Raw genomic sequence first — 57,671 nt, 5'->3', positions numbered from 1 at the left:
GCGTTGAGCGTGTGCTGATCGATACGAAACTGCGGCGACAGCAGACTGAGCGGCTCGACCAGCAGGCGGAACGTAAAACTTTCCTCATAGGCCGTGACGGAATCGATAATCGGCGTGGTTCGCCAGCCTTGACCCGTGCGGAACTCCAGCCAACCTTCCTGTTGAATACGCGTCAGAACGTTACGCAGTACGGAGCGGGACACCTGACATTCTCGCATCAGATCCACTTCTGAAAACTGCTCTGGCAACCGACGAGAGAGGCGCATATCGACAATCTTTCGGTAGAGCGGTTCTTCGCTGCTGGCGGCTAATTCGGTGACCAAATGCCCTAATTCATGGGCATGGCGGTCAAGATAAAACCCCCGGTTACGGTGGTAATGAAGCATGCCTTTTTCCGTCAGATACAGCAGCGCGACCTTGACCGGCGTGCGCGAGGCGTTCAATACCTGCGCCAGCGACGATTCGATCAGATGAGCGCCGGGCGGCAGCTGCTCGCGGCGAATATAGGCGACAATCTGTCTGACAATCCTTGTCTGTAGGGGAGTTAAAGCCATGGCTATCCTGCTATGTCGTTTAGGGTATTACGAGGAATCTTTATGTTCTTGTCAGTACGGCTCGCCTGCCAGCAGAGCATGCTCCGGCTTGGCCGGAGCAATCCTGTTTTACTGGTGATAGAACGGAAATGCGCCGAAGACAATACCACCGACCAGCAGCGACAGGCTGACAAAAATCGCCCATTTGATTGCAAAGCGTTGGTGATCGCCGATGTCCACTTTTGCCAGACTGACCAGCAGGTAGAGCGACGGCACCAGCGGGCTGAGCAGGTGGAACGGCTGACCGACAATCGACGCACGGGCGATCTCCTCTGGGGTAATACCATAGTTGACCGCCGTCTGGGCGATAACCGGTAAGATTCCGAAATAGAACGCATCGTTGGACATCAAAAAAGTAAACGGCAGGCTAATGAGCGCGGTGAACACCGCGAGATACGGGCCGAAACTTTCTGGTATCACCTGCAACAGGCTCTTCGCCATGGCATCCACCATACCCGTACCGGATAAAATCCCGGTGAAAATCCCCGCGGCGAAAATAAGCGATGTCACCGCGAGCACGTTAGCGGCGTGTGAGCCGATCCGCGCTTTTTGCTCCTCCAGCTTGGGATAGTTGAGCATGACGGCGATAGCGAAGCCGACCATAAACAGCACCTGAATAGGCAGAATCCCGATCACCAGAAACACCAGCAGCAGGGTGGTCAGAATAAAGTTAGGCCAGAACATTTTAGGGCGGCGGTTGGCGTCGCTTTCTTCGTCGCTGCCGTTGCCCAGATTGATCGATGCATTCTGGAAGTTGCTGACATCAATGATCCCCAGCCGTTTGCGCTCCTGTAGACCCAGAAACACGGCGACGCCGACCAGCGTCAGGCTGGCTAAAACAATTGCCGGGAGCATGGGGAGGAAAACGTCCAGTGCATCAACGCGCAATGCGGCGGCGGCACGCGCCGTCGGGCCACCCCACGGGGAAAGGTTCATCACGCCGCTGGCGATGTTAACCAGACAGGTCAATCCGAGCACGTTCATCCCCAACCGCTGATAGAGCGGCAGGAATGCGGCAATTGCGATCATATAGGTCGTCGTACTGTCACCGTCCAGCGCTACCATCAAGGTTAACACAGCGGTGCCGACCAACACTTTCAGCGGATCGCCTTTAACCAGACGGAGAATGAAGCGCACCAGCGGATCGAACAGCCCCGCATCGATCATGATGCCGAAGTAGAGAATAGAAAACGTCAGCATAACGCCGGTTGGTGCCAGCGTTTTGATGCCGTCCAGCATCATCGCACCCAGCCCCTGATAGAAACCTGCGGCCAGTGCGAACAGTGTAGGGACAAGAATCAGCGCGATTAGCGCAGACATCCGCTTGGTCATGATCAGGTACATAAAGCAGATGACCATAGAGAAACCGAGAATAGTGAGCACAGTGGATCTCCTGTTTTTTATTATATTCTGAATAACTTACTGCCTTTCTTTCGGCGAATTTGGGGTACAAAAAGCCGTGCAGTTTTTTATAACTGCCTATCGAAAGGGATGAAATTAGGTTATTTCCCGACGTCAGCGACGTTCAGAAGAATACGAATGAAAGGCGGGGATTAGCTTCCAGGGTCGATACGAATAATAAAGGACAGATAATGAGGGAGCGATAAGATAACGGTAATCGGTAACATAAACGACCTCTATACGAGCAATAATAATATTCCTTTTATCCCCGCCAGCGTCCATCTAACCGATTGTTTAGTAATTATTTTAATCGACTTGATCACTGCCGCTACAAGGGGCTCTTTTTGTTAAAAACAAATTAAAGCATTGTAAAATGAAACGCAAATTGCGCTAAATTGGAATAAAAAACAATTGGGCGGAGGGGAGGGCGGTGATAACCAACATAATTTTAAAAGATAAACAGAGATGTGAAAATTTAAGGTGTGCGTAGAAGTTTATTATCGATTAACGGAAATTTATCCGTTTTCATTAATGAAATTTTACAAGATGAGGTGGGGAATAAAGGCATTATCGGTGAAGAAGATTAAACGGTGTCTAAACCATCTGTATTTCCTAAGCCGCCACGGCTTTTACCTGACGGCTGAGGTTCGCGGCGGCTTAGGTAAGGGAGATTAACTGACGTTTTCTGCGGTGCTGCGCAGCCGATCTTTCAAGTGGCTGTATTCCTGTTGTACATAGTTCTCGGCTGCCTGCTGATCGTCAATGGCTTCCAGCTTAACGGCGCAGTGTTTGTACTCCGGTGTTTTGGATACCGGATCGAGATGATCCAGCGTCAGCTCATTGCAGGCACCGATCCACCACTGGTAGGTCATATAGACGGCACCTTTATTGATGCGCTCGCTGACGGCAACGCGCGAGATCACTTTGCCGCGTCGCGACGAGATCCAGGCTAGCTGCTGATCGTGGATGCCTAAACGTTCAGCGTCGTAGGGGCTAACCTGCACGTAGCCCGGTTCATCCGCCAGCGTTTGTAATGCGGTGCAGTTGCCCGTCATGGAACGGCAGGAGTAATGGCCAACTTCGCGCACGGTGCACAAGACCAGCGGGTAATCCTCATCCACCAGCTCCATCGGCGGTCGCCACTCGGCCGTGAGCAGTAAGCCTTTCCCGCTGGGACGATCGAAGTGATTACCGGCGTACAGCCATGGCGTGCCGGGACTGTCTTCCGTTGGACACGGCCACGGCACATAACCCAGTCCCGCCATTTTCTCGTAGGTTGCGCCGTAATACAGCGGGCAGAGTGCTCGCAGCTCGTCCCAGATCTCCTGCGTGTTGTTATAGTGCATCGGATAGCCGAGCGCTGTTGCCATCAGGCTGATGATTTCCCAGTCGGGTTTCACATCGCCCTGCGGCTCCACGGCTTTATAAAAGCGCTGGAATCCCCGGTCGGCTGCGGTATAGACCCCTTCGTGCTCGCCCCAGGAGGTTGCGGGTAAAATCACATCGGCAATCGCAGCGGTTTTGGTCATGAAGATGTCCTGCACGATCAGCAGCTCCAGCTCGTTGAATGCATCGCGCAGCATCGACAGATCCGGCTCGGTTTGCAGCGGATCTTCGCCCATCACGTAATTAGCTCGGATCTTCCCTTCTTTTATCTTGTGCGGGAGATCGGTCAGCGAGTAGCCGATTTTGTCGGAGAGTTCAGGTACGCCCCAGGCATCGGCAAATTTCGCCAGCACCGTTTTATCCGTGACGTTTTGATAACCGGGGAACATATTGGGCAGCGCGCCCATATCGCAGGCACCCTGCACATTGTTTTGCCCCCGCACCGGCCCGACGCCAACGTTCGGACGCCCCAGATTCCCGGTCAGCAGCGCCAGACCAGATAGCCCTTTGACCACATCAACGCCTTGACCCCACTGTGTCACGCCCATTCCCCATAGAATGGTGGCGGACGGCGCAGCGGCATAGATCCGCATCGCGTCGCGAATCAATTTCGGCGACAGTCCGGTGATGTTAGCGACATACTCCGGCGTGTATTTCGCGACGGTTTTGCTGAATTCCTCGAAGCCTTCGGTATGGCGGGCGACGTACGCTTTATCGTAGTGACCTTCGTTAATCAGCACGTTAGCGAACGCGTTGACCAATGCCATGTTGGAGCCATTTTTCAACGGCAGCCACAGATCGGCGATGCGGGCGGTTTCAATATGGCGCGGATCGCACACGATGATTTTTGCCCCGCGTGCTTTGGCTTTCAGGATCCGACGCGCCACGATGGGGTGTGAGTCTGCGGCGTTGTAGCCAAAAATCAGGATGCAGTCGGTTTTTTCAATTTCGCAGATAGAGTTGCTCATTGCGCCGTTGCCCAGCGTCACCTGTAGCCCGGCAACCGAAGGGCCATGGCAGAGTCGGGCGCAGCAGTCGACGTTATTATTCCCGGTGACCGCCCGGGCAAATTTCTGCATCACATAATTGGTTTCATTACCGGGACCGCGTGACGAACCGGTGTGCATAATCGACTCGGCACCGTACTTCTCTTTAATCGCTTTCAGTCGGGAACTGGCGAAGCCGATAGCTTCATCCCAGGATACGGCCTCAAAGGGCGCACCTTTCTGGCGTCGAATCAGCGGCTGCTTTAAACGCGGCGTCAGAATTTTCGTGTCGTTAAGAAAATCCCAGCCGTAATAGCCTTTCAGGCACAGCTCACCTTCATTGGTGACGCCGTTTGCGCCTTCTGCACCAACCACTTTGCCGTTCTCTACCAGCAGGTTAATTTTGCAGCCTGACCCGCAATACGGGCAGACGGTAAGCACTTTCTGCATGATTATTCTCCAAAGCCGAGTCTTGGATCGTAAGAACTGCATTCCTGCGGCAGGCTGTTGATGCAGTCATCTAACCTTCGATAATCACCGATAAAGAAAATTAATTTACTGATCGTGGTCATGCTCAGGGCGATGATAAATCGTCCTAACGTGTTGAGTGCCGCGACCTTTTTCCATAGGACATTCGTCTGGAAAATAACGTGACTGCGTATTCATCCTCTTTATCCGTTAATGCCTATACTGTTTTTGACGATATTAACTCTATGTGCCACCGACCGGGCTGGGGTAGTCATGCCTGTCGGCTGTTTAACACAACGGAAATTGGCATCTCAAGGAAGATAACGCATTCTATTCGTTAATTTTTTGAGCTTAATTTCCCATCTAATGGGGCATGAATCAGGGAATTCCAGAACGTCTGTGAGATCGCGTGGGATAAGGGCGCGAGACAACGGGCGGCACCGTCATGAGTAAAAAGTAAATACTTTTCCGACAGAGCGTGCGGGCGGGAAATATTTGTTAACGTCGCGGAGTGCATTATGGAATTTCTAAGAAATGTCAGCATAAAAATAATGGTGCTGGTCATAGTGGCTTCCCTGTTAGTGGCGTGGGGAGTGGCATCAGGATTCAGTCTTTACTCGCTTTATCAGGTCACGAATTTGCTGGATAAAAGTGAGACTCAGCGAAAAACGTATTCCCATCTGGTTTATGGAGCCGATCAATATTTTCGGGCCGTAACGCGTATGGAAAGAACGATGGATTATTTGCAGCGTAACGAGCCAGAAAACGCCAGGCAGACGTTGGAAATGGCACAGCGTGCAATCAAAAACACCAAGGACTCGCTGGAGAAATTCCAGACGGCGGAGCACGTCGGTGTCGATCAGGCAACGGTTGATGCAGTAAAAAACACCTGGAACACCCTGATCTCCTCTTCTATTGATCCGATGAATTCAGCACTGCAACGTAATGATTACGAAGGGTTCCGACAGATATTCCGATCCGTTTACCCCCCCATCAGTCTGACATTTGGGGACGATATCAAACGCTATTCGGACGGCATTACCGCTTCGTCATTGATTCCAAGCGTGAATGAACACAATACCCAAAACCGTAATTCGTTAATTGCCGTGATGGTGATTGGCCTCATCGTGTTGATTTTCACGGAATACTATTTGAGGAATTATCTGGTTATTCCGATTTCAGTGCTCAAATCTCATCTGGCACAGCTCACGGCAGGGCGTTTAGGGTGTGAACTGGCTGAATTCGGCAGGAACTGTGCGGGGCGGCTAATTCCCGATATCAAGCGATTGCAGAAAAGTTTGCGTGATACGGTGACCGTCATCCGGCAGAGCACGACGGAAATCAACAACGGGACGTCGAGCATTAAGGATGGCAACGATAACCTTTCCAGCCGCACAGAACAGCAGGCCGCAGCGCTGCAGCAGACGGCGGCCAGTATGGAAGAGATTAGCTCCACGGTCCGGCAAACCACTGACCACGTGCATCAGGTGCGTAAGCTGGCGAAGGAGGCGGCGGATACGGCGCAAAAAGGCGGGAATATCAGCAGCAACGTGATGACGACGATGGATGGCATTAGCGCCAGTTCCCGACAAATTTCCGATATCACCTCGGTGATTAACAGCATCGCGTTCCAGACCAATATTCTGGCGCTGAATGCGGCGGTTGAAGCCGCGCGGGCAGGTGAACAAGGACGAGGATTTGCCGTGGTAGCCGGTGAGGTTCGTACGCTGGCACAGCGCAGTGCGCAGGCGGCGAAAGAGATTGAGGCGCTGATCGCTGAGTCGGTTTCACGGGTTGAAACTGGTGCAGGGCAGGTTCGACAGTCCGGTGAAGCGATGACGGCAATCATTGCCTCCATTTCGCATGTGAACGATCTGATTGGTGAAATTGCAGCGGCAACGGATGAGCAAACGCGCGGGATTACGCAGATTAGTCAGGCGGTGCACGAAATGGACAGCGTCACGCAGCAGAATGCGTCGCTGGTGATGCAATCGGCAGAAGCGGCTGCCCGTCTGGATGAACAAACCAGCGAGCTGTCCGCCGTGGTGGATGTGTTCGATCTGGAGTCGGATTGCGACCCGACAATGTCCTTTTCCCGCCCAGCGGTCGCAGCCCCCGTTCATCGCGCGGTTGGGCAGAGCACCACGCCGCTACTGTCGGCACAGGGTCGCAACGGTGAGGGATGGGAAAAATTCTGATCCGTAGCGGGTTAAACACGGAACAGACGTTGAACGCAAGATGACCCATGATGCAGGCGACGAACCGGGCGGAAAAGCATCTGCCCGGTTCTGTTGCTCGCGGGTAATCGCCTAAAAATGATCGGTGAAACGCGTTAACCGTGACGCGTGTAATGCGTTGGATTACAGAAGGAAAATGGTGTTTTTCTCTGTAAATCTGACTGTGGTAATGTAAAGAAATATCATTTTAAGACGGGTGTCTCTAGTCTTGAAATAGGTGATTTAAAGAAATTGGCATATTTATTGCTATATTTTATTGGTGATTTTTTGCCGTTTTTAAGATCGAAAAACCGTATTTTTCTAGGGTTATAGAAATGAAACGGAATTTTTTGGCATCAAGTTAAGTCAGAAATCATTTGTTACATACTAAAGTGGTTGTTGCTCATGTTTTCGTGACGTAAATCAAGACAGATGGCGGCATCAAAGTGATAATAAGAATAAATATCATTTGTGCTTCATCACACGCTTATGTCTATCTGGCAAAAAACGCTTCTGCTGTTGTGTTGGCTGTTGAGTTGTTCAGTGGCAGTTGCCGCGACCGATTACGCCTCATTTATTCAAGATATCGAAACCCGGCTGGATAAAACGGCTCAGCTCTATGAGCAGCAAAAGCCGGATGATGCCCGCACCGAAGTTCAGATGGCCTACTTCGAGGTGTTTGAAAACCTTGAAGGCCCTATCCGTATCAACATTTCCGCGCAAAAAAGCTATCAGTTGGAAGCGACCTTCGGTGAAATTCGCCGCATGATTGGCGAAGGAAAGCCGCAGGCCGAGGTGCAAGCGAAAATCTCCTGGCTGAAGGGCGAACTGGATGCCGTTCTGCCCGTGCTGTCGGAAGGGCACAAGCTGGTCGCACAGGAGCAGCACGGTGCCTATGACAATGCTGAGATCGCACCGTACTGGCAGCAGAGTTTCAAAATCATCGATGACCAGCTCGCGCAGGCCGTGACTGAATATCAGGCTGGCGATTACAAAAAGGCCAGCCAGAGCGTGCAGCAGGCGCACTATCAGGGTTTTAAAAACTCTGAAATGGAGATGTCGGTCAGGCAGAATCGCTCAGCGCAGCAGGCCGCTTCCATTAATCAACAATTCTCCGCGCTGATTACCCTGGCCGGTCAACCCGATCAACTGACGGATGTCGCCTATCGGGTCACCACGCTGTTGCAGGATATCGAAGATGTCTTGCCGGGATTGCCGACAACGCGCGATAGCCAGCAGGCCACGGCAGCACCTGCCGCGAACGCCGATGCGGGTGCCGTGCCGGACGCAAACTGGGCGAAAGTCGCCGACGATATCAATCAGGCTATTGCCGCTGCGATCGCGCAGTACCGTCAGGGTCACGTCAAACCCGCCATCATGGCGGTGCAGGACACTTATTTCGATCTGTTTGAAGCCACCGGCATGGAGAACAAAATTGGTTCTCGCGATGCGGCGTTCAAATCGACGCTGGAAGGCTATTTCACCCGTCTGGTGAGCCTGATGAACGCCAAACAGCCAGCGGAACAGCTGCAAGGGCAGGCCGATGCGCTACAGCAGGAACTGGCGAAGGCGGTGACCATGCTAGGCGATGGCGGCGAAACCCACTGGAGCCTGTTGATCTACAGTCTGCTGATTATTGTGCGCGAAGGGCTGGAAGCCTTGCTGATTGTGGCGGCTATCGTGGCCTATTTGGTGAAAAATAATCAGCAGGACAAGCTGCCGCTGATTCGCCAGTCGGTTTACGTCGCGCTGCTGTGTAGCGTGATTACCGCTGTCATTTTCCAACTCGTGTTCACCAATTCCGGTGCCAGCCGTGAGCTGCTGGAAGGCATTACGATGCTGATTGCTGTCGTGATGCTGTTCTTCATGAGCTACTGGCTGTTGTCCAAAGTGGAAGCGCGGCACTGGAAGGCCTATCTCGAAGGCAAACTGTCCCATTCGCTAAGCAGCGGCTCCCTGATTGGCCTATGGCTCACCAGCTTTCTGGCCGTGTACCGCGAAGGCGCGGAGACGGTGCTGTTCTATTACGCGCTGGTCGGTGATGCCAGCAACATGGCGGGGCACCTCTCCATTCTGGCCGGGTTTGCTATCGGCTGTGTGATTCTGCTGATCGCCTATTTCGTGATGCGCTACACCATCGTCAAACTACCGCTGAAGCCGTTCTTCATGTTTACCGGCTGCTTTATGTACCTGATGGCGTTTGTGTTCGCGGGTAAAGGCGTGCTGGAACTGATCGAAGGCAAACTGTTTGAACCTACATTGCTGACCGGCGTGCCGGAAATCAGCGGGTTGGGGATTTATCCTTATGTGGAAACGCTGATTCCACAGGGTGTGCTGGTGGTCGCGGCGTTAATCGCTCTGTGGGTGATGCGGCGCAGGGCGTCTGCTGTCTGATAAAAAAAGCGTCCGACGTTAATTAATACTGAAAGCAATAAGAGCAGCAAATAACCATAACAACCCCAATCGCTTAGCGAATTAAGCGAAGAGGGACGACTGAGATGAGGATGGGTTTGATGAATATGCAAAAAAGTCTGATTGCGGGTGCCGTTATTGCCGGTATTTTCACTGCGCCTGCCGCGCTGGCGTTTAAAGAATATCCAGCGGGTGAGCCTGTTTCCATGAACGAAATGGAAATTGCCGCTGTTTATCTGCAACCTATCGATATGGAACCGCGTGGGATGGGCCTGCCTGCTGCGAAAGCGGACATCCATCTGGAAGCCGATATTCACGCCGCTGAAGGTAACAAGAATGGCTTTGGTGCCGGTGAGTGGATGCCGTTCCTGACCATCGCTTACACTCTGACTAACACCGATACCGGTGCGAAGCAGGAAGGCACCTTCATGCCGATGGTTGCCAGCGATGGCCCGCACTACGGCGCGAACATCAAAATGATGGGCGTGGGTAACTACAAAGTGACTTACCACATCGACCCGCCATCAAAAGCCGGTATGCACCGTCACACCGATGGTGAAACGGGCGTAGGCCGCTGGTGGAAACCGTTTGATGTCAGCTTTGACTTCAAATACGTCGGCTTAGAATAAGGTCTTCTGTCCGCGATGTTCTGTCGCGGTCATGTTCACGCCTCTGTGGGCCGTTATCGTGGCCCGCAGAGGCGGCGATTTTTCGGTTCGTGTACTGATGCCACTTGGCATCACGCCCAACCGACGCACCTGCAACTTGAAAGGTGACGGGTATGTATACTCTAAATAATTCAAGTTTCAGGCAGGCGGCAAGGGAAGGCGTCCCGATGAGCTTACTCAGGTAAGTGATTCGGGCGACTGAACGCAGCCAACGCACATGCAACTTGAAGTATGACGAGAATATGAGTTATTTCTTTATCACGACACTTCAATCCTTCCTGCCGATAGCGCTATTGCTGGGGCTGAACTGGAGCCACCGTTCCACGCCGACAGTCAAAGCGCTGGGTTGGACTACGCTGCTGGCACTGTTCGCCGGTACGTTTATTGGCGTGCATTTTCCTAACGGGCAGGCGTTTCTGCTGGGCTTTACGGCGCTTCAGGCGCTGGCCTTGATCCTGTTTCTTGTCTGTCAGTGTTTTTCCCACCCGCGTATTGGCTATCTGTGGCAGGCGCTGCTGGTGGCGGGCGCGGCGGTGCATTGGGGCAACGATCCCAATCTGACCGCGCTGACGACCACCCATGTGGTGAATACCGATCTGCTGCTGAATTTCAGCGCCGTGCTGCTGGCGTTTGGCTGGCTGGTGTTCTGTGCCGCGCTGTGCGGCACGATCGTGCGCCGCATTCACTTACTGCGCTGGCCGCTTCTTGCGCTGCTGGTCGCACTTCTGCTGTTGCCGATAAGCGGCAACCTGCTGCTGCTGTTGATGAAGTTACAGGCGCTGGGGCTGACCAAGCCGCGCTTGAGCTATGTGGCGCACGTCACCAACAGCGCGCATTTATTGAATTACCTCAGTGCATTGTTCATGGCGGCGTTGGCTGCCGGGCTGGTTTGGCCGCTGCGGCATGCGCGCCGCCAGATGCTGGCCACGCATGAGGCGATTGAAAAGCGTAAAGCGACGGCAGGCTATCGCACGCTGCGCCGTACGCTGTTAGCGACGATCACGGCGCTGTTGGTGGTGGTGTTGGCTCAACTCTATTGGGACAAGGTCGCGTCGCAGCCGCCTCGTCTGTCGGAAGCGCAGCCGGTGACGCTGGCAGCCGATGGCAAAGTGCATATTCCGATTGAACAAGTGCGTGATGGCAAGCTGCATCGCTTTGTGTGGATTGCCGATGACGGCAAGGCCGTGCGCTTTTTCATCATCAACCGCTATCCCGATCGCCTGCGTCTTGGCGTGGTGTTTGATGCCTGTTTGCTGTGCGGCGATCAGGGCTACGTGATGGAAGGCAATCAGGTGATTTGTGTCGCCTGCGGTGTGCATATCTTCATTCCTTCTATCGGGAAGGCGGGCGGCTGTAATCCCGTGCCGATCGAAGGGTGGAGCAACGACGATAATGAACTGGTGATTGGGCGAGCGTCACTGGCGGCAGGCACTAACTACTTCTCGACGGTGGTGTCGATGGAAGTCATCGACCCGGTTGATGGCTCCAAACTCACCAACGTGAGTGCGGAACACAAATATCGCTACGGCGGTAAAACGTACTTCTTCTCGTCGGAAGCCAACTATAACCGCTTCCGCGAAAGTCCCGCGAAATTTGCCACTGCCAAAGCGGCAACGGGCGAGCAGGCTGAGGGGGAATAATCATGCTGTGGCGACTGTTACGTCAGTCCTGGCGCAGAAATATTCGGCGTAAATTGCTGGCGGTGCTGACCGTGTTTTTGGCTGCGGGGTTGATCTCCGCGCTGCTGGCGGTGTCCATCGATATCGGCGACAAAATGGCGCGCGAGCTGAAGTCTTACGGCGCGAATATTCTGATTGAGCCAGCAGGACAAGCGGCGCTACCCGCGCTGTTTGGCGAGCGCAGTAACCCGCTGGAAGGGCAGGATTTCCTCGATGAGGCCGAACTGCCGAACATCAAAGATATCTTCTGGCGCAATAACATTGTCGGCTTTGCGCCGCTGCTGAGCGGTGATGTCGAGATCAGCGGACAGCCGGTTGCCGTGCTGGGCACCTTCTTTTCTCAGCCTGTCGCGGTGCCGGATGAAGAAGACTATCGCACGGGACAAATGACCGTGAGCCCTTACTGGCAGGTGGCCGGGCAGTGGCCGCAGGAGCCGGTGACGACGGACAATGTGGCGCAAACGCTGGTGGGAAAACAACTGGCGGCGCAAACGGGCTGGAAAGTCGGGGATAAACTCGCGCTGCACGGCGCAAAAGGCGATACAACGGTAGAGGTGAGCGGCATTCTGAGCAGCGGCGGTGATGAAGAAAGCCGACTGGTGATGCCGCTGGCAACGGTGCAATCGCTGCTGGGGTTAGCCGGTAAAATTCAGGCGATTCGCGTATCGGCGCTGACCGTGCCGGAAAACGAACTGTCGCGGCGGGCGCGGGAAAATCTGGAAGCGCTGAATGCCGAAGAGTATGACCTCTGGTACTGCACCGCGTATGTGTCTTCGATTGCGCACCAGTTGGAAGAAGCCATTTCTGGCTCGGTGGTCCGTCCTATCTGGCAGGTCGCAGCCTCGGAAGGCGTGGTGATCGACAAGATCCAACTGCTTCTGGCTGTGGTGACCTTTGCCGCGCTGGTGGCGGCAGCGATGGGGATTGCCTCGCTGATGACCAGCACCATCATGGAACGGGCCAAAGAGATAGGGTTGATGAAAGCGCTGGGGGCGCGCCAGTGGCAGATCATGCTGCTGTTTTATCTCGAAGCAGCGCTGAGCGGGCTGGCGGGCGGGATCGCGGGCTGCGTCGCAGGCTGGGGGCTGGCGAAAGCCATTGGCCTGATGCTGTTCGGCGTACCGCTGAGTTTCGCGTGGATTGTTATCCCTTGTGTGCTGGTGATCTCGATGCTGATCGCCATCATCGGAACGTGGTTCCCGGCACGCCGGATCGCCAAACTGTATCCGGTGGAGGTGCTGTATGGGCGCTAATGGCTGGATGAACAGCATGTTCTGGCGGCTGGTCTTCCGCGCGCTGCGGCTGCGTATGCAGCGCGTTAGCGTGGTGTTCGCTGCGCTGATGGTCGGGGCGGCGATTGTGACGGCGATGTCCGCGGTCTATTTCGATATCAACGCCAAGATGAGTCAGGAACTGCGCACCTTCGGCGCGAATTTTTACATCGGCCCGGCGCGGGGCAATACGATTCCACAAAGCACGTTTCAGCCGATTATCGACAACGTACCAGTTGGGTTAATCAATGCGTCCAGCCCTTATCTGTACGGTATGGCGCGTACGGAGCTGGAGAAAGTGGTGCTGATGGGCGTGTGGTTCGAATCGCTGCGGCAACTGGCACCGTACTGGCAGGTCACGGGTAACTGGATTGGCGTCAGCTTCGATGACCGTAACGCCATGATTGGAGTGAAGCTGGCGGAGCGACTGAACGTCAAAGTCGGCGACAGCATCACGCTGGTGGGCGACGGCGGGAAACAGCGATTGCAGATCAAAGGCATCGTGGAATCCGGCGATGCGACGGACAACATGTTGATCGTGAATCTGGATCTGGCACAAAAGTGGCTGGATAAAGAAGGCGCGATCAGTAATGCCCTGTTGAGCGTCAGCAACGATCTGGGGCAGGTCGATCGCTTCGCTGCCCAGCTCCAACAGCAGTATCCGCAGTTGGAGATCCGCCCGATCCTGAAAGTGTCGGCGTCGGAAGGTCAGGTGCTGAATAAAATTAAAGGGCTGATGGGGCTGGTATCGGCGGTGATTCTCGTGCTGTCTTCCCTGTGTGTGAATACGACGCTAATGGCGATTGTCGGCGAACGCGCCCGCGAATTTGCGCTACAGAAAGCGCTGGGTGCGAGCGGACGAGACATCATCCGGCAGATGCTGGCGGAAACCGGCATCATCGCGCTGGCGGCTGTGTTATGCGGTTTGCTATTGGGCTATTTGCTGGCACAGGTGTTGGGGATGGCCGTCTTTAACGCGACGATCTCGCTGCGTTTACCCGTGTTCCCGCTCACGCTGGTGCTATCGTTGCTGGTTGCTGCCGTCGCGGCAGTGGTGCCTACCCGGCGTGCAATCTACGTCGAACCAGCCAAAGTCTTGAAAGGAGAGTAGCTCGATGTCTGTAGAGGTGAACGCGCAGGAAAGGGCGCAGGCAGCGGAGGCGGTGATTGAAACTCGCCAGCTCTATAAACGCTTTGGTCAGGTTACCGCGCTGGAGAACATCAATATCCGCATCGCGCGCGGCGAGTTTGTCGCCATCATGGGCGCATCTGGCTCGGGTAAAACTACGTTGATGAATATTCTCACCTGTCTGGATACGGTAAGTGAAGGGCAGGTATTGCTGGACGGCGTCGATGCCGCTGGGCTGGATGAAGAAGGGCGCCGCCAGTTCCGGGCCGATAAGATTGGGCTGGTATTCCAGCAGTTCCACCTGATTCCGTTTTTGACCGCGCTGGAAAACGTGATGCTGGCGCAGCATTACCACAGCGTGGTGGATGAAGCGGCGGCGCAGCGCGTGCTGGAACAGGTGGGGCTGGCGCATCGCGTCGATCACTTACCGAGCCAGCTTTCCGGCGGTGAGCAGCAGCGCGTGTGTATCGCCCGTGCGCTGGTGAATGAGCCTCCTGTGATTTTCGCCGATGAACCGACGGGGAATCTGGATGAAGAGAACGAACGGCGGGTGCTGGATCTGCTGAAAGATCTGCATCGGCAGGGGCGTACCATTGTGATGGTGACGCACAATCCTGAGTTAGGTCGGTTTGCTGACCGTATTATCCGCCTGCAACACGGCAAGTATTTTGGTGAAGAGGTGAATCATCATGAAATGGCGTAACGGGATTACCGCGCTTTGCCTGCTGGGTTTAGCGGCGCTAAGCGGCTGTAAGGAAGAACAGGTTAGCGTTGGAGCGCAGGCTCCGGCGCTGGCGGCCTACGATCTGGCAGGGCAGCAGGTGGATCTGTCGCGCTGGCAGGGGAAAAGCGTGTACCTGAATTTCTGGTCGTCGGGCTGTGGCGGCTGCATGGTTGAAATGGGCGCGCTGGAGAAGCTGAGCAAGGAGTATGGCGATAAAGTCGTGGTGGTTGCGGTTAATACCGATCCTGACGGCGTGGATATCACGTCGATGCTGGCGCACCACAAGGTGACCTATCCGGTGGTGCGCGATCAGTTGGGTATTACCAAAGAGCGCTATCAGGTCAGCGGCACGCCAACCTCATTTATTATTGATGCCAACGGCAAGGTGACCGATCAGCATCAGGGCGCGAGAGATGAAGCACTGCTGACCGCGCTGTTTCAGAAGCTGGCAAGCCGGACATAAAGACCGGCTATTTTCACAGCCTCTTAGGCGTGCGTTTATTCGGTTCGTGAAACCGGCATCGGGACTTCTACCACCGTTGATTTTTTCACAACGACAGGTTCCGGTTTCACGCGCATCGCGTAGATCACCCCGACAATCAGGCAGGTGATGCCACAGAGCGTCAGCAGCGGCGGCCAGGACTGCCGGATGATGAAGGCATAAGTTAGCCCCGCCAGCGTTTCAAACACAATCAGCGGCCCTACCAGCACCGTCGGCAGGCGCTGGCTGGCTTCGTTCCAGAACAGCGTACCAATCCAGGAACAAAACAGCCCAATCGCCAGCATCAGCGGGATGAAAATCTCAGGTCGCGGGCCAAACGGCTGCGTAAAGGTGCTATCCGTTAGCGCCAGATGGCCGCACACCAGCAGATAACCCAATAGCGCCAGCGGTAGCGTGACCAGCCCCTGCGCCGTGGCCCAGGTGGTCGGCGTATTGCCTTTGTGGTCGCGCAGCCAGCGGGCGTTGCGCAGCGGATACCAGGTCCAGCAAACCACGGCGAGAAAGGCTATCGCAATCCCACTGGCATAACGCCATAAATCGAATTCGACGGTGGTGCCTTTCAGTTCCGCAATATTGACGCAAACCAACCCAGCCGCAATCAGCAGCAGCGAGGGCAGCAGCCGACGCCAGGCTACGCGGCCATCGTGCTTGCTGTACAACACATTGGCGGTAACGGAAATCACCACGGGCAGGGTGCCGATAATCATTGTTGAGATCGGTGCGCCCGTGCGCTGAATCGCGCTGGCGAGCAGAAAGTAGTACAGCAGATTGCCGATGATGGTGAGCTTCGTGGCCTCCAGCCAGTCGCTGCGGGTCAGCTGGCGCAGACGACGGCGATCGATCCACGCCAGCGGTAAGGCAATCAGCCCAAAAGCCAGATAGCGTCCGGTGGACTGCAAGGCCGCAGAGTAGTCCGGTACGATTAATGGCCCAACAAAAATCAGCCCCCACATCAGTCCGGCGGCAAGCGCAAATAAAACCCCTATCAGCATGATAAACCCATTTTTTCACAATAGTGCATCGCGCCAGTCTAGGGAGAGTCGGTGTTGAATGATTGTAGGATATTGCTGTTTATCCCCGTCATACTTCAAGCTGCTTGTGCGTTGGCTGCCCTTACTCACCCCAGTCACTTACTTGTGTAAGCTCCTGGGGATTCGCTCGGTTGCCGCGTTACAAGGCCATAAATGGGCCTTGCCCTAAAGGGTCAACGCAGAGCGTTGTTCAAAACGCTAACGTTTTGTCACGCAACTCGAATTATTTAGGGTATATCATCTGTCTGGGGTAACGTTGAAAGCATGCGTGCTGAAAGCGTTAGCGCTGAACCGGATACACCTGCTTTTGGTAGCGAATGGGCGTGACGCCATAGCGCTGGGCGAAGGTGCGGGTCAGATGTGCCTGATCGGTCAGGCCGACGGCGACGGCGATATGGGCGGCTGCCATACCGCGTGTCAGCATCTGTTTAGCCTCATACAGCCGGATTGCCATCAACATCTGGTGCGGCGTGACGTGGAACTGCGCTTTGAACTGGCGCAGGAAATGGTACGGGCTCAGAGAAACCAGCGCCGCCAGCTCTTTTAAGGTAATGGTGTGGGCGAAATTCTCGCGCAGATAGGCTTTCACCACATCAAAGCGGTGCAGCGGTTCAATCCTCTGGCGCTGGGCAATGTGCGCGTGAGGTCGGAAAAGCGCAATCAGCGACAGCAGCAGGCTTTCACTCGCCAAGGGATCGGTCGTCTGCCACAGCGCGGCTAGCGTCATCGCCAACTGGCGTGCGGTTGCCGGATCGTGGCGCACGACGTCGGTAAACCACCAGCCTTTCTCGCCGGAGACGTTCTCCAACACATCGGGTGGAATGTAGATCATGCGATAGCGCCAGCCGTCTTCCGTCGCGGATTCCCCCGTATGTAGCTCATCAGGGTTCATCAACACTAACGAATCGACAGGCGCAATATGCTTGGCGCCACGATAGCGGAATCGCTCCGCACCGTCGTCAATGGTGCCGATGCCAAACGCCTCATGCGTGTGCGGCTCAAAGGCATAACGGCAGATGTGCGCATGGTAAAGCTCAATGCCGGGCAGCGCCGGTAAGTGCCGGAACTGGGCATAGTCTCTCTCATCGGTAAATTGTTCCGGTACACCCTGCATGCTGCCACCTTGTTTCTGATCCTGACCGCCATCATAGCAGTGATAGCGCGTCAGCTTGAAGTCGTGCGTCCTATTTAGCCTGAGCAGAAATACGGGAAAAAGGGAATAAAAGCACCGGGATAAATAGACCGGAAAGGCATAAATCATAGCGAAATGGTTGATTAACGGTGCGTGCGTGACAAAAGTGAATTTATCTAACTATTTGATTTTACTGTTTATGTCTATTCCTTGTTAGATAAGATAGTGCGACAGACATACCGTTAGTATAAAAAAATATAATCAACTCCATTTGCTTATTTGTTCTGGCTCTCATTACTTGCATCAATATTGCTATCTGTAATAAAGGACAAGGGAGTGAAAGGTGAACTTTCAGCAACTGAAGATTATTCGTGAATCAGCACGGTGCAATTACAACCTGACCGAGGTGGCGAATACGCTGTTTACCTCTCAATCCGGCGTGAGTCGCCACATCCGCGAGCTGGAAGAAGAGTTGGGGATTGAAATCTTCATCCGTCGCGGCAAACGCCTGTTAGGCATGACCGAACCGGGAAAAGAGCTGCTGGTGGTGGCAGAGCGTATTCTGAATGACGCCAGTAATATCCGGCGGCTGGCGAATGTCTTCACCAATAACGACACCGGCCAACTGGTGATCGCGACCACGCATACGCAGGCGCGTTACAGCCTGCCGCCGGTGATTAAAGCCTTCCGCTCGCTGTATCCTCAGGTGCGTCTGGTACTGAATCAGGGTACGCCGGATGAGATCGTGGCGATGCTCCATTCCGGTGAGGCTGATATCGGCATTGCCAGTGAGCAGTTGATTAACGATCCCTCTCTGGCGGCGTTCTCCTACTATCGCTGGCACCATTCGGTGATTGTGCCGGAGCACCATCCGCTGACGCAGGAACCGGTGATTACGCTTGAAATGCTCAATGCGGAGCCGCTGATTACCTATCGTCAGGGAATTACCGGTCGTTCGCGCCTGGATCGCGCGTTTCAGGCGGTGGGCATGTCGCCGGATATTACGCTGAGCGCGCAGGATTCAGATGTGATTAAAACCTATGTCGAGCTGGGGCTTGGGGTGGGGATTGTGGCCGATATGTCATTCGATCCGGTGCGAGACAAAGGGCTGGTGCGGTTGAATGCCGAGCATCTGTTTGAAGCGAACACGGTCTGGCTGGGGTTAAAAAAGGGTCAGTTACAACGTAACTATGCCTGGAAATTTATTCAGCTGTGTAATACAGAACTGTCGCTGGATGACATTAAAGATAAGGTGTTCTCGGATAACGATGAAGCGGTGATTGATTACCAAATCTGATTGATAGCGCGATTTCCTAACCCGATGCCCAGCCAGCGTTTTTTCTGACTGGGCAGGGTTTTTCCTTTCGATTTTGTCGCGATTTTTTGTATCGCGATACCCGCCGTTTTCTGGGCTCGATTTAGCATAAATATGGTTTAGCGTGCCGATAATCTGCTTGATCTGATCGTGCTGCAATAGTAGCATCCCCGCCATAACAATAACTTATGTCTGAATTTTTGTTAAGCGATACAAATACTTGTGCGTTTTTATTGAATAATTATGTTAACGATTTTGGTATCGCAATAGAACATTTACCCTAAATAATTCGAGTTGCAGGACAAAAATGTGTGCGTTTTGCACCGTGCGTATGCAGCTTGACGTATGACGGGTTAATCCATCAGACATCCTTCTCACTAGTCAGTCACCTCCACGTTGATTTTTTCGGTTCGCATTGCGCCGGAGTCGCGCTAGCGCCATGTTTGTGATGGCGGGGAGTTTAAAACGGAAAATGACGATGAAAACACAAAAAATCAGCCTTGCCTGGCAAATCCTTATCGCGTTGGTTCTGGGTATTGCACTCGGTGCCGTACTGCATGAACAGCAAGAAAGCCGCCAGTGGCTCATCAGCAATATTCTTAGCCCAGCGGGCGACATCTTTATCCGCCTGATTAAAATGATCGTTGTCCCGATTGTCATCGCCACGTTGATTGTCGGGATTGCGGGCGTAGGGGATGCCAAAAAGCTCGGGCGCATCGGCTTCAAAACCATTCTCTATTTTGAAATCATCACGACGGTAGCGATTATCCTTGGCATCACGCTGGCGAATGTCTTCCAGCCGGGTCATGGCATCGATATGTCGACGCTGACCGCCGTTGATATCTCGCAGTACCAAAAGACCACCGAGCAGGTGCAGAGCGGTTCGCACAGTCTGGTAGGGACGGTGCTGTCGCTGATTCCACCGAATATCTTCGCCGCGATGGCACACGGCGACATGCTGCCGATTATCTTCTTCTCGGTACTGTTTGGTTTAGGGCTATCTTCGTTGCCGAAAGATCACCGCGAGCCGCTGCTGAACGTCTTCCGCGGTGTGTCGGAAACCATGTTTAAAGTGACGCACATGATCATGCGTTATGCCCCTGTTGGGGTGTTTGCGCTGATTTCCGTCACGGTTGCCAACTTCGGTTTTGCGTCGCTGTGGCCGTTAGCCAAGCTGGTTATGCTGGTTTATGCCGCGATTTTCTTCTTCGCGCTGGTGGTGCTCGGTATCGTCGCACGGCTGTGTAAGCTGCGTATCACCATCTTGATCCGCATCCTCAAAGATGAGCTGATCCTCGCGTACTCCACCGCCAGTTCCGAAACCGTGCTGCCGCGCATCATCGAAAAAATGGAAGCCTATGGTGCGCCGAAGTCGATTACCAGCTTTGTGGTGCCGACCGGTTACTCCTTTAACCTCGATGGCTCTACGCTGTACCAGAGTATTGCGGCGATCTTCATCGCGCAGCTATACGGCATCGAACTGTCGATTGGGCAGGAAATCGTGCTGGTGCTGACGCTGATGCTGACGTCTAAAGGCATTGCCGGCGTACCGGGCGTGTCGTTTGTCGTACTGCTGGCTACGCTGGGCAGCGTTGGTATTCCGTTGGAAGGTCTGGCGTTTATTGCGGGCGTTGACCGCATCCTCGACATGGCACGTACGGCGCTGAACGTAGTAGGAAATGCACTGGCGGTACTGGTCATTGCCAAGTGGGAAAACCAGTTCGATGAGAAGAAAGCGCGGGCCTATGAGCGTGAGCTTAAAGGGATAAGCACGCAGCCTGCCCAGCAGGGATAATCCCGAACTATTTCAAATAGCCTATGCAACGGGCGCGTCGAGTGATCGAGGCGCCCGTTTCTTTTCTTGCTCTAATACTGGCTATGCCGCGTGGCTATCTATCACTCCAGTTTCTAGCGTTTGCGTGCGCCACAGTGCTCGTTCAATACGCTCGGCATCCGTTGCAAAAGGAAGGCGGGCGGCAATTCTCGGTGCGATTTTCACGTGCTGCGCGATGCTTTCAACCAGCTGTGGACGTTCATTCAGGCCGAGGGCACTCAACGTCATGGGGCTTCCGTAGCGGCGCAGCTGGGCGAATAGCTCTTCGCGATCGGCGTCGCTATCGTGTTCCAGAAACGCCTGTACGGCCAGCCCAAAGCCCACTTTTTCGCCGTGCAGCCAGTCATGCAGCTCCGGCAGGTGCGTCATGCTGTTGTGAATAGCATGGGCGACGCCGATGCGTGGCACTTCATCTTTCATGCTGTTCGCCAGACCCGCCAGTGCGATAACGGCGTCGATCGCGCCGCGTAGGGCTGGCGTGACGAGACCTTGCTCATTATCCGCAATGGCCTGCTCGCCATAGGTATTCAATGTTTCCACAGCCAGCTTCGCCGCCTGCGCTTTAAGCGCTAACGCCAGTCCGTCATCGCCGTGACGCAGATACGGTTGGAATTCATACCACTTCGCCAGTGCATCCACGATACCGGCTTTGAGATAACGTGAAGGGCTGCGGGCGATGATCTCGCTGTCTACCAGCACCCACACCGGTAAACGTGTTAGCGCAAATGCGCCGTTGTGCACACTGCTATCGCTATAAATCACGCTGAAGGATGACCAGGCGGCGCAGGTGGCGGCAATCGTCGGTACAGTGATGACAGGAATCTGTCCCAGAATGTCACCGACGACTTTAGCGACATCCAGCACGCGTCCGCCGCCAATCCCTAAAATCAGTTCTGCGCTGAATGCGCGTGCCTGTGCGGTCAGCGCTTCTATCGCAGGTTTGGTGCAATCGCCCGGCAAAAATTCGACCTGATACCGTAAACCGAATTCATTAAGGCTGCGTTCAACGGCCTCTGATGTGCTTTTCCATGCCTGCGGGCTGGTAATAATCAATATTGTGCTGGCGTAGGGCGCTGCATATTCGCCGACAGAACGGATGACGCCATCACGATTCAGATAGGTTTGTGGCGCTTGTATTGCAATCATGGTCGCGACCTCTCATCTCTGTGGGAAAAGATAAATCAGTTGTAGCAGCGATGCAGAACGCCGCAAAAGAACAATTCTGGCTATGAATGAGCAGATTTCGCATAACCAGAATGGCAGCGAAATACGGTCTGGCAGGCTTATTTGGAAAAAAGCGGAGAGGGGCTGGTTGGCTCGGGGTTGTCAGTCACTTCGCCGCCCATTGCTGGGCGGCGTTTAGGGATAGCGAACTGAATTACAGGAAGCCGTACATCGCGGCAAACACCCATCCAAAGACGCAGGATGTGCTCACGCCGATCAGGCCCGGCAGAATAAAGCTGTGGTTGATAACGAAACGGCCGATTTTGGTGGTACCTGAACGGTCAAACTGGATAGCCGCCAGATCGCTTGGGTAGGTCGGCAGAATGTAGTAACCATAACAGGCTGGCGCAGAGGCCACGATATACGCCGGATCCACCCCGATTGCCAGCGCAACGGGGACAATCGCCGCCAGCGCCGCCGCCTGCGAGTTAACGAACTTGGACACAATCAGCAGGATAATCGCGTAAGCCCAAGGGTAGACTTTCACCAGTGAACCGAGCGTGCCTTTTATCTCTTCCAGATGCGCGCCGAACATGGTTTCAGCCATCCAGGCGATACCGTATACCGCGACGATGGCGATCATCCCTGAACGGAACACCTCATTCTTCGAGATCGAAGACGGATTGGTTTTGGTCGCAATAATGATGATGGCACCAGACAGCAGCATAAACATCTGAATGACCAGCACCATCGACAGCGGCTTACCGGCAAAGACCGGACGCAGCTCTTCAACGGCACCCAGAATCGCTACCGCCGCGATCGTTGCCAGAAAGATCCACATGGCGATCCAGTTACTGCGCGGCAGTTTTCTGTCGAGCAGCGTGGCGGTATCGCCATACACATATTGTTTGTTTTCTGGATCGGCGATGAATGCCTGAAAGTCTTCATCCTTGTCCAGATCCTTACCGCGGAACCAGCTGAAAATCCCAATCGCCAGAATACCCAGCAGGGTAGAAGGGATGGTAATAGACAGTAGATCGAGGAATCCCAGGTGTTTGCCCTGGAACGTGAAGTTAGCCAACATGGCAACCAGCGACACCACCGCAACAGAGACCGGACTGGCGATAATCCCCATCTGAGCACCGATCGAACTGGCGGCCATCGGTCTTTCAGGACGGATATTATTCTTGATGGCGACATCATAAATAATCGGCAGAATGGTATACACCACGTGGCCGGTACCGCACAGGATAGTCAGAATACAGGTGACGAACGGCGCGATAATCGAAACGTATTTCGGGTTACGCCGCAGCATACGCTCCGCGATTTGCAGCATCACATCCAGCCCGCCCGATGCCTGAAGCGTTGCCGATGCGGCCACCACGGCAATGATGACCAGCATGACGTCAACGGGTGGTTTACCCGGTTGTAGTTTAAAAATAAAGACCAGAATAACAAGTCCAATCCCGCCTAATAAACCCAGCGCGATCCCGCCTTTTCTTGCCCCGTAAAAAAGGCAGATCAGGACAATGACTAATTGAATGATGAAGTCCATAGTAGCCCCATTGCATTGCTTTATAAGATGAACTGATTAGTTAGAATTAAAATAAGTGAGTTTTTACTGTGGGTACTATATGGACGGGTGGTTATTTATTTTCTTGATCTAAATCTATTAATTTTTACCTTTGCGCTATTTCCGGAAAATAAAAGATCCCGGTCGCAATAATAGCGTATTTCTGATTTCTTTAGTTATTTAACTGTAATTTTAATTTATTAATAGTGAGGTGAGGCGTCAGTTGGTGAGGCTGTTAATGATTTGGTGGGGCTTTTGAAAAGTGATTAAATTTTCGTTCTTATTTTGTTGTGTTCAGTGTTCTTCTATTTTTTATTTTCGTTAATGATTGCCGTAAAAAATCCAACCTTAATGTTACTTTGGATACCTCTAATGAGGTATTTTTGCATATTGTATTGTTTTTAAATGATTACTTTAAAAATGATAAAATGAATCCCTTTTTGATAATGAAGTCAACGTCAGGCCACTTGAGAATAACCGAAAAATAAAAACGGCTGTCGCGAAACCGCTATACCCTAAATAATTCGAGTTGCAGGAAGGCGGCAAGAGAGAGAATCCCGATGAGCTTACTCAGGTAAGTGATTCGGGTGAATGAACGTAGCCAACGCACATGCGGCTTGAAGTATGACGGGTATATTCACATCTGGAATATAGCTGACGGATTTTCTGCTATTTTCACATCGGATGCGAAGGAAGACATTTTTATAGTGTGATTGGTTATTAATATAAAATTTTTATAAATATTTTAGAATATCTGGATGCGGCTTATTTTCCTTTCTAAATAGGGTATGGCCGCACATCAGCGTTTGTGTTCTGAATTCACGTTGTTAGAGGTGTACGAAATAGGTCGCTAACTGCCGCAGCGTCTGTTCGTCCAGCGTACCGGCGTAGTAGCGCAACTGTAGCCAGGCTGTCAGCCAGGTATAACGCGCTTCGGTTAGATCGCGCCGTGCGCCATAAAGCTGCTGTTCGGCATTCAGCACGTCAAGATTCACGCGTTCCCCACCCTGAACGCTCTTCTGTGTGGCGGTGACCAGCGCCAGCGCCGACTTTTCCGTCAACTCATAGGCGCGGATTTTCGCCTGGCTGCTGGTGACCAGATTAAACTGGCGACGCAGCTCCGTCTGGATGGTCGCCGTCTGTTCGTCCTTTTCCCGCGCGGTTTGCTGATAGCGCTCCTTTGCCTGACGCGTCGCGGCAGAGACGCCGCCGCCGGCAAAGATCGGTACGCTGACGCGGATACCAATCGAGCGAGTATCGTATTTCTGGTTGTAGCTGTTTTCGGTATCCGATTGCGTATTACGCGTGCTGGCAACCAGCGTGACCTGCGGCAGGTGACCCGCCCGATTCCGTTCAATGCCGTATTTCGCCACGGCCAGTGACTGGTTTAGCGCTAATAGCTGTGCGTTGTGGCGTAGCGCCAGCGATTGCCAGTGCTGATAGCCCGCAGGCTGAAGCGACTGCGGCGTGAAGCGTGGCGTGAGCGCCGCAAGCTGATCCACACCAACGGGCATCCCCAACAGCGTTTCCAGTTCACGTAGGCTGATATCCAGATTGTCCTGCGCTTCGATGAGCTGCGCTTCCGTCAGGTTGACGCGCGCTTCGGTTTCCAGCATATCGGTGCGGGTGCCTTCTCCCTGCTGGAAGAGGCGTTGATTCAACTGATATTGCTCGCGATAAGCGCGCTGCTGTGCCTGAACCAGCGCAATCTGCTCGCGGCTAAACAGCACGTTGGTGTAAGCCTGAAACAGACGTACCAGTAGCTGCTGGCTGGCATCGCGCAGCTGCTCATCTGCCAGCACGGCGCTGGCTTCACCCTGCTGATAACGCGACCACGCCGCGTAGTCGATCAGCGGCTGTTGCAGAGAAAAGCTGGAAGCACGACTAGTGTAATCCCGCTCCGACTGTTGCCCACCTGCCGTCACCGTAGAGTCGTTACGGGACTGGCTGTAGTCATAGGTGACTTTGGGCAGCAGCCCGGCGCGGCCGATGTTCTTCTCTTCGCTGTCGGCATTGCGCGCGTGTACGGCGGCCTGAAAAGCCGGATCGTGCGTCAGCGCCTGCTGCCAGGCTTCCATTAATCCCAGTGCCTGACTCGGTGCGCTGTAGATCAGTGAGAGAACAAGCGGGATGGCATAACTGGAGCGGATCGCCGCGCGATAAACGGATGACAGGCGCAGCATGATTACTCCTCGGTCAGCGCCAGATGTAGGCGATCGGAAAGCGGTTTAAAAAGATAGTTGAGTAGGGAGCGCTCACCGGTACGAATAAAGGCTTGCACCGGCATGCCAGGGCGAACGTCCAGCCCGGCGAGCTGCTGCTTACCCTGTTCATCAACGTGAATACGCAGCGCGTAATAGGGTTTTCCGGTCTGCTGCTCGACGAGCTGGTCGGCACCGATCAGCGCGACAACGCCGGAAATACGCGGTGTGGTGCTTTGGTTGAACGCAGAAAACAGCAGCTCCACCGGTAGTCCGTTGCTGACTCTGTCGACCAGTTCGATAGGCAGCTGCGCGTCAATCAATAACGGCTGCCCCTCAGGTACAATCTCCATCAGCATCTGCCCGCTATTCACCACGCCGCCTTCAGTGTGCAGCGCCAGCCCAACCACCGTGCCGCTGGCGGGGGCGCGAATGTGCGTGTGCTGAAGTTCATACTCCGCCGTTTTCAGCCGCTGGGTAAGATCCTGAATGGAGCGCTGGGTATCGGCGAGTTGGGCGCGTACCTCTTTCTGGTATTCGTTCTGACGCTGCTGAATTTTTTGCTCCAGCTCGACGACCTGTTGCTGGAGCTGTACCTGATTATTCCGTTCCTGCGCGATCGCGCCCGCCAGTTGGGCTGCCTGTCGCTCGACGTCCAGCAGGCGGTTACGGGCGATATAGCCTTCCTGTGCCAGCGGACGCAGCCCGCTCAACTGCTCGCTGATAATCTGAAATTGCGTTTGGCTGCTGGCCAGCAGCGCCTGTGAACCTTGTGACTGCGCTTTGGCCCCGATGATCGCGGCCTGTATCGCGGCGCGTTCCTGTTGCAGGGCTGCACGACGGCTGATGAAGAGCTGTTGCTGGGCAATCTGAATTTGTTGCGTGACGGTGCTGTGTTGCTCCGTGGGGGCAGGGAAGGCGATCGTGTTCAGATCGTCACGTTCCGCCAGCAGACGTGCTTCGCCCGCGAACGCTTCCTGAAGCTGGGTAACGAGATTGTCGCGCTGCGCCTGAGCGGGCGTTTGGTCCAGCGTGGCAAGGACTTGCCCAGCCTGCACATGGTCGCCATCCCGTACGGTGAGCGAGGCGATGCGTCCGCTACTGACAGGCTGCACGGCTTTTCGGTTATCTGCGACGATGACCCGACCGGATACGCCGACGCCTTTATCCAATGGTGCCATGCCAGCCCACAGCAGCAGGCCACCAAAGCCTGCCAGAACCAGCCAGAGACCGTACTTCAAATAGCGTCCGGCGTCGGTGTGTAACGGCATCGCCGCGACGTTATCCGCCATCGGATGGACGGGAGTTGTTGGCTGTGATGTGACTTCGCGTAACGCGGACATGGTTATCCTCTTCTTTCCATGATGCTGTTCTGATGGCAGGCGTGCGTTATCAATGCGCTGAGCCTCATTTATCCGTTGCGGCTCGTCGCGGCGTCGGCGCGCTGTATACCATGCTCAACCCGGAGGAACCGGGCTCTTTTGGGGTAAAAGCATTGGCGGCGTCAGCTGTTTTAACCTGTGCAGGTTTGGCGTTGGCGGGTTTCGTCATCGGTTTGGCAAGAGAAGGATTGGCAGGCTTGGCGCGCTGTAACTCTTTCAACACCTGCTCGGTTGTGCCGAAATACTGGATCTGTCCGGCGCGCAGGACTAACAGCTTATTAGCGCAGGACAACAGAGCAGGCTTATGTGTGATCAGCACCTGCGTGCTTTTGGCTTCCTGCTGAGCGGCAATCGCGGCCAATAAGGCTTTCTCGCCATCGTCATCCAGACTGGCATTGGGTTCATCCATCACAATCAGGCGCGGCTGGTTGTAAATGGCTCTGGCAAGAGCAACGCGTTGCTTCTGACCGCCGGACAGCCCGGCTCCGCCTTCGCCCAGTTGCGTATCGTAGCCCTGCGGCAGCCGCAGAATCATCTCGTGAACGCCTGCCGTGACGGCAGCGGCAACGATCTTTTCTGCATCCGGCTGGGTGAAACGGGCAATGTTTTCGGCAATCGTCCCGCTGAAAAGCTGGACGTCCTGCGGCAGATAGCCGACAAAGCGGCCCAAATCGCCTTTGTCCCACTGGTGCATGTCCGCGCCGTCCAGCCTGATTTTGCCACCGAGGGCAGGCATGGCGGCAACCAGCAGGCGGGCGAGGGTGGATTTGCCTGAACCCGACGGGCCTAAGACGCCAAGCACATCGCCGGGAGCCAGTTCAAACGTGATATTCGCGAGTATGGGCGTGCGCGTGTTGGGCGCGTTAGCGCTGAGCTGTTCCACCTGAAGTTTACCTTCCGGGGCGGGCAGCGCCATGCCAGCAGGGCGCGCCGGATGGTTGTCGAGCAAGATATTGACACGCTGCCAGGCGAGGCGCGCCTGCATCCACTGTTTCCAGACGCCAATGATCTGATCGATCGGGCTGAGTACGCGGCTCACCAGAATGGAACCAGCAATCATCATACCGGGCGTGATATCGCCGTTGACGGCCAGCAGCGCGCCCAGCCCTAGCATCAGAGACTGGAGCGCCAGCCGTGTGCTCTTCGTCAGCGAGGTAATGTTGGCGCTTTTTTCGCTGGCAACGTTTTGATAATAGAGAAACGCGTTATGCTGCGTCAGCCAGCGTTCACGCATGGCGGGCAGCATTCCCATCGCTTCGATGGCATCGGCATTGCGCAGATTGGCGTTGGCCTGCTGCGTCGCCTGAACGGTGTTTTGTGCGGCTAAGGCCAGAGGTTCGCGCGTGAGTTTTTGATTCAGCCAGGCCAGCACAATCAGTATGATCGCCCCCGCCAGCGCCATTACGCCCAGCCAGGGATGAAGTAAGAAGATCACCAGCAGATAAACCGGAAACCACGGCGCATCAAAGAAGGCGAACAGCGCATTTCCGGTGGCGAACTGGCGCAGGGCAGTCAGATCGTTTAAGGCCTGGCCGGCGCTCGCCGTGCCGTTCCTGAGGTTGCTTTCAAACGCCGCATTGTAGATACGTTGATTCAGTCGCATATCCATCTGCGTACCGAGGCGGATCACCACGGCGCTGCGTATCCATTCCAGTAATCCCATCAGTAAAAACAGGCCCAGCATAATGATCGTCAGCATCGCCAGCGTCATGGTGCTGCTGGATGGCAGTACGCGGTCATAAACCTGGAGCATATAAATCGCCGGTGCCAGCATCAGCAGGTTGATGACGGCGCTGAACAGGCCAATTCCCCAAAATCCCTGACGGTAGGCGGCCAGCGCGTCAATAATCTCCCGACCTGATGAAGCCGGATGGGATGCGGACATGGGATGTTCCTTCTTCAATAAAGTCGCCATCGTTCTCACTGTGGTGTATCCACAAGGTGGAAGAGGGGAAAGCGGTTAGCCGTACCGCTATTGACGCGGTTTGCCAACGGTTATTACACTCACTAGACCGTCGCGGTTCAGATGTTCTCTCCGTACCGCGACGGTGTTCACTCAAACGGCTAAAAGCGTCATCTTTTAGCCGTTTTCTTATGCCGCCAGCAGATCGGCCGTTTCGGCGACGCCAACGACGTCAACCACGGTATCGGCAGAAAGCGCAGCATCAGAGGTCGCTGTAGCGAAGCTCAGGCTATCCAGGCTGGCGTTAATATCGATACCCGCATTGCTCAGCGCAGTCAGCAGCGGCTGAACCTGTCCGCTCATCAGGCCGTAAATCACGTCGTGTACCACGCCGCGATCGCTAACGGTCAGGTTGGCAACGTCCGTGGAGAGATCCAGTCCGCTGAAGGTGACTTCTGGTTCCGCAAGCGAATACGTGGTGCCTGCTGTGGTGCCGCCTTGCAGGACGTTCCCGAAGGACAGGGTGTCCAGATCGCCGTACAGCGTGTGGGCAGGTGGGGTGAAGAGGCTGTAGGTCAGATCGCCGCCGGCAATGAGCGCGGAGAAATCGTTCTGCGTACTCGTGATCGCATATTGAGTACCGTCTATAAAGGTGTCGCCGCCGTAAAAGCCTCCGGTATTATTGCCACCGACTTGTGTATTACCCGCGGTATGGTTAACGTCACCAAACGCTGCCGACCATTCAGTCAGGTAGCTGGCAATGCTGTAATTGGCATAGTAGGCATCGTAGGTAATTGCAAAACTCATAATAGATTCCTCATTAACTAACGATCTACAGGCACGGTCATCCGTGTCTGTTGTGAAAGAGGATGAGCCATCCCATCCCCTTTGTTTTCCTGCCTCCCGCATGGGGAAACAGAGAAATTAGAATCGATACTCCACACCAGCCTGCACCGTTCTTCCCCGGCTTGGCGTGTAACCCAGTGATTCGCCATAGCTCACGATGTAAGTACGGTTAGCGATATTCTCGACGGAGCCACGCACCGTCAGGCTGTCGGTCAGACGATAGCTGGCGTACAGATCGTAAACTTCATACTTGGGCCAGTCGGCTAAATAGGCTGAGTTGGCCGGTGCGGCAGCGTCCTGATAGCCGGGAGCAAAACGCATCGTGACGCCCATATCCAGCTTGCGGTCGAAGACGCGCGTCCCCAGCGTGACGGAACCGCGGTCGCCCGGCAGATAGGCGGCGTTGCTGAATAACAGCGTTTTCTGGCAAGAGGCATCGCTGGCCGTGGTATCAACAGGCGTGGAGTAGTAGTTGCCTCGGGAACCGCCAACGGTGGTGATGCCGCCCATCCAGGCCACCGGTGCACAGAAATCGTTATTGCCGATCATGTGGGTGTAGGTGGCATCGACATACAGAAAGCCGGCGTCGTAATTAAGCTGGTATTCCATGCCGCGGAAGCGGCTCTTCGCCAGATTGTTTTGGAACACGGAGTTGCTGAGTGAATAGCCGTTATAGCCCGGCTTATTGCGCGCGCCGTTCAGGCTGATGTAGTTGTTTATCCGGGTGTCGAAATAGGACACCTTGCTGACCAGCCTGTCGCCATCGACGAGCAGGTCCGGCTGCTGAATATTGAACCCGACTTCCCAGGCGCGGGAACGCTCCGGCTTAAGGTTGGGATTCGGATACAGATAGTAGTTGCCCGCGCTGTAGGTGCCGTTGGCAAAGGTTTCGCTGACTGACGGCGGCCGCCAGGATAGGCCATAGCTGGTGTACAGCTGTAGCCATTCAACGCCGGGACGGACGCCCGCAAACAGGGTGGGGGACAGCTTGCCGTGCTCGTCATCGACATTCCAATCCTGCGTGGTGGTCGCGAACGGCGGGCAGAGCGCGATCGACCGTGCAGTACAGGGATTCGTAATGGTATAGGGGATTTCCCGATAGCTGATGCTGGTGGTGCCGCGTAACCGATAGCGATCGTACCGCAGGCCGCCTTGCAGCGTTACCCATTCATCGTAGGCGTAATTCAGATTCGCGAACAGGCTGGCCATTGCACGATTCCCTTCCGGGGTCGCGTTACTGGCGGTGCTATTGGCGCTGTCCGTGGTGATCTTGTCGTAATAGAAGTCCATTCCATAATCAGCTTTCAGATCGTGCGCGCCCTGCTGCCACAGCGTTGAGGTATTCTGCGCCTGCGCCCCGTAGGTACGCAGCCGCGTGCTCTCGTGATACGCGCTGGTATTGGAAACCGCATAATTCTCGGTGTCGTTATTGGTATCGGCGTAATAAATCTTGGCCTTAAAATCCAGCCAGCGCTGGTTGTCCGGTTTCAGGCTGTAATCCAGCGCGGTACTGCGCGCCATAATCTCGCTGTGCCCGCTGGCCTTCCAACCCAGTTCGGTATTGGAAAGGTTGGACAACGTCCCGACATTTTCAGAAGAGGTTTGCGTTTGCATATAGCTGAGCTGGAAGCGCTGATTAGCTGGCAGATTCCAGCCGATTTTCGCCAGCCGCGAGCGCATGGTATAAGCTGCGCTGGTCACTTTTTGATGCTTTAAGTTATTGGCCCACTCTTCGTAATTATTTGAATTGCCCGGGATACGGATATTACCGAGATTGCCATCATTGCCCGGCCAGTAGTCGCCCAGATGACGTTCGCTGGCACCGACCAAAATGTCGCCGCTTTCGTTACCCAGTGCGAGCACGCCACTGCCGATAAAATGCGTTCCGTTGTCGCCGGTGCTGGCATGCAGTTTTCCGCCCAGCTCTTTACCCGGAGCGAGAAAATCGTGGGCGTTAACGGTGTTAAATGTAGCGACGCCGCCCAGCGTACCCGCGCTGCCCATCACGTTTGTCGCGCCTTTTTCAATCGTTGCGCCGGAGAGCAGCTCCGAATCGATATACATCTGTCCATTGCGCTGGCCGTAGCCGGTTTTTTGAAAATTCTGCCGCACGCCGTCGATGTTCATATTCACGCGACCGAAATCCTGTATTCCGCGGATGTTGACCGACAGCGACGGGTCCTGCTGGCTGACGCTGGAGTAAACGCCTGCGGACTGTTCCAGCAGATCGGCGGCGTGGCGGGAAGGGCGGTTATCCATCTGATCGCGTGAAATAACGCTAATCGCGCGCGGCTGTTCGTAGATCCAGTCGCCTGGGTTGGCGACGGTAAAGGCGCGAACTGTCATCACGTCGTCTATTTTTGCCGTATCGACGTTGACTGAACGAGGGCGCAAGGTAATGACGCCATTGCTGCCGATCTGGAAATCGACGGGATGAGTGCCGATCAGCCTGCGCAGCCCCTGTTCTGGCGTGAAGCGCCCTTGAAGCGCAACGGCCTGCATATTTTCCAGTTTAACGTCGGCAAAAAAGACCTGTAGCCCCGCCTGTTCGGCGAAACGCAGCAACGCGCTGCTCAACGGCTGCGCGCTGATGGAAAAGGCGGAACTCTGGCGAGCCGCTTCCTGAACGCTGGCGGTCTGCGTTTCTGCTTGCGCATAGTGGAGCGAGCCAGACAACGACAGTGCGATGCCGACGGCAAGAGAAAGTGGATTACGTTGTAACAAGCGGCTGTCTTGCTGTTGTGTTCTTTTAAACATTTTTCGCCTGGTCTGCCATCGGTTAAATCATCAATAAGCATTAATAAACAAAGGGATAATTAGCCCTCTTTTTCTTAATGAAAATGATAATAAAAATCATTACCTAAATATGAAGACGGATGAGATGACAGAACCCGTAAAAAAATATTTAAATTTTTTTCTCCGGCGCGTTGCGGCCTTGTGAACGTAAAGGGAATTTATGCGTGATGACCACTCCTGAGCAGCATGGCAGGAGTGGGGAAGACAGGTGGGAGAAAGGATCAGTACAGAACCGTGACGCCGGGGAGAGAAACGGTTTTGGCACCCAGCTCGGTGGCGATGGTTTGCAATGCGCCATCCAGTTCGTTCAGTGAAAAGATGCCGCTGACCTGACGCTGGCGCAGGGCTGACGTGGGGATAACGATCGTACCCGAGCGATACTGATTGATACGTGCGATGACGACCGCGAGCGGCTGTTGATCGAAGATCAGCAGGCCGCGCCGCCAGTCGCCGCGCTCACGGCTATTCCAGCCGGGGAGGCGAGTCATCCCTTGTTCGGTATAACGTGCTGCCTGTTGTTCATCAAGCCGCAGCGTTTGCCCGTTTGCCGTGACCTGAACGCTGTGCTCCACCACGCCGACGGTCGTGGTCTGTGATGAATTCTGCACGATGAACTGCGTGCCCAGCGCCTGTGTGGTGCCTGAGGCGGCATCAACCAGGAAAGGGCGTTTCTCTTGGGCGGTTGTCGGCGCGACGGTGAACCAGGCGGAACCTTGCAGCAGCGTGACGCGCCGTTCTTGCTGCGTATAGGCGAGCGAAATGGCACTGCCCGCATCCATATCGACCTCACTGCCGTCCGGCAGCGTAACGTGTTTAACCTGATGTGCCGCATGATAATCCGAACGTAACATGAGGATGCCGTCGGAAATCCAGGTTGCGCCGAGACTGAAACCCAGCAGCAGCAAGGCGGCGATTTTCCACTGCGTTGCACGGTTAACGCGCCTGATGAGAAAGGTGGCTGGCGGTTGTGGCTGTAGCACCTGCCGTTGCTCGGCGTTGAGCGACCCAAGTCCATGCCAGAGCATCCCTGCCTGTTCCAACGCGTGGCGATGGCGCGGATCCTGTTCCAGCCAGTGTTGGAATGTCAGTTCCTGTTCATCGTCCAGCGGCGCTTCGGCCAAACGTATGGCCCAGCGTGCTGCCTGCTGTTGGATTTCAGGGGGATAATCGTTCATGTTGTAGGCCTGGAGTGTGTAGGGTCTCTAAATAGGTAGACGTCTGACGGCAATAAACCCGTAAATAATTTGTGATTATTTCACGATGAGCGACGCATTTCACGAGGCGCGGATCGTCATCATCGCGTGCAGCGTCATGGCAAGATGTTTCTCAACGGTGCTGAGGGAAATCTCCAACTGTTGAGCAATTTGCGCCTGCGTCATATGCTCAAACCGGTGCAGATGAAATATCAGCTGCGTGCGTTCAGGCAGCGTCGCCAGTACGTTTGCCAGACGCTCCAGCTCCTGCTGGGCGATGGCCGTTTGATCGAGCTGGGGGGCAGCATCCGGCAGGTATTCCAGCGTCGCCTCCGCGTCGTCAACGGACGCCGCCATCTGCCAGCGCTGCTGGTGGCGGACATGATCAAGCAGCAAATTATTTGCTGTCTTATAGAGATACGCCTTCTTGTCGTCTACATCATCTTGCTGTTCCAGCCGTTGTGCCAACCGTAAAAAACTCTCTTGCACCAGATCGGCTGCTGCCTGAGGGTCGCGCAGTTTATGATTGAGATAGCGTTCCAACCGTTCTGCATAGTGGTTGAACAGCATTCTGAGTTCAGACTCTGACATGCCAACGTCCCGTCAGGTGACCTTCCCGCCGACTCTGCGGCAACAGAACCCCTTTCCCTTGTCACAGCGCTATCCATAGCAATGCACGGCACTGTCCATAACAATGCATGGCACTGTCCGTTGACGCCGACGGGGTAAGGTCCTGAATAATAAATATGTGTAATTGATAATTATTATCACATATGCCGAACCGAAAAGCAGAGTTAAATCTTCTTCAGATTGGCGGATTTTCGTCATCGACTACACTTATCTTTGCTGGCTTATTATTTAATCAGGAGAGACGAAATGACCACGAAGGACTCAGAGCAGGATCCTAAAGAGGTGACGGTTAGCGAAGGGCTGGCAAAGGTGCATGAAGCATCAGAGCAGTTGACGGAAGAAGAGATTGAAGCGCTGGCGGAAGAAGCCAGACAGGCCGCCACGCAGACGCAGAAAGAGTCGGGCAACGCGCCCTAGTGTAATGCCGCAGGTTGCAGAACGGAGCGACAGGTAAGCGCAACGTGGCAGGTTTTTTGCACAGACATTTTGCAGATAGTGATGAAAAACAAGATGGTTTTCTCTCTGTAAGGAAAATGTATGCACGATAAATTACTCATAGAAGGCAAGCTGGTCGCGGGGAAAGGCGAGGCGTTAGCGGTATTTAATCCTGCAACAGGAGAGCAAATTGCCGCCATTGCACAGGCCGACCTGCACCAGGTTGATGCAGCCGTGCTGGCTGCGGAGTCGGCTTTTGCACACTGGGGACAAACCACGCCGAAAACGCGCGCGACGCTGCTGCTACAGATTGCCGATGCCATCGAGGAACACGCAGAGACGTTTGCCGAGCTTGAATCGCTGAACTGCGGTAAGCCCTACCATGCGGCGCTGAATGATGAAGTGCCTGCGGTCGCTGATGTGTTTCGCTTTTTTGCCGGCGCGGCGCGCTGTCTGAGCGGTTCGGCGGCGGGAGAGTATCTCGAAGGGCACACCTCGATGATCCGGCGCGATCCGGTTGGCGTGGTAGCGTCCATCGCCCCGTGGAATTATCCGCTGATGATGGCATCGTGGAAGCTGGCACCGGCACTGGCGGCGGGAAACTGCGTGGTACTGAAGCCGGCGGAGCAAACCCCGCTGACCACATTCTATCTGGCACATCTGCTGGCGGAGATACTGCCCGCTGGCGTGGTGAATATCGTGTTCGGGCGCGGGGCGGATATCGGCGATGCGCTGACGGGGCATGAGAAAGTGAATATGGTGTCGCTGACCGGCTCAATTGCAACCGGTGCGCATATTCTGTCGCATACCGCCGCGAGCGTAAAACGCACACACATGGAGCTGGGCGGTAAAGCGCCGGTGATTGTTTTCGACGATGCGGATATCGATCAGGTGGTTGATGGAATCCGCAGTTTCGGTTTTTACAATGCGGGGCAGGACTGTACTGCCGCCTGTCGGCTATATGTACAGCGTGCGATCTACGATGAGGTCGTAGAAGCATTAGGAAAAGCGGTGGCGACGTTGAAAATCGGCGATCCACATGATGAAACCACCGAGCTGGGGCCACTGATTACCGAGCCGCAGCTGGAACGCGTGATTGGCTTTGTCGAACGCGCCAAAGCGCTGCCGCACATTACGGTGGTGACCGGCGGCGAGCGGGTGAAAGGGCAGGGATTTTACTTCCAGCCCACGGTGCTGGCGGGGGCAAAGCAGGAAGACGAAATCGTCCAGAAAGAGGTGTTTGGACCCGTAATCTCCATCACGCCGTTTGACGATGAAGCGCAGGTGCTTGGCTGGGCGAATGCCTCGCATTACGGGCTGGCCTCGTCGGTCTGGACGCGAGATATCGGGCGGGCACACCGTCTGGCCGCGTGCCTTCAATACGGCTGTACCTGGGTGAACACCCACTTCATGCTGGTGAGTGAAATGCCGCACGGCGGGCAGAAGCTGTCCGGCTACGGCAAGGATATGTCGATGTACGGTCTGGAGGATTACACCATCGTGCGTCATATCATGATCCGGCATTGAGGATCTTCTGCCTCCTCAGGGATTCTGTTTGTCCTGCACGAGAAACCGGTACTGGAGAAACCGGTAATGATATAGCGCGTTTGTCCAGCCCCGGCGTGCCCCAAAAAAGGGCGCGCTGGGCAAAAGCAGGGCATCACGTGTTGCTTTTATTTTCTTCATACTGGCATGTGCCATTCTTATTGGTTATTAATTCCGTCTATTCGTATTTAGTTCAAATCATATACTGAATTTTTGTGTTAGATCGCGTTTTTGTATTTTATTCTAATTTGGGGCGGGCGACTGGCGTGTTATGTGCATTAATTAAAGTGGCATCGCGTGATGTCCGTTTTCAAGGAGCGCATTTTGTCCAGATCAAACGCCCACCTTAACCCGCTAGAGTGTACTCAGCAGGCACTGCATTGGATTCATAGTGACACGCTATCCCACGATGACATGGCGGCACTGAATCGAGAAGTTTTGAGTTGTTTTCGTGAATACGTCAACCCGGGTTTTCTGGAGTACCGAAAATCTGTCACCACCGGCGGGGATTACGGCGCAGTCGAATGGCGCGCCAGCGGACCGAATACGCTGATTGATACCCAAGGGAATGAATATCTGGACTGCCTCGGCGGTTACGGCATTTTTAACGTCGGGCATCGTAACCCTAACGTGATTGCTGCCGTTGAGCGCCAGCTCGCCAGACAACCGCTGCACAGTCAAGAACTGCTCGACCCGCTGCGGGGATTGCTGGCAAAAACGCTGGCGGCGCTGACGCCGGGCGATCTGAAATACAGCTTCTTCTGCAATAGCGGAACGGAATCGGTTGAAGCCGCTTTAAAGCTGGCGAAGGCCTACCAGTCACCGCGTGGTAAATATACCTTTATCGCCGCGACAGGTGCATTCCACGGGAAATCGCTGGGCGCGCTTTCTGCCACCGCCAAACCCGCGTTTCGTCGTCCCTTCATGCCGCTGTTACCCGGCTTCCATCATGTTGCTTTTGGCGACATCAACGCCATGCGCAAGCAGGTTGAGCAATGCCAGAAGACCGGTGATGACGTGGCTGCCATCATCCTTGAACCCATTCAGGGAGAAGGTGGTGTGATTGTGCCACCGGAACATTACTTGCCTGCGGTCAGAGCGTTATGCGATGAGGTTGGGGCATTGCTGATTCTGGATGAGGTACAAACCGGCATGGGTCGCACGGGCAAGATGTTCGCCTGTGAGCATTATGGCGTACAGCCTGACATTCTGTGTCTGGCGAAGGCGCTGGGTGGCGGTGTGATGCCGATTGGCGCAACGGTGGCGACGGAAGAGGTCTTCTCCGTGCTGTTTGAAAATCCGTTCCTGCATACCACCACGTTTGGCGGCAATCCGCTCGCCTGTGCGGCGGCACTGGCGACCGTCAATGAGTTGCTGACAAAGAATCTGCCAGAACAGGCAGCGATACAGGGGGAATTTTTGCTACAGGGCTTACGACAGCTGGCGGCCGAGTATCCTCAATTGATTATTGAAGCAAGAGGAATGGGGCTGTTGCAGGCTATCGAATTCAGGAAAAACGAGATCGGGTATGCCTTCGCGAAGGAACTGTTTCAACGTAATGTTCTGGTGGCGGGCACGTTGAATAATGCTAAATCGGTCAGGATTGAGCCACCGCTTACCATCACGCGCGAGCAATGTGCCCGAGTGCTGAAAGAAGCGAAGGAAGTGCTCAAGAAGCTTAATGGCACAATGCCTGACGAAAATAAAATGAAGGAATATGCGGTAGAGTGAAAAACGAGACGGAAACACGCAGCACCCTATTAGGTTCACTCCGAAAGCCAGCCAGCCCTTACTGACTGGCTTTTTTTATGCTGGCGATCTGCGCTTCGCAAACGCCTTTGCAACGACTTCATGCGGGATAACGTGCGCTATGGCGTACCGCTCTCCGCCAGTTTCTCGACCAGATCAAGACGCGTTTTCCATGGATCGGCGATATCGCGAGTCTGTTCTGCACCTGCCGCAGGGATAAACAGAATGTTGTCTTTCTGGCTGCTATAGGCGTTCCATGTCGGTAAACCGCTGGCGTTAGGGTTACCGGTACGGGCAAAGTTCACCCAGTACTGATTCATCTGCTGGGCAACGGCACGATCCTGCAGTGTGGTTTTCTCGCCATAGCGTGCCGTTACCGTGTTAAAGACGTATGGAATCTCACTGGCGTGAACGGCAGCAGGCCACTGCGCGCGCATGCTGTCGGCAACGTAGCCAAAACGGAATTGCCAGACGGGTAGCGCGGCTTTTTCCCAAATACGTGCGACAAAACGCGCCGGTTCCACCATGAAACGGTCGCTGGAAACGGCCTTGGCGATCTCCTGCGGTGACATACCGTGGTAAGCCTGAAGAGCCTGCTGCCGATCGCTGGCAGGGAAAACGGCAACCGCGTCGTCTGACGTCGCGACTTTCGGCGGGAAACTGATATCGGCATCCGTAGCGCCAATCATCAGCGGCACGCGCTGGAAGTTACCCTGACGGTAGCTATCCTGCGGCTCTGCGGCGATCGCTTTGCCATCGAGCATCGGGCCGGAATAATCCGGTGCATTCATGGAGGCCATATTCAGGCCGTTCACCACGTTATCTGCGGGAATTTGCCGCAGCGCCGTCAGGGCTTGCGCATCGTGACCGCTGATGCCATTTGCGCTGGCAAAGGCGAGACCGGCCTGCTCTGCTTTTTGCCAGCTTTGGTTAGGCACGATATTTTGTCTGCCGGAGCCGGATTGAATAATCGCTTTCTGGAATAATCCCTGAGATAGCTCGCTGGTCAGCAGAGAGCCGACGGCAAAACCGCCTGCGGATTCACCAAACAGGGTGACATTTTGCGGATCACCATGGAAAGCGGCGATGTTTTTCTGCACCCACTTCAACGCCGCAATTTGATCCATCAGGCCGTAGTTGCCACGCAGCGACTGGTCGGCCAGCGCCGGATGGGCAAAAAAGCCAAAGCGGCCGACGCGATAGTTGAAGCTGACGAAGACGACGCCCTGACGGGCAAATTCCTGCCCGGAATAAATCTCGGGCGAGGCGCCGCCGTTGACGAAACCGCCACCATAAATCTATACCATCACCGGCAGCGGGCCTGTGGCGTTAGCTGGACGCCACACGTTGAGTGTCAGGCAATCCTCACTGAATCCAACACCGAGCGGCGCGGCATCGCCGGGAAAAGGATTCTGCATGCAATCCTTGCCGTATAACGTTGCTGAGCGAATATCGCTCCAGCTTTGCACTGGTTGCGGCGGTTGCCAGCGCAGTTCGCCGATGGGAGGGGCGGCAAAGGGGATGCCTTTAAAAGCATCGACGCCTTGCGTCTCGCTCCCGCTGATGCGGCCGCTGTCTAACGTTACCTGCGGATCGTTTGCCAGCGCCGGCTGGCTGGCGGCAGCCAGCAGTAATATCAGGCTGGCAGTGATTTTTTTATCCATGCGTTTTTCCTTAGGGATGAAAACAAAAAAACCTGCCAGACGTGATAGGCCTATCACGTCTGGCAGGTTCGCCTTTTAACTCGTTATACTTCAAGTTACATGTACGTTAGCAGCGTTCAGTCACCCGAATCACTTACTTGAGTAAGCTCATCGGGACTCCTTCTCTTGCCGCCTGCCTGAAACTTGAATTATTTAGAGTTTCTCAATCAGTCACGCCCTGTAATGTCATTTATAGGCGCTTTGCACTGGGCTGACAACCTTAGGTGTGCAGAAATATGATAATCATCAACATGATGCAGCAGCGGCGTTGTCAGTCTTGCCGGTGTCAGCGGGTACGAAGTATCTGCAGTTATCGGTGTTTGCGGGCGATCAGTACATTCAGCGGTGCCATGGGAAATGCCTGATGACGACGAGTTTCGACAGAGGTAAAGCCCGTTTTTAACAGCCACTGCGTCAGTTGACCTTCCCGCGTGACGTGGCGTCCACTCATTTGCATCGGCAGGTAGAACGGCAAAACCGGTGCGGCATCCTCCGGCGCTTCGGCAATTTCCGCCTGTGCCAGAACCAGCGTGCCCTCCGATGCCAGCGTATCGTGGAGCGCTGCCAGCATGGCGGGGATATCTTCGACAAAATGCAGGAACGAAGAGCTCCAAATCAGATCGTATTTCTCGCTGGGCAATGCGCCGCTTTGCGCTGACAGACGTGCGGATAATCCGGCTGCGTCAATATTGCGATGCGCCACGGCGGCGGTCTGCGGCAGGTCATACACCGTGCCGGAGATCTGAGCGTGACGCAGCGCCAGCGTAATCGCCACCCAGCCGGGACCGCCGCCCAGATCGAGAACGTGTCTGATTTGCGGGAAATCCGGCAGGCTGGCGATCAACTGCTCGGCACGGTCGGCCGTTATTGCCCGCTGTTCCTGAGCGATTTGCTGTTCCGCGGCATTGGCCCACGCCGCATCGCGCGGTAATTCGCCCAACTGCGTTTGCAGCGGCTGAGACATACCGTCGCCGAGCCCCTGACCAAACTGACGCAGGCTGGTCAGGCGAAAACGCCAGGCGTCGCCCAGAAAACGTGAACTGCTGCGACAGAGCACGGCGGCGCAGGCCGGAGCGGTGCAATAGCCGTCGTGATGACGCGTCAATAACTGCATGCTCCACAGGATCTCAAGCAGAAACCCGGTTTTCTCCGGCTGCCAGCCCAGCGCTTCCGCCAGCTGTTGCGGTGTGGTGACTTCTTCCAGTCTGTCGAAAATCTGCTGTTCCAGCGCCAGATATAAGGCATCCGCCTTCACGCTGTTGGCGGCAAGCTGCCATAACGTCTCTAATGGATTCATACGTGGTTTTTCCCATTGATGGTCAGTCGATAGGGAATATGCTATCTATAAATGAGAATCGTTATTATGTTCATTGTTATGCGAGGCGGCATTTTTCATATGCAAAACGGCGGGGGAAAAATGGCGCAAAGACAGCAACGGGGGCGAGAGGGACTACCGTCAGGCGACCGGTGCCGGATGAGTGAGGTGAATCGTTCTGATTCACGCCGAATACTGCCAGGCAACATCGGTGAGTGTTGGTCGGATTTCAGCCGTATTGATGCGGATCTGTCGCTGGCGCGTTCGCAATATCGCCCGTATCGTGCCTTGGTGGAAGAAACGCAGAACCCGCATTCGCAGCCGATGCTGGTCATGACATTTGCGCTGGCAGGGGAGTCTGCTTATTACGATTGCGGCGGCTCATCGATCGGGTTTCGCCAGCAGCATGTTACGATGACGACGTTTGGTGCCAGCGCGGGCGAGCGCCATTATCAGGCTCAGCAGCAGGTCGATCAGCTACGGCTGCTGGTGGGGAAAACGGCGGTAGCGCGCTATTTTGGCGCGGACTGTGCAGAGCAGTTGTTCAACGATGATGGGGTACAGCTGCGCGCATTTACGCCCGTCTCTGCGGCCAGTCAGGTTCACGTCAATGCGCTGTGCGGTGATGGCGATCCGCTAAATCGCCATATTCATGCCTTAAGCCTGCTGGCGCAGTATCGGCACGTCCTACAACCGGAAGAAAGACACGGCGGTATTCATCCCCAGGAACGACAGCAATTGGAGCAAGTATGCCGTTGGATGCGCGAGCATCTGGCCGAACCGCTGACGCTGGCCTGTATTGCGGCTCAGGCGGGAATGAGTGAATCTAGACTCAAACTGGGGTTTCATCGCTGCTTTGCGACCACGCCGGGTCAGATGCTATTGCGGATGCGGATGGAGCGGGCGCATCAGCTACTGGAACAGGGATTTCAGGTAGCGCAGACGGCCTGGCAAGTTGGCTATCGACACCCCGCTAATTTCAGTCTGTCATTTACGCGCTATTTTAACCGTAACCCGAAAATGATTACTTCGCGTAAGTAAAAATACCCCACTGACAGTAATGTGATGATTTTGTCATAACTATTTACCATTATTTTCCTTTTATTATATTCCCGCGCGTTATTTGGACATGCGGTGCCTGAATCCGAGCTTTTGTCCAAATTCTTCTATACTTCATCCAGCAGTATCAACGTGTAATGAATATTGCGACCAATAAGCGGTTTATTTTTCAGCGTGCAGTCGGGTGGTTCCCTGTGCATGAAAAAGAGTGTTTCATTTTTAATAAACGGTCGCTTTTTAAGCAAAGGAAAAAAGGATGAGATTAAAAAAGAAAAAAATCGAACCGATGAAAATTCAGGACATTACCATTATTGATAATGCCAGACTTAAAAAAGCCATTACCGCCGCCGCATTGGGTAATGCGATGGAATGGTTTGATTTTGGTGTATATGGCTTTGTGGCGTATGCGCTCGGACAGGTCTTTTTCCCCGGAGCCGATCCCGGCGTACAAATGATTGCCGCGCTGGCAACGTTCTCGGTTCCCTTTTTGGTTCGGCCACTCGGCGGAATATTCTTTGGTGCGATGGGGGATAAATTTGGCCGCCAGAAAGTTCTGTCGATCACCATTATTATCATGTCGGTGAGTACATTCTGTATTGGCTTGATTCCGTCCTATGAATCGATTGGTATTTGGGCACCGATACTGCTGCTGTTGGCGAAACTGGCGCAGGGATTCTCCGTCGGGGGGGAATATACCGGTGCGGCGATTTTCGTTGCTGAATATTCCCCGGACAGACGACGCGGCTTTTTAGGGAGCTGGCTGGATTTCGGTTCTATTGCCGGGTTCGTGATGGGCGCGGGCGTCGTGGTGCTCATTTCTTCCATTGTGGGAGAAGAAAGTTTTCTGGATTGGGGATGGCGTATTCCGTTCTTTATTGCTGCGCCGCTCGGATTAATTGGGATTTATTTGCGCCATGCGTTGGAAGAAACGCCGACGTTCCAACAGCACGTTGACAACATTGATAAAGAATCAAAAGACAGCATCCAATCCCCGCCGAAGATTTCTCTGCGTGACATTGTGACCAAGCAATGGAAAGGTCTGCTGATCTGTATCGGGATGGTGATTACCACCAATGTCACCTATTACATGCTGCTGACCTACATGCCGAGCTACCTTTCACACAGCCTGAATTACTCGGAAGATCACGGGGTGATGATTATTATTGCCGTCATGATCGGGATGCTGTTTGTGCAGCCGGTGATGGGACTGATGAGCGACCGCTATGGGCGTAAACCGTTTATTATTTGCGGCAGTATTGGGCTGCTGCTGCTGTCGGTGCCCAGCTTCATCTTGATCAACAGCGATGTGATTGGACTGATTTTCTGCGGATTACTGATGCTGGCCGTGCTGCTGAATTCGTTCACAGGGGTGATGGCTTCAACGCTGCCCGCACTGTTTCCTACGCATATTCGCTATAGCGCGTTGGCGACGTCATTTAACGTTTCCGTACTGGTTGCGGGCTTTACGCCAACGGCGGCGGCGTGGCTGGTGGAATCAACCAGCAACTTATATATGCCGGCGTATTACCTGATGGTGATTGGGCTGATCGGCCTGATTACCGGGATGTCGATGCGTGAAACCGCTAATCAGCCGCTGAAAGGCGCAACGCCCGCGGCATCGGATCGGACAGAAGCCAAAGAGCTGTTGCAGGAACAATACGACAATATCGAGCAGAAAATAGAAGAGATTGATGAGCAAATCGCCGAGCTGGAGAAGAAAAGAAAACGGCTGACCGAACAACATCCTGAGATTAATTAGTCTCATCTTCCTATGTTAGAAAAGCGCCACGAATGTGGCGCTTTTGCTATGTCGCGTACAACGACTCTGTCACGTAGGACTAGCGACCAATGAGCCGCAGCTGGGTGCAAAACGGGCAACCGCAGCCGTTAATGGAGGTCGCATCGCACTGGCCGGGATGAATGGTTTCCAGCCCCATTGGCGTAAAGCTTGAAAAGGTGCGCTTAGGCTCATCGATATTGTTCAATCCACTCTCCGTAGACTGAGCTATTTTTGCCTGAAACGCCGAGGCTTGTGTCGCGACGAGGGAAAGAAACAGAACTGACAGACCTTTTTTCATTGGGCTTATCCGCTAGGGTATTTGGTTTGTTATAACATAACGTATTTAGTCACGCCAGAGCAGCTGACCGCCTGAATAGCGGTCGGCTGCCTAACCGCGTCGTCCGATTAACGGAACGGTGGCTCGTTAAAGGTGCGTAGTTTACGTGAGTGCAGCTTATCGCTTTCCGCCCGCAGCAGATCGATAGCGCAGATGCCAATCTGCAAATGCTCCGAAATCGCCCCTTCATAGAAACGGTTCGCCTGTCCCGGCAGCTTGATTTCACCGTGCAACGGCTTATCCGAGACGCACAACAACGTGCCGTAAGGGACACGGAAGCGATATCCCTGCGCGGCAATCGTTGCACTTTCCATATCCACGGCGACGGCGCGACTGAGGTTAAACCGCAGGGCAGAAGCCGCATAGCGTAGCTCCCAGTTGCGGTCATCGGTGGTGACCACCGTGCCGGTACGCAGACGCTGTTTAACTTCTTCCCCCGGCATACCGCTGACCATCTTGGTGGCGTCATACAGCGCGCGCTGCACCTCGGCGATGCTGGGAATCGGGATATCCGGCGGTAGCACGGCGTCCAGTACGTGATCGTCACGCAGGTAAGCATGCGCCAGCACATAATCACCGATGGACTGGCTTTCGCGCAGGCCGCCGCAGTGGCCGATCATCAGCCAGGCATGTGGACGCATAACCGCGAGGTGATCGCAGATGGTTTTCGCGTTGGATGGCCCGACGCCAATGTTGACCATCGTAATCCCTTTACCCTGACGAGGAATCAGATGATAAGCGGGCATCTGGTGGTTCTTCCAGGCCAGATCGGACACCGTCTGCTCGGGGTTTGGCGTCTCGGCGGTGATGTAAATACCGCCAGCACAAGATAGCGCCTCATACGGGCTATCGGGATCGGCAATCTGCGCACAGGCCCAGCGTACAAACTCATCGACATAGCGTGTGTAGTTGGTGAAGAGGATGAACGGCTGAATATGTTCTACCGGCGTGCCAGTGTAGTGACGAAGCCGCGCCAGCGAGAAATCGGTACGCAGCGCGTCGAAGTGTGACAGCGGCGACGTGGTGGTGGCGTGAAACAGCCCATCTGCCGTCTCGTCCCCAATCTGCGACAGCTCTGTTGTGGGGAAATGCTTGGCGATACCAGCGCTCATCGAACGGTCAAGAATCAGATCGGAACCGTCGAGCACGTAGGGGAACGGAATTTCCTGCTGTGACGGGCTAACCTCGATGGTGACGTCATAATCCCCCTCCAGCAGCGCCAGCTGTTCCGCCAGATAAGCACGTAAAAATGCCGGACGGGTAACGGTAGTGGAGTAACTGCCGGGATGGGTAAAACGCCCATAGGCGCGATGGCGGGGGTGACCGGTCGAATTGCCACTCCAGCTAACGCGGAGAGCTGGGTAGGCAAATAGCCCCGCCGTGCGCGCGTTAGCATCAGGCAGCGTGCCATCATTGATGAAGTCCCCGATGGCGTCGCGCAGCGCTGAGACGGCGTCATCATACAGCGCTTCCAGTTTATCCAGAGTCTGAGTGACGGTAAGACTGACGTGGGATCCGCTGTTATGCATATTCTCTCCTTTAATCACGCTCTACACATATTCATATGTACTTCGGCAGAGGTTAGCTCACAGCGTAACTGAAGATGCCCAGCCCCGCCATCGTGAAATCTGGCGGAGCTGTGAACGTGGAGAGAAGCGGCGCTTAAGCTGTGTCCCATAATAGATTAGTGCTTGTGGCGACCGGAAAGGTTCGCCGCGCTCACCGCCAGTATCGACAGCACGCCGAGTGCTGCCGCCGGTGCCAGCACGCCCCAGAAGGCGCGTTCGATATACGGCATCCCCTCAGCCAGAACGCGTCCCCATTCCGGCGTCGGCGGTGATGCGCCCAAGCCTAAAAAGCCGAGCGATGCGAGCGCCAGCGCAATGCCAGGCAGTTTCAGCATGGCGTGACGGAAAAGCGGGCCAATCAGCGCGGGCAGAATATAGAACAGGCTGCGCCGTATCGGGCCGACGCCGAGAATCGGCAGCATTCGAATATAAGGGCGCGCATTGATTTCGGCGACCAGTGCCGCCGTGTGGGCCGCGAGCGGTGCCCAACTCACGGCAATCACGGCAATCGCCGCACCCGTTGCCGTCGTGCCGTTTACCGCAGCAACCAGCAGCCCGGCAATCACTGGCGGCAGGGCGTTAGTCACTTCAATCGGGCCGGTGAACAGGCGCGGAAAGAGCCCAACCAACAGGCCAATTGCCAGACAGGCCAGCGATACCGCCAGCGCCAGCAGACAGGTATTTAACGTACCGTGTGCGACGCGTGCCAGCAAATCACGCCCCATCGCATCCGCGCCAAAAGGCAGCAGAAACGACGGCGGTTGCAGACGTAGAAAGGCTGAAGTATAGGGATCGCGCGGCAGGCCAGCCAGCAACAGTAGCGTCAGCAGCAGCACGCAGATAATCGGTAGCCAGATGGCATGACGAGACGCGGGGCTACCATGCTCTTCCGGCACGGGCATTGCGCCGCTCCGCAGCGCGCGTCCGAGAATCAGCAGCCGAACGCCGCTGGCGGCGATGCCAGCCAGCGAGGCGATGAGTAAGAGAATCAGCACGCCGACCTGCAAGGCGGGCAGATCCTGTGCCGCTGCGGCCCCTAGCGTGGCGCGTCCCAGACCGGGAATCGCGAATACTTTTTCGACGGCGATGGCACCGCCTGTTAACGAGACCAGCACCAGCCCGACCAGCGGCATCACGCTGGGCAACGTGCGTTTCAGCACCGCCAGCGCGATATGACGACGGCTCACGCCAGCTACACTCCAGGTGGTGAGCCAGTTTTCGCTGAAGGTGGCGGATAGCGCGTCGGCAATAATCCGGCCAAGGTAGCCGCCTGCTGGAATACCGAGCGCCAGCGACGGCAGCACCGCGTAGTGCAGGCCCAGCCAGCCATAAGGGGGAAACCACTGTAGCCAGACGGCACCGACAATCAGCAGAAATGATGCCAGCAGGAATTCGGGCAGCGCGGTAAACAAGGCGGCAAACAGACCGCCTGAACGATGAACCTGGCCGCGTAACCCCTGCCGAAAGGTAGGGGCGCACAGCACGGCAGCCAGCGTGAAGGCCACCAGCGCCGAGGAGGCCATTAGCGTGATCGAGACGCCCGCCGCTTGCAGCATCCCCGGAAGGACCGGTCGGCCAGACACCCAGGAATTGCCCGCATCGCCGTGCAACAGACCCGTCAGCCAGTTCAACAGCAATTGCAGCGGGCCTTGATCCAGCCCGAGTGAGTGACGAATCGCGTTTAGCGTTTCCGCCGTCGCTTCCTGCTCGCCGGAACGGGCGCGCAGCAGCGCCAGCGCCGGATCCTGACCGGATAACCACGGCAACATGCCAATCAGCACCACAATCCCCGCCAGCGTCAGCAGCCGCGAAAACAGTGGAATCAGCACGCCGTATCGCGGGCGTTGCGTCTGGTTGATGGTCGCACAGGTGCGGCAATACAGCGATTCGCTCATAAACTCGTCATCTTTCTGGTTGCAGATGCGCTATCCGTTACTTGGCGCCGGTAACAATATGCGTAGCGGCGTTAATCAGCGTACGTTCACGCGGGTCGCGCAGTGCGTCTTTTACCTGTGCGCTTTCACCTTGGATTACGCGTTCATGCAGCATTGGGATCGCGGCATCGCTGGCAATGATCAGGTTTTCTGCCTGCATGATGGCCTGACGGCGTGCTTCGCCAGCAGGAATTGCAGCCGCTTTCTGTAACGCCTGATCGATCTCCGGGCGGCACAGTTGCGCGATATTGAACGACCCTTCACAGGCGAAGTCGCTGTATAGATAAGCGACTGGATCGCCGGAATCTAGCACCGTCGCGCGCGATAAGATAAAGGCGTCAAACTTGCCCGCCAGCGCGTCGGATTCGATCTGCGCATATTCACGCACCACCTGTTTTACCGTAAACCCAGCGGCAGTGAGCTGCTGTGCCAGATAGACCGCCACTTCAGGTAGCTCAGCGCGATCGCTGAAGGTTGCCAGCGTAATGGTGGCACCCGCAGGCGTACCGGCTTTGACTGGGTTCACTACAGGTTGACGCAGTCCTGCCGCCCACGGCAGTGCAGGGCCTAACAGACCCTGCGCGATATCGGCGCGTTTCTCATACACGTTGTCTACCAGCTGCTGGCGATTGATTGCATCGCGCACGGCGGCACGCATCGCAGGATCTTGCATCACGCCATGACGCGTATTCAGATACAGCGTATTGGTGCGCGGCATTGGCACTTCATGCACCAGCGATTGCTCCAGCAGCGGTGCCTGTGAAACGGGAATGGCTTCGACAATGTCCGCCGTGCCGGTACGTAATGCAGCAGCACGTGCTGCGCCGTCGGAGACAAAGCTCACGTCGATACCGCTGGCCTGTGCTTTCTCACCCCAGTAACCGTCGAATCGATCCAATACCGCGCTGCTGGTGCCGGTGACGGTACGCAGAACGAACGGGCCGCTTCCGGTGTTGATCGGATTGACGACGCCATTTTTACCGTATGCCGCGCTGGAGAGAATCGCCAACTGCGGACTGGATAAACGCTGCGGCAACAGCGGATCCGGTTTAGCCGTGGAGACAACGACGGCGTTATCGCCATCGGCTTTTACCGTTAACTGCACGCCGTCCAGAATGCGCGGTTTGGGGGCGGCGGCGGCGGCCACGGTGAGCGCATTCACTACCGTGGCGGCGTTTAAGGCGGTGTTATCGTGAAAATGGACGTTCGGGCGTAGTTCAAAACGCCAGGATTTATCATCGATCTGCTGCCATGTTGTCGCCAGCGCAGGTTGGGCTTCGCCGAGTTTGTCGAGTACCACCAGCGTTTCTGCGGTGCTCCAACGCGACAGCTTAAAGGCATCATCGCTCAGCGGTGTCAGGCCGGAGCGCGGCGGCTGAAGCATCGCCAGTTTGATTCGACCGTCATGATGCGAGGAATGGTTTTCCTCCGGCTCGTTGAAGCAACCAGAAAGCAGCAGCGTGGCTGACAGCAAGCCAGAAACGGGCCACAGGCGATTACGCATATTCATCAATCTGTCCTTATTCATTCACGGTTGGAGCGGATTTAAACGGGCGGCAGATGACCATCATCGCCAGCGAACTGCACAACGGCACGGCGGCGAGCAGCACCCACGGAATGGCGGCCTGCGGTGACGGCGTCAGCGCGCGGTCAAGCTGGCTGCCGAGGATAAAGTTGCCAACCAGAACGGCGATGCCACCCATCGACGCCAGCGCGCCGTAGTGCGCCCCCAAATTCTGGTTGTTGGCAAAGCGCGGGATAAGGTCCATCCCGACGGGAACGATCAGCATCTGCCCCAGCGTCAGCAGCGTAATTAACGAGATAGCGGGAAGCAGGCGCTGCCAGCCTTCAGGTGGCGTGCTGGAGGCAAAGAGCGCGACGCTAAAGAACGATGCAGCTAGCAGCGCAAAGCCCAGTGGCAGCATGCGTGCCGCGCCAACCCGACGGGCAAAACGCGCCAGCGGGAGCTGTAACCCGATCACCAGCAGGGAAGCCAACACAAACAGCGGCCCGAGATCTTTCTCGCTGCTGCCGGAGCGATGCAGCTCAACCGGCAGCGCCAGATAGAGCTGGTTGTAGCTGAACAGATAAGCGCTGTAGGCAATGATGAACGCGACAAAGCGGCGCTGGCGGAACGTTTCCCACCACGGGGCAATCTGCAATTCTCCCCGATTACGCTGCGTTGGCGGCAGGCTGAAAAACAGGACGATGAGTGCGATAACAAACACGCCCGCACCGGCTAGCGCCACGCGCTGGAATCCGTATCCCGCCAGCACCGAACCGAGCAACGGCCCCAGTACCGCGCCTAACTCGCCGCAAATAGCAAACAGGGCGAACCACTCGGAGCGGCTGCGTTTTCCCTCTTTTTCACTTTGCGTACCGGCCTGTGCCATCAGCGCTTCAATGGCGGGAGAGAACAGGGCTCCACCGACACCGGTCAGACAGGCACCAAGGATGATCGGCCACAGCGAGTCGCCTAACGCCAGCAGGAGATAGCCGCTGATACGCACGACGCAGCCGCATAGGATGATCACGCGCGCACCGAAGCGATCGGCCAGCGCACCGCCGACTAAAAACATGCCCTGCTGAGAAAAGGTGCGTAAGCCAATCACCAGCCCGATGGCCCAGCCGGAAAGCAGCATATCGTCACGCAGGAAAATGGCCAGAAACGGCACGACGGCATAAAAGCCAATGTTGAAAACCAGCTGGCTACCCAGAAGTAACGGGGGATAAGGCCGCGGGGCGCGGTTGGCGGTAAGGTCTGACATGTCATGATCCGTTATAAAAAGCCCGTTACGGGGAATGTGTTATTGATGCGATATTTTATGGTAAAAAGCGCGTTTTCAGCGAGCTAATAGCCCGACGTCGATAGGGCGGGAACGGCCTGCAACAGACGGGCGGTGTGCGCCTGCTGCGGCGAAGCCAGCACCTCGGCTGTGGGGCGATCTTCAATAATGCGTCCGCCGTCCATGACCAGCATTCTGTCGCACAGCCCGGCGAGCATGGAAATGTCGTGCGAGGCCATCAGCAAGCCCATCTTATTTTGTTCGGTAACCTGTTGAAGCAGGGCTTTAATTTGTTCACGTAGCGGTAAGTCCAGACCGCTGACGGGCTCGTCTGCCAATAAAAATTCGGGTCGGACGATCAGCGCTCGCGCCAGCGCAACGCGCTGTGCCTGTCCTCCGGAAAGCTGTCCGGCGACCTTATCCAGAAGCGTGACGCTCAGTCCTACCTGATCCATGACGTCGCTCAGGCGGGCAGAATGATTTCTATTAACGTGGCGGACCTCATCGGGGCGGAGTCGTTTCAGCGGCTCGATGAGGAGATCGGCGACGCGCTGACGCGGCGCGAGCGAGCCTGCCGGATCCTGCGGAATGTACTGAACGCGGCGGCGATACCAGAGCAGCGAACGCACCGAACCGGGCGTAATCAGGTTGCGGTCGCAGTACACCGCGCCACGCTCCGGCGCTTCAAGCGCGAGCAGGGTTTTTAGCAGCGTGGATTTACCACAGCCGGACGCACCAACCAGCCCGACGCGTTCGTGCTGTTGCAGGTTCAGCGACAGGTCGTGAAAAATCGCACTGGCGGGATCGGCCTTTTGCCACGGCAAGCGTGAAGTCTGGCGATAGCGGCTAACGTGCTCAAGACTTAAAAACGGTGAGGGAACCGCATGCAGGTGGTGGCTCATCCGGCGAGTGCTCCGGCAGCGGGTAACATCCTGTCGGATAACAAGGTGTCAGATAAAAGCGTGTCAGCGCGACGAGCAGCAGCGACCAGACTACGGGTATAGGACTGCTGTGGTGCATTCAGTAATTGCTGCATACTACCAGATTCAATGACTCGCCCGTTTTCCATCACCAGACCACGCTGGCAGAGTTGGGCGGCAACGGCGATATCATGCGTAATAAACAGCAGAGCGGGAGCATCCGGCTGCGTGCTACGTTCCTGTAAAACCTGCAATACCTGCTGCTGGGTCATGACATCGAGCGCGGTTGTGGGTTCATCTGCTACCAGCAGGCGCGTTTTGCCGAGCAACGCAAGGGTAATGCAAATGCGCTGACGCTGACCGCCGGACAGTTCGGTAGGATAGCGTTGCAACAGGTTGGGAATATCATCCAGTTTCATAGCAGCCAGAAGCGCAGAAAGTTCAGCGGAAGAGGGGGTTTTCAACGCCAGTGACAGCTGTTTTCCCAACGGCATGAGGGGATTGAGCGCCGTTGCCGAGTCCTGGAACACCGCAGAGACGCGGCTGACCGATGGGCGTGCCAGCGCTTTCAACTGACCAACCTCTTCGTCATTCACCCGAATACTGCCACGAATCTGGCAGCCCGACGGCGGTGTGCCGATGACGGCTTTGGCGGTGAGGGATTTACCAGAACCGGACGCCCCGAGTAAACAGACACGTTCACCCGCGAACAGCGTAAAGCTGATATCGCTGACTTTGGTTTCACCGCCCATGGACAGGCTCAGGTTTTCTACCTGAAGAATGGCGTCTGTGTGTCTGTTCCGGTTAATCATAGATAACGTATAGGGGCAGTGTAAATCGATATGTAATAACATAACAAATTACAACGAAGTGATGCAAAGGAAATGTGATCCAGCGCGAATAAATTGGCGCAGAGACGCCGTCTTAGTCGACCGCGTCGATGACGAAAAAATGAGGGGGAGAATAATCGCAGGGAAGTGCGGACTATCTCGTGGCGTGTATTTTTAGAGCCTACTCATTCGATGAGTCAACAAGCTGTGCCAGTTCCGTCGCGCTCAACTGAGTAATCTGGCTGACCTGAGCAGGCTCCATGCGGCTCACTCGGCGGCCACGTCCACCGCTGCATAATTTTTTAAGCCGGATATAAACCGCCGCAAGTTGAGGCATTTGTGTAAGAGGCAGTGTACAGATAGACGCGATCTCACTGGGAGCGAGATCGCGTTAAGGTATGGGGTTTAGCTCTGTTGCGTGGTTAGCCACTGGCGCAGGCGTTCGGGCTGCTGTGCGCTGCTCAGGCGAGCCTGTTCTTCACCATTGACGAGCCATAGCAGGGTCGGTAACGTCCTGACCGCCAATTGCTCCGCGAGGGCAATGTGATGATCGGCGTCCAGATAATGGCTCGGCAAGTCGCGGTATTCCTCGTTATCCAGAATCGTTTCCAACTGGCGATAAAGGCTCTTGCAGTGGACACAGCGCTCTGCGCCCACTAGCAGCAGCTGTGGACCACGTTGGGCTGCCAGCTCAGGCCAGTCGTCGGCGGTCAGTGGAGCAAAGCGCTCACGGTTGACGGCAAAGAGTTTCGGGCTGCGCTTGAGGTCTTCGCTGTCAGTCGCGACGCACAGGGCATCGCCGCCCTTTTTGTAGGGGCGCGTGCCGTCAATACGAACCACGCTGGCGAAGCCGGGGGCGGCGGCACCGGGTTGACGTAGCTGGGTGTTGTCGGGGGCGAGCACCGGGTTTTCCTGTGGGCGCGGCAACTGGGGTACCCACTCGTAGGGCACGCGGTAAGCGCGATACAGCATGTTAGTGTTTACCGTCTTGCCCCAATAGGGGGAAATAAACTCCCAGACAATCTCGTGTTCAACGGTGACTTCGAACAGCCGACCGTTGGCCCCTTCGTTGATCAGTGTATTACCGTTCGGCAGACGTTGGATATTGCTGATGTACGGGCTGTAAAAACGGAAGGCGTCGGTTGGATGCGGGATGCCCGCTTCGTACGGCGAATAACGCCAGACAATATCCAGCGTTATCGGATTGATTTCCAGCACGCGGGAATAGTCACGCCAGGCGTTTTTCACGCCATCGGCCGATGCTGGATTGGGCGCGCCGTAGCCTGCCCAGCCGCCGTTATCAAACACCAGAATATTGCCCGCGCCCGGCAAGCCGGCAGGGATCATATGCGCGTGATGCTGACCGATAATCCAGCCGATGTGTTTGAGTTCAGGCGTGTTGTAGTTGGGGCCAAGCTGCCAGACGATATTGCCGCTTTGCTTGTCGATGATGGCGATGATGTTGGATTCGCGCGCGTCCCAGATGATGTTATCCGGGTGGAAACGGGTATCGCCCTGATCGAACCACGGGTTGGGGCCGAGTGCCGACATGGAGTTGATGTGCATCCAGTCGCCCATCCCGCCGCCGCTTTTGCGCAGGTTAGGGTTGTTGTACAGCGCAGTTTTCGCGTCGTCGTCAAAGCCCAGCTCATCGAAATGGTCGCTGCAACGCCATTCCCACAAAATGTTGCCTTCCCAGTCCACTTCGATGATGGTGTCGTCGAGCAGCAGTTTGTCGCTAATGCGTTCATTGTGCAGGTTGGTATGCGCCAGCAGTAGCGTGTTGCCGCCGATCGACTGCGGTTCCTGCCCCGGTGCGTAATAGCCGACCGGATTGCCGCTGCGCTGGTAGTCATGATGGACGCGCGCCATCCATTCAGGCGGAAGATCGGGATCGGTAATGTGTTCATAGCCGTTGAATTTCCACACGACGTTGCCGTCCCAGTCCACCTGAATCAGGTCGACCATGTCCTGCATGCCGTAGCGCGAGTCGCGTTCGCCGCTGTGCCCAAGGATGTAACCGCCGGGCAGGATTTTATTGGGGAAGCCGTGCAGGCCTTCCCACAGGCGCAGTTCGGTGCCGTTCATATCCACCAGTACCGCGCCACGTTCCAGTGCCTGAAAGACGGTGTAGCCGCCCCAGGCTTTTTCCGGGTTGTAAATCGTTGTGCCGGTTGGGTAGACGGAAGGGTGTCCCATAATGGTGCTCCAGTATTTACGTGTTCAGAGAAGAGAGAGCCGCCGTATCGGCAGGCTGCGTCAGCAAGGCGAGCAGATCGCTGCACTGCTGGTGAAAAGCCTGACTGTCGCGCTGGCGCGGATGCGGCAGAGAAATCGTCGCAATCTGGCGGATACGTCCCGGTCGCGGAGCCAGTACAACGACGCGATCGGCGAGATAGACCGCTTCCTCGACGTCGTGCGTCACCAGCAGCGTAGTGGTGCCCTCCGCCTGATGGATGCGGCGCAGCTCCTGTTGCATCTGCTGGCGGGTCAACGCATCCAGCGCGCCAAAAGGCTCGTCCAGCATCAGGATGCGTGGATTGGCGACGAGCCCGCGCGCGATAGCCACACGCTGTGCCATGCCGCCGGAAAGCTGGGCGGGCAGGGCATCGGCAAAATCCTGCAAATGCACGAGCTGGATAAAGTGGTCGATCAGGCGCTTCCGTTCTTTGTCGTCGATGGCTTCATTCGCCAGCCCGAGCGCGATGTTTTGTCGCACTGTCAGCCACGGAAACAGGCGCGGTTCCTGAAACACCATGCCGCGCTCACGTCCGATGCCGCGCACGGTTTTCCCTTCGACCAGCACGCGTCCCTGATAGTCGTTGTCCAGACCGACCAACATGCGCAGCAGCGTGGATTTGCCGCAGCCGCTGCTGCCAACAATCGCCACCAGTTCACCGCTGTGGATCGACAGGGAAAAATCCTCAATCACCGTTAACGCCTCGCCCTGTACGCGAAACTGTTTACGAAGTCGATCGAACTGCACCACCGGCGGTGATACGTCAAGGGTTGTGGACGTCATGCGATTTCTCCTGCGGAACGCCAGCGCGTCATCCGCTGTTCCAGACCTAATCCGACGCGGTCGAGCACCGCGCCCGTTAATCCAATCAACAGCATGCCGCTGATAATCAGGGGCATATCCAGCAGCTGTTGGGCGTTGATCATCAGGCTGCCGATTCCGGTGCCGGATGACATGAAGTATTCCGCACCGATGGTGCCAAGCCAGGCGTAAATCAGCGACAGACGTAAACCGGCGAAGATTGCGGGTGCGGCACCCGGCAGGATCAGCACCCGCAGTCGGGTTGCGAGACGGAGCTGCAATACCTGTGCGACTTCCTGTAAAGCCTGAGAACGCTGGCGGATACCGCGATGGCTGGCCACCAGCATGGGGAAGAACGACGCCAGCGCGACAAACGTGATTTTCCCGACGTCGTCGTTGCCAACCCAGGCGGTCAGTAACGGCAGCCAGGCAAACAGCGCGATCTGGCGCAGCGTCGCGACCGTAGGGGTAAAGAGGGCATCGCTGGTGGCATTCAGCCCCAGCAGCACACCGCACACGAGCCCCGCGATAATGCCGCATACTGCACCGGCGAGCGCACGGGTCAGGCTGGCCTGCATCGCCTCGGTGAGCGAACCATCACGGATGCCTTGCAGCAGCATGTGCCACACATCAGCGGGCGGTGGCAGCAGCAGCGGATCGATCCAGCCCAAACGGCTGGCCTGTTGCCAGAGCAGCAGAAGCAGAAAGGGTAAAACCAAAGCGGATAAACGGCGAGATGGCGCAATGGCTAAGCGACTGAGCGGCGGGTGTGGCCAGTAGACCAGACGACGCTCCAACTGATTGATTGCCCACTCCATCGTCAGCCCCGCCAGCCCAATCACGGCGATGCAGACAAATACAATATCCAACTGAAACAGCTGACGCCCCCATACCAGCAGGTAGCCAATGCCCTGAGATGACGCCATCAGTTCGACCACAATCAGCGATACCCACGCCTGCGAGAGCGCCAGCCGTAAGCCGGTTAACCAGGTGGGTAACGCGGCGGGCAGCGTTAATTTAATGAGGCGTTGATGCCACGGCAGGCGCAGAGTGCGAGCAACTTCCTGTAGCGCATGCGGCACGTTGCGCACGCCCGTTTGCGTATGCAGCGTCACAGGGATAATCACGGCCTTGATGATGACCGCGAGTTTTAAACCGTCATCAATCCCGAACAGCACCATAAACAGCGGGATCCAGCCCAGCGTTGGAATTTGTGCCAGCGCGTATACCGTCGGGTGCAGCAGGTGCTCGGCGCGGCGCGAGGCGCCCATCAGCGCACCAAGCAGCGTTCCCGCAAGAACGCCTGCCAGCAGGCCGCTCGCCAACCGTTGCAGGCTGATAAAGAGCTGCGGCAGGAGATCGTTGTGCCAGAGTTCGGCGGCAGTTTTAGCGACGACATCGGGAGCCGGGAGAATCTGAGCGGGCATCCAACCGTAGTGGGTGCTGATATACCACAGGGCCAGCAGCGCCAGCGGTACGATTAGTGGCACGACAAGAGAATAGGCTCGTGCTATCGGCAGTGCAGGCCAGACGATCGCGGTTTTTTTCAGCGGTATCGACTTATTCATTTTATTCCCGAAAACCATCGCAGTTGGATGAATAGGGAATAAAAAACAGGTTTCGACGTTGAACGCCAATGCAATAAAGCGATGGTCGCCGTGCAATAAATGCATATGCGTAGCCCGAGCCCGCCAGCCCTGATTTATGCTTTTTTCCGCTGAACAAACTTGTAAATGTTATTTAAGCCTGACGCCGACGGTTCGTTAGTTTTCATGGCAGATGAAACGAATGATTAAGGAAAACCGTATGCAACAAACCACCCTGTTGATCACTGCCTCGCCGATAACGGCATCTTCCCGCTGGCGCAGGAGGATGAAGGTGTTAAGTACTGCTTTGCTGATGGGTGCGGCGCTCGTTTCCACCGTTCAGGCAAACGACGCCGCCCCGCAGGATGCACAGAAACCGACGGAGATTCGCATTGGTTTGCCGGATCAGAGTGCAGGCAGCAAGCCTTTTATCCGCGGGCCGCTGGGGTTGGCGCATATTCGCCAGCAGTTGGAGAAAGAATTTGAGCCGCAAGGCATCAAGATTCAGTGGTCGTTCTTTAAAGGCGCGGGCCCGGCGGTGAATGAGGCGCTGGCGAACAAGCAGTTGGATGTAGTGTATCTGGGCGATCTGGCGGCTATTATCGGTCGTTCAGGTAGTCTGCCAACGCGGGTGCTGGTCGGGTCACGC

General features: G+C 55.5%; 42 protein-coding genes and 1 pseudogene (2 of these 43 cut by a window edge). 16 read left to right on the top strand and 27 right to left on the bottom strand.

Annotated features, from left to right (window positions below):
• The 3 genes from ACIPUG_RS16055 to fdhF all read right to left on the bottom strand — a co-directional run.
• Positions 1-554, bottom strand: partial view of a GntR family transcriptional regulator gene (locus tag ACIPUG_RS16055; protein WP_039311991.1) — the 5' portion only. The gene continues 340 nt to the left of window position 1, outside the view; only the first 554 of its 894 coding nucleotides appear in the window; the start codon lies at positions 552-554; the stop codon falls past the left edge of the window.
• 108 nt (positions 555-662) lie between these two features.
• Positions 663-1,976, bottom strand: coding sequence for a CitMHS family transporter (locus tag ACIPUG_RS16050; protein WP_010286965.1), 1,314 nt, complete (start codon positions 1,974-1,976; stop codon positions 663-665).
• 689 nt (positions 1,977-2,665) lie between these two features.
• Positions 2,666-4,816 carry a formate dehydrogenase subunit alpha gene (gene fdhF, locus ACIPUG_RS16045; protein ID WP_400339246.1) on the bottom strand — a complete coding sequence of 717 codons (2,151 nt, stop codon included), beginning with the start codon at positions 4,814-4,816 and terminating at the stop codon, positions 2,666-2,668.
• Positions 4,817-5,352: 536 nt separating this feature from the next.
• Here fdhF and ACIPUG_RS16040 point away from each other — a divergent pair.
• From ACIPUG_RS16040 to ACIPUG_RS16005, 8 genes are all read left to right on the top strand, one after another.
• Positions 5,353-7,032: a methyl-accepting chemotaxis protein gene (locus tag ACIPUG_RS16040; RefSeq protein ID WP_379057267.1), complete on the top strand. Its 1,680-nt coding sequence runs from the start codon at positions 5,353-5,355 to the stop codon at positions 7,030-7,032.
• A gap of 507 nt (positions 7,033-7,539) precedes the next feature.
• Positions 7,540-9,444 (top strand): FTR1 family protein, encoded by a 1,905-nt coding sequence (locus ACIPUG_RS16035; protein WP_080163798.1) that lies wholly within the window; start codon positions 7,540-7,542, stop codon positions 9,442-9,444.
• Between the two features lie 119 nt (positions 9,445-9,563).
• A complete protein-coding gene (locus ACIPUG_RS16030; RefSeq protein WP_010285198.1) occupies positions 9,564-10,091 on the top strand; it encodes an iron transporter in 528 nt (175 codons plus the stop codon).
• Positions 10,092-10,372: 281 nt separating this feature from the next.
• Entirely contained in the window at positions 10,373-11,770 is a 1,398-nt protein-coding gene (locus ACIPUG_RS16025) for a Fe-S-containing protein (RefSeq protein WP_400339243.1), read from the top strand.
• 2 nt (positions 11,771-11,772) lie between these two features.
• Positions 11,773-13,062, top strand: coding sequence for an ABC transporter permease (locus tag ACIPUG_RS16020; protein ID WP_400339241.1), 1,290 nt, complete (start codon positions 11,773-11,775; stop codon positions 13,060-13,062).
• Positions 13,052-14,191: an ABC transporter permease gene (locus ACIPUG_RS16015; RefSeq protein ID WP_400339240.1), complete on the top strand. Its 1,140-nt coding sequence runs from the start codon at positions 13,052-13,054 to the stop codon at positions 14,189-14,191. The genes ACIPUG_RS16020 and ACIPUG_RS16015 overlap by 11 nt, the downstream gene beginning before the upstream one ends.
• 4 nt (positions 14,192-14,195) lie before the next feature.
• On the top strand, positions 14,196-14,912 hold the full coding sequence (locus ACIPUG_RS16010) for an ABC transporter ATP-binding protein (protein ID WP_010285208.1): 717 nt from the start codon (positions 14,196-14,198) through the stop codon (positions 14,910-14,912).
• Positions 14,899-15,396, top strand: a complete 498-nt coding sequence (locus tag ACIPUG_RS16005) for a TlpA family protein disulfide reductase (protein WP_400339237.1) — start codon at positions 14,899-14,901, stop codon at positions 15,394-15,396. The genes ACIPUG_RS16010 and ACIPUG_RS16005 overlap by 14 nt, the downstream gene beginning before the upstream one ends.
• Before the next feature lie 35 nt (positions 15,397-15,431).
• On the opposite strand, the gene ACIPUG_RS16000 is transcribed toward ACIPUG_RS16005, so the two are convergent.
• Both ACIPUG_RS16000 and ACIPUG_RS15995 read right to left on the bottom strand, forming a co-directional pair.
• Positions 15,432-16,427: a DMT family transporter gene (locus ACIPUG_RS16000; protein ID WP_400339235.1), complete on the bottom strand. Its 996-nt coding sequence runs from the start codon at positions 16,425-16,427 to the stop codon at positions 15,432-15,434.
• 319 nt (positions 16,428-16,746) lie between these two features.
• Positions 16,747-17,580 carry an AraC family transcriptional regulator gene (locus ACIPUG_RS15995; protein WP_039469299.1) on the bottom strand — a complete coding sequence of 278 codons (834 nt, stop codon included), beginning with the start codon at positions 17,578-17,580 and terminating at the stop codon, positions 16,747-16,749.
• A gap of 361 nt (positions 17,581-17,941) precedes the next feature.
• On the opposite strand from ACIPUG_RS15995, the gene cbl reads away from it, so the two are divergent.
• Positions 17,942-18,895, top strand: coding sequence for an HTH-type transcriptional regulator Cbl (gene cbl / locus ACIPUG_RS15990; protein ID WP_010285215.1), 954 nt, complete (start codon positions 17,942-17,944; stop codon positions 18,893-18,895).
• A 496-nt stretch (positions 18,896-19,391) separates the two neighbouring features.
• Positions 19,392-20,708 (top strand): glutamate/aspartate:proton symporter GltP, encoded by a 1,317-nt coding sequence (gltP, locus tag ACIPUG_RS15985; protein ID WP_039313895.1) that lies wholly within the window; start codon positions 19,392-19,394, stop codon positions 20,706-20,708.
• An 81-nt stretch (positions 20,709-20,789) separates the two neighbouring features.
• On the opposite strand, the gene ACIPUG_RS15980 is transcribed toward gltP, so the two are convergent.
• The 9 genes from ACIPUG_RS15980 to ACIPUG_RS15940 all read right to left on the bottom strand — a co-directional run bounded on the left by ACIPUG_RS15980 (position 20,790) and on the right by ACIPUG_RS15940 (position 34,396).
• Positions 20,790-21,893, bottom strand: a complete 1,104-nt coding sequence (locus ACIPUG_RS15980; RefSeq protein WP_400339232.1) for an iron-containing alcohol dehydrogenase family protein — start codon at positions 21,891-21,893, stop codon at positions 20,790-20,792.
• Between the two features lie 232 nt (positions 21,894-22,125).
• Positions 22,126-23,466 carry an anaerobic C4-dicarboxylate transporter gene (locus tag ACIPUG_RS15975; RefSeq protein ID WP_014914809.1) on the bottom strand — a complete coding sequence of 447 codons (1,341 nt, stop codon included), beginning with the start codon at positions 23,464-23,466 and terminating at the stop codon, positions 22,126-22,128.
• Between the two features lie 845 nt (positions 23,467-24,311).
• Positions 24,312-25,667, bottom strand: coding sequence for a TolC family outer membrane protein (locus ACIPUG_RS15970; protein WP_039287551.1), 1,356 nt, complete (start codon positions 25,665-25,667; stop codon positions 24,312-24,314).
• A gap of 2 nt (positions 25,668-25,669) precedes the next feature.
• Positions 25,670-27,028 carry an HlyD family type I secretion periplasmic adaptor subunit gene (locus ACIPUG_RS15965; RefSeq protein ID WP_400339229.1) on the bottom strand — a complete coding sequence of 453 codons (1,359 nt, stop codon included), beginning with the start codon at positions 27,026-27,028 and terminating at the stop codon, positions 25,670-25,672.
• Positions 27,029-27,092: 64 nt separating this feature from the next.
• Complete coding sequence (locus ACIPUG_RS15960) at positions 27,093-28,952, bottom strand: type I secretion system permease/ATPase (protein WP_400339226.1); 1,860 nt, start codon at positions 28,950-28,952, stop codon at positions 27,093-27,095.
• Between the two features lie 207 nt (positions 28,953-29,159).
• A complete protein-coding gene (locus ACIPUG_RS15955; RefSeq protein WP_039287544.1) occupies positions 29,160-29,777 on the bottom strand; it encodes a heme acquisition protein HasA in 618 nt (205 codons plus the stop codon).
• A 117-nt stretch (positions 29,778-29,894) separates the two neighbouring features.
• The gene (locus ACIPUG_RS15950; RefSeq protein WP_400339223.1) at positions 29,895-32,573 is read right to left on the bottom strand and encodes a TonB-dependent hemoglobin/transferrin/lactoferrin family receptor; all 2,679 of its coding nucleotides are present in this window, start codon (positions 32,571-32,573) and stop codon (positions 29,895-29,897) included.
• A 260-nt stretch (positions 32,574-32,833) separates the two neighbouring features.
• The gene (locus ACIPUG_RS15945; RefSeq protein ID WP_400339221.1) at positions 32,834-33,787 is read right to left on the bottom strand and encodes a FecR family protein; all 954 of its coding nucleotides are present in this window, start codon (positions 33,785-33,787) and stop codon (positions 32,834-32,836) included.
• Between the two features lie 99 nt (positions 33,788-33,886).
• Positions 33,887-34,396 (bottom strand): RNA polymerase sigma factor, encoded by a 510-nt coding sequence (locus ACIPUG_RS15940; RefSeq protein ID WP_039287522.1) that lies wholly within the window; start codon positions 34,394-34,396, stop codon positions 33,887-33,889.
• Positions 34,397-34,681: 285 nt separating this feature from the next.
• On the opposite strand from ACIPUG_RS15940, the gene ACIPUG_RS15935 reads away from it, so the two are divergent.
• The 3 genes from ACIPUG_RS15935 to ygjG all read left to right on the top strand — a co-directional run bounded on the left by ACIPUG_RS15935 (position 34,682) and on the right by ygjG (position 38,146).
• Complete coding sequence (locus tag ACIPUG_RS15935; RefSeq protein WP_164671868.1) at positions 34,682-34,852, top strand: hypothetical protein; 171 nt, start codon at positions 34,682-34,684, stop codon at positions 34,850-34,852.
• A gap of 120 nt (positions 34,853-34,972) precedes the next feature.
• A complete protein-coding gene (patD, locus tag ACIPUG_RS15930; RefSeq protein ID WP_039287520.1) occupies positions 34,973-36,397 on the top strand; it encodes an aminobutyraldehyde dehydrogenase in 1,425 nt (474 codons plus the stop codon).
• A 342-nt stretch (positions 36,398-36,739) separates the two neighbouring features.
• The gene (gene ygjG / locus ACIPUG_RS15925; protein WP_196398792.1) at positions 36,740-38,146 is read left to right on the top strand and encodes a putrescine aminotransferase; all 1,407 of its coding nucleotides are present in this window, start codon (positions 36,740-36,742) and stop codon (positions 38,144-38,146) included.
• Positions 38,147-38,283: 137 nt separating this feature from the next.
• Here the strand turns inward: ygjG and ACIPUG_RS15920 are convergent, their stop codons facing one another.
• From ACIPUG_RS15920 to ACIPUG_RS15910, 3 genes and pseudogenes are all read right to left on the bottom strand, one after another.
• Positions 38,284-38,736, bottom strand: a complete 453-nt coding sequence (locus ACIPUG_RS15920) for a carboxylesterase family protein (protein WP_400339259.1) — start codon at positions 38,734-38,736, stop codon at positions 38,284-38,286.
• A gap of 93 nt (positions 38,737-38,829) precedes the next feature.
• Positions 38,830-39,828: pseudogene (locus ACIPUG_RS15915) on the bottom strand (carboxylesterase/lipase family protein); the annotation flags it as partial.
• Positions 39,829-40,177: 349 nt separating this feature from the next.
• The gene (locus ACIPUG_RS15910; RefSeq protein WP_400339218.1) at positions 40,178-41,164 is read right to left on the bottom strand and encodes a methyltransferase domain-containing protein; all 987 of its coding nucleotides are present in this window, start codon (positions 41,162-41,164) and stop codon (positions 40,178-40,180) included.
• A gap of 66 nt (positions 41,165-41,230) precedes the next feature.
• Here ACIPUG_RS15910 and ACIPUG_RS15905 point away from each other — a divergent pair, with 66 nt between their 5' ends.
• On the top strand, positions 41,231-42,223 hold the full coding sequence (locus ACIPUG_RS15905) for a helix-turn-helix domain-containing protein (RefSeq protein ID WP_400339217.1): 993 nt from the start codon (positions 41,231-41,233) through the stop codon (positions 42,221-42,223).
• A 274-nt stretch (positions 42,224-42,497) separates the two neighbouring features.
• Positions 42,498-44,000, top strand: coding sequence for a glycine betaine/L-proline transporter ProP (gene proP, locus ACIPUG_RS15900; RefSeq protein ID WP_205546248.1), 1,503 nt, complete (start codon positions 42,498-42,500; stop codon positions 43,998-44,000).
• Positions 44,001-44,079: 79 nt separating this feature from the next.
• On the opposite strand, the gene ACIPUG_RS15895 is transcribed toward proP, so the two are convergent.
• From ACIPUG_RS15895 to ACIPUG_RS15850, 10 genes are all read right to left on the bottom strand, one after another.
• A complete protein-coding gene (locus ACIPUG_RS15895) occupies positions 44,080-44,319 on the bottom strand; it encodes a hypothetical protein (RefSeq protein WP_039287506.1) in 240 nt (79 codons plus the stop codon).
• Positions 44,320-44,426: 107 nt separating this feature from the next.
• Positions 44,427-45,887, bottom strand: coding sequence for an AMP nucleosidase (locus ACIPUG_RS15890; RefSeq protein WP_010285567.1), 1,461 nt, complete (start codon positions 45,885-45,887; stop codon positions 44,427-44,429).
• Positions 45,888-46,042: 155 nt separating this feature from the next.
• A complete protein-coding gene (locus tag ACIPUG_RS15885) occupies positions 46,043-47,821 on the bottom strand; it encodes an ABC transporter permease subunit (protein WP_400339214.1) in 1,779 nt (592 codons plus the stop codon).
• Positions 47,822-47,858: 37 nt separating this feature from the next.
• Positions 47,859-49,370, bottom strand: a complete 1,512-nt coding sequence (locus ACIPUG_RS15880) for an ABC transporter substrate-binding protein (RefSeq protein ID WP_400339211.1) — start codon at positions 49,368-49,370, stop codon at positions 47,859-47,861.
• A gap of 10 nt (positions 49,371-49,380) precedes the next feature.
• A complete protein-coding gene (locus tag ACIPUG_RS15875) occupies positions 49,381-50,628 on the bottom strand; it encodes an MFS transporter (RefSeq protein WP_010285570.1) in 1,248 nt (415 codons plus the stop codon).
• A gap of 83 nt (positions 50,629-50,711) precedes the next feature.
• Positions 50,712-51,548 (bottom strand): ABC transporter ATP-binding protein, encoded by an 837-nt coding sequence (locus tag ACIPUG_RS15870; protein ID WP_400339208.1) that lies wholly within the window; start codon positions 51,546-51,548, stop codon positions 50,712-50,714.
• A complete protein-coding gene (locus ACIPUG_RS15865) occupies positions 51,545-52,378 on the bottom strand; it encodes an ATP-binding cassette domain-containing protein (protein WP_400339207.1) in 834 nt (277 codons plus the stop codon). The genes ACIPUG_RS15870 and ACIPUG_RS15865 overlap by 4 nt, the downstream gene beginning before the upstream one ends.
• A gap of 423 nt (positions 52,379-52,801) precedes the next feature.
• Entirely contained in the window at positions 52,802-54,595 is a 1,794-nt protein-coding gene (locus ACIPUG_RS15860; protein WP_400339205.1) for an aryl-sulfate sulfotransferase, read from the bottom strand.
• Positions 54,596-54,611: 16 nt separating this feature from the next.
• On the bottom strand, positions 54,612-55,418 hold the full coding sequence (locus ACIPUG_RS15855) for an ABC transporter ATP-binding protein (RefSeq protein ID WP_249647202.1): 807 nt from the start codon (positions 55,416-55,418) through the stop codon (positions 54,612-54,614).
• A complete protein-coding gene (locus ACIPUG_RS15850) occupies positions 55,415-57,004 on the bottom strand; it encodes an ABC transporter permease (RefSeq protein ID WP_400339202.1) in 1,590 nt (529 codons plus the stop codon). Before ACIPUG_RS15850 ends, ACIPUG_RS15855 begins: the two co-directional genes overlap by 4 nt.
• Positions 57,005-57,242: 238 nt before the next feature.
• On the opposite strand from ACIPUG_RS15850, the gene ACIPUG_RS15845 reads away from it, so the two are divergent.
• On the top strand, positions 57,243-57,671 hold the beginning of the coding sequence (locus ACIPUG_RS15845) for an ABC transporter substrate-binding protein (protein ID WP_400339200.1). The gene runs 708 nt beyond the window's last position; the window shows 429 of its 1,137 coding nt (coding positions 1-429); it begins with the start codon at positions 57,243-57,245; its stop codon lies off the right edge, out of view.

Origin of the sequence: Pectobacterium sp. CHL-2024, assembly GCF_044751765.1 — a bacterium.
GTDB classification, from domain to species: Bacteria; Pseudomonadota; Gammaproteobacteria; order Enterobacterales; family Enterobacteriaceae; genus Pectobacterium; species Pectobacterium brasiliense.
This window is presented reverse-complemented; position numbering and strand designations above follow the sequence as displayed.

Excerpts from the sequence above, each read along its gene's own strand:
- fdhF (WP_400339246.1), bottom strand. The coding sequence starts at position 4,816 with ATGCAGAAAGTGCTTACCGTCTGCCCGTATTGCGGGTCAGGCTGCAAA.
- ACIPUG_RS16040 (WP_379057267.1), top strand. The coding sequence starts at position 5,353 with ATGGAATTTCTAAGAAATGTCAGCATAAAAATAATGGTGCTGGTCATA.
- ACIPUG_RS16035 (WP_080163798.1), top strand. The coding sequence starts at position 7,540 with ATGTCTATCTGGCAAAAAACGCTTCTGCTGTTGTGTTGGCTGTTGAGT.
- ACIPUG_RS16030 (WP_010285198.1), top strand. The coding sequence starts at position 9,564 with ATGAATATGCAAAAAAGTCTGATTGCGGGTGCCGTTATTGCCGGTATT.
- ACIPUG_RS16025 (WP_400339243.1), top strand. The coding sequence starts at position 10,373 with ATGAGTTATTTCTTTATCACGACACTTCAATCCTTCCTGCCGATAGCG.
- ACIPUG_RS16020 (WP_400339241.1), top strand. The coding sequence starts at position 11,773 with ATGCTGTGGCGACTGTTACGTCAGTCCTGGCGCAGAAATATTCGGCGT.
- ACIPUG_RS16015 (WP_400339240.1), top strand. The coding sequence starts at position 13,052 with ATGGGCGCTAATGGCTGGATGAACAGCATGTTCTGGCGGCTGGTCTTC.
- ACIPUG_RS16010 (WP_010285208.1), top strand. The coding sequence starts at position 14,196 with ATGTCTGTAGAGGTGAACGCGCAGGAAAGGGCGCAGGCAGCGGAGGCG.
- ACIPUG_RS16005 (WP_400339237.1), top strand. The coding sequence starts at position 14,899 with ATGAAATGGCGTAACGGGATTACCGCGCTTTGCCTGCTGGGTTTAGCG.
- ACIPUG_RS16000 (WP_400339235.1), bottom strand. The coding sequence starts at position 16,427 with ATGCTGATAGGGGTTTTATTTGCGCTTGCCGCCGGACTGATGTGGGGG.
- ACIPUG_RS15995 (WP_039469299.1), bottom strand. The coding sequence starts at position 17,580 with ATGCAGGGTGTACCGGAACAATTTACCGATGAGAGAGACTATGCCCAG.
- gltP (WP_039313895.1), top strand. The coding sequence starts at position 19,392 with ATGAAAACACAAAAAATCAGCCTTGCCTGGCAAATCCTTATCGCGTTG.
- ACIPUG_RS15980 (WP_400339232.1), bottom strand. The coding sequence starts at position 21,893 with ATGATTGCAATACAAGCGCCACAAACCTATCTGAATCGTGATGGCGTC.
- ACIPUG_RS15975 (WP_014914809.1), bottom strand. The coding sequence starts at position 23,466 with ATGGACTTCATCATTCAATTAGTCATTGTCCTGATCTGCCTTTTTTAC.
- ACIPUG_RS15970 (WP_039287551.1), bottom strand. The coding sequence starts at position 25,667 with ATGCTGCGCCTGTCATCCGTTTATCGCGCGGCGATCCGCTCCAGTTAT.
- ACIPUG_RS15965 (WP_400339229.1), bottom strand. The coding sequence starts at position 27,028 with ATGTCCGCGTTACGCGAAGTCACATCACAGCCAACAACTCCCGTCCAT.
- ACIPUG_RS15960 (WP_400339226.1), bottom strand. The coding sequence starts at position 28,952 with ATGTCCGCATCCCATCCGGCTTCATCAGGTCGGGAGATTATTGACGCG.
- ACIPUG_RS15955 (WP_039287544.1), bottom strand. The coding sequence starts at position 29,777 with ATGAGTTTTGCAATTACCTACGATGCCTACTATGCCAATTACAGCATT.
- ACIPUG_RS15950 (WP_400339223.1), bottom strand. The coding sequence starts at position 32,573 with ATGTTTAAAAGAACACAACAGCAAGACAGCCGCTTGTTACAACGTAAT.
- ACIPUG_RS15945 (WP_400339221.1), bottom strand. The coding sequence starts at position 33,787 with ATGAACGATTATCCCCCTGAAATCCAACAGCAGGCAGCACGCTGGGCC.
- ACIPUG_RS15940 (WP_039287522.1), bottom strand. The coding sequence starts at position 34,396 with ATGTCAGAGTCTGAACTCAGAATGCTGTTCAACCACTATGCAGAACGG.
- ACIPUG_RS15935 (WP_164671868.1), top strand. The coding sequence starts at position 34,682 with ATGACCACGAAGGACTCAGAGCAGGATCCTAAAGAGGTGACGGTTAGC.
- patD (WP_039287520.1), top strand. The coding sequence starts at position 34,973 with ATGCACGATAAATTACTCATAGAAGGCAAGCTGGTCGCGGGGAAAGGC.
- ACIPUG_RS15920 (WP_400339259.1), bottom strand. The coding sequence starts at position 38,736 with ATGTCACCGCAGGAGATCGCCAAGGCCGTTTCCAGCGACCGTTTCATG.
- ACIPUG_RS15910 (WP_400339218.1), bottom strand. The coding sequence starts at position 41,164 with ATGAATCCATTAGAGACGTTATGGCAGCTTGCCGCCAACAGCGTGAAG.
- ACIPUG_RS15905 (WP_400339217.1), top strand. The coding sequence starts at position 41,231 with ATGTTCATTGTTATGCGAGGCGGCATTTTTCATATGCAAAACGGCGGG.
- proP (WP_205546248.1), top strand. The coding sequence starts at position 42,498 with ATGAGATTAAAAAAGAAAAAAATCGAACCGATGAAAATTCAGGACATT.
- ACIPUG_RS15895 (WP_039287506.1), bottom strand. The coding sequence starts at position 44,319 with ATGAAAAAAGGTCTGTCAGTTCTGTTTCTTTCCCTCGTCGCGACACAA.
- ACIPUG_RS15890 (WP_010285567.1), bottom strand. The coding sequence starts at position 45,887 with ATGCATAACAGCGGATCCCACGTCAGTCTTACCGTCACTCAGACTCTG.
- ACIPUG_RS15885 (WP_400339214.1), bottom strand. The coding sequence starts at position 47,821 with ATGAGCGAATCGCTGTATTGCCGCACCTGTGCGACCATCAACCAGACG.
- ACIPUG_RS15880 (WP_400339211.1), bottom strand. The coding sequence starts at position 49,370 with ATGAATATGCGTAATCGCCTGTGGCCCGTTTCTGGCTTGCTGTCAGCC.
- ACIPUG_RS15875 (WP_010285570.1), bottom strand. The coding sequence starts at position 50,628 with ATGTCAGACCTTACCGCCAACCGCGCCCCGCGGCCTTATCCCCCGTTA.
- ACIPUG_RS15870 (WP_400339208.1), bottom strand. The coding sequence starts at position 51,548 with ATGAGCCACCACCTGCATGCGGTTCCCTCACCGTTTTTAAGTCTTGAG.
- ACIPUG_RS15865 (WP_400339207.1), bottom strand. The coding sequence starts at position 52,378 with ATGATTAACCGGAACAGACACACAGACGCCATTCTTCAGGTAGAAAAC.
- ACIPUG_RS15860 (WP_400339205.1), bottom strand. The coding sequence starts at position 54,595 with ATGGGACACCCTTCCGTCTACCCAACCGGCACAACGATTTACAACCCG.
- ACIPUG_RS15855 (WP_249647202.1), bottom strand. The coding sequence starts at position 55,418 with ATGACGTCCACAACCCTTGACGTATCACCGCCGGTGGTGCAGTTCGAT.
- ACIPUG_RS15850 (WP_400339202.1), bottom strand. The coding sequence starts at position 57,004 with ATGAATAAGTCGATACCGCTGAAAAAAACCGCGATCGTCTGGCCTGCA.